Origin of the sequence: Anaerosalibacter bizertensis (genome assembly GCF_009696605.1) — a bacterium.
GTDB lineage: Bacteria > Bacillota > Clostridia > Tissierellales > Sporanaerobacteraceae > Anaerosalibacter > Anaerosalibacter bizertensis.
The window spans coordinates 1-41,569 of the sequence record NZ_VULR01000018.1 but is presented as its reverse complement, the minus strand read 5'-3'; the positions used below and the strand labels follow the sequence as shown (position 1 = coordinate 41,569).

At 30.3% G+C, this 41,569-nt stretch carries 35 protein-coding genes and 1 pseudogene; 4 read left to right on the top strand and 32 right to left on the bottom strand.

The annotated features are described in order from the left end of the window. Nucleotides 1–144: 144 nt before the first annotated feature. Nucleotides 145–780, top strand: a complete 636-nt coding sequence (locus FYJ27_RS10960) for a GyrI-like domain-containing protein (protein ID WP_229775549.1) — start codon at nt 145–147, stop codon at nt 778–780. A 15-nt stretch (nt 781–795) separates the two neighbouring features. On the opposite strand, the gene FYJ27_RS10955 is transcribed toward FYJ27_RS10960, so the two are convergent. The 15 genes from FYJ27_RS10955 to FYJ27_RS10885 all read right to left on the bottom strand — a co-directional run bounded on the left by FYJ27_RS10955 (nt 796) and on the right by FYJ27_RS10885 (nt 17,350). Next, a complete protein-coding gene (locus FYJ27_RS10955; RefSeq protein WP_154484870.1) occupies nt 796–1,662 on the bottom strand; it encodes a polysaccharide deacetylase family protein in 867 nt (288 codons plus the stop codon). A 13-nt stretch (nt 1,663–1,675) separates the two neighbouring features. Continuing rightward, the gene (locus FYJ27_RS10950; protein ID WP_154484869.1) at nt 1,676–2,137 is read right to left on the bottom strand and encodes a hypothetical protein; all 462 of its coding nucleotides are present in this window, start codon (nt 2,135–2,137) and stop codon (nt 1,676–1,678) included. Next, nucleotides 2,098–3,333 carry a poly-beta-1,6-N-acetyl-D-glucosamine synthase gene (pgaC, locus tag FYJ27_RS10945; RefSeq protein WP_154484868.1) on the bottom strand — a complete coding sequence of 412 codons (1,236 nt, stop codon included), beginning with the start codon at nt 3,331–3,333 and terminating at the stop codon, nt 2,098–2,100. Before pgaC ends, FYJ27_RS10950 begins: the two co-directional genes overlap by 40 nt. A 190-nt stretch (nt 3,334–3,523) precedes the next feature. Further along, nucleotides 3,524–4,723 (bottom strand): FprA family A-type flavoprotein, encoded by a 1,200-nt coding sequence (locus FYJ27_RS10940; protein WP_154484867.1) that lies wholly within the window; start codon nt 4,721–4,723, stop codon nt 3,524–3,526. A 53-nt stretch (nt 4,724–4,776) separates the two neighbouring features. Further along, the gene (locus FYJ27_RS13055) at nt 4,777–6,684 is read right to left on the bottom strand and encodes an acyl-CoA dehydrogenase family protein (RefSeq protein WP_154484866.1); all 1,908 of its coding nucleotides are present in this window, start codon (nt 6,682–6,684) and stop codon (nt 4,777–4,779) included. A gap of 338 nt (nt 6,685–7,022) precedes the next feature. Next, a complete protein-coding gene (locus tag FYJ27_RS10930; protein WP_154484865.1) occupies nt 7,023–7,751 on the bottom strand; it encodes an amino acid ABC transporter ATP-binding protein in 729 nt (242 codons plus the stop codon). Continuing rightward, on the bottom strand, nt 7,744–7,890 hold the full coding sequence (locus FYJ27_RS10925) for a hypothetical protein (RefSeq protein ID WP_154484864.1): 147 nt from the start codon (nt 7,888–7,890) through the stop codon (nt 7,744–7,746). The genes FYJ27_RS10930 and FYJ27_RS10925 overlap by 8 nt, the downstream gene beginning before the upstream one ends. A 204-nt stretch (nt 7,891–8,094) precedes the next feature. After that, complete coding sequence (locus FYJ27_RS10920; RefSeq protein ID WP_229775548.1) at nt 8,095–8,205, bottom strand: putative holin-like toxin; 111 nt, start codon at nt 8,203–8,205, stop codon at nt 8,095–8,097. Nucleotides 8,206–8,393: 188 nt separating this feature from the next. Continuing rightward, nucleotides 8,394–10,070, bottom strand: coding sequence for a putative basic amino acid antiporter YfcC (yfcC, locus tag FYJ27_RS10915; protein WP_229775547.1), 1,677 nt, complete (start codon nt 10,068–10,070; stop codon nt 8,394–8,396). Between the two features lie 40 nt (nt 10,071–10,110). Then, a complete protein-coding gene (iadA, locus tag FYJ27_RS10910) occupies nt 10,111–11,283 on the bottom strand; it encodes a beta-aspartyl-peptidase (protein WP_154484862.1) in 1,173 nt (390 codons plus the stop codon). 407 nt (nt 11,284–11,690) lie between these two features. Further along, entirely contained in the window at nt 11,691–14,315 is a 2,625-nt protein-coding gene (locus FYJ27_RS10905) for an ABC transporter permease (protein WP_154484861.1), read from the bottom strand. Continuing rightward, complete coding sequence (locus FYJ27_RS10900; protein WP_326831082.1) at nt 14,312–14,992, bottom strand: ABC transporter ATP-binding protein; 681 nt, start codon at nt 14,990–14,992, stop codon at nt 14,312–14,314. The genes FYJ27_RS10905 and FYJ27_RS10900 overlap by 4 nt, the downstream gene beginning before the upstream one ends. An 89-nt stretch (nt 14,993–15,081) precedes the next feature. Then, nucleotides 15,082–16,326 (bottom strand): HAMP domain-containing sensor histidine kinase, encoded by a 1,245-nt coding sequence (locus FYJ27_RS10895; RefSeq protein WP_154484860.1) that lies wholly within the window; start codon nt 16,324–16,326, stop codon nt 15,082–15,084. A 1-nt stretch (nt 16,327) separates the two neighbouring features. Beyond that, on the bottom strand, nt 16,328–17,020 hold the full coding sequence (locus FYJ27_RS10890) for a response regulator transcription factor (protein WP_154484859.1): 693 nt from the start codon (nt 17,018–17,020) through the stop codon (nt 16,328–16,330). Nucleotides 17,021–17,128: 108 nt separating this feature from the next. Further along, entirely contained in the window at nt 17,129–17,350 is a 222-nt protein-coding gene (locus tag FYJ27_RS10885; protein ID WP_154484858.1) for a hypothetical protein, read from the bottom strand. Nucleotides 17,351–17,592: 242 nt separating this feature from the next. Here FYJ27_RS10885 and FYJ27_RS10880 point away from each other — a divergent pair. Next, nucleotides 17,593–17,811, top strand: a pseudogene (locus tag FYJ27_RS10880) (transposase); the annotation flags it as partial. A gap of 328 nt (nt 17,812–18,139) precedes the next feature. Here FYJ27_RS10880 and hepT read toward each other — a convergent pair. From hepT to FYJ27_RS10865, 3 genes are all read right to left on the bottom strand, one after another. Next, nucleotides 18,140–18,553, bottom strand: coding sequence for a type VII toxin-antitoxin system HepT family RNase toxin (gene hepT, locus FYJ27_RS10875; RefSeq protein WP_154484857.1), 414 nt, complete (start codon nt 18,551–18,553; stop codon nt 18,140–18,142). 27 nt (nt 18,554–18,580) lie between these two features. Continuing rightward, a complete protein-coding gene (gene mntA, locus FYJ27_RS10870) occupies nt 18,581–18,982 on the bottom strand; it encodes a type VII toxin-antitoxin system MntA family adenylyltransferase antitoxin (protein ID WP_154484856.1) in 402 nt (133 codons plus the stop codon). A gap of 92 nt (nt 18,983–19,074) precedes the next feature. Continuing rightward, nucleotides 19,075–19,377 (bottom strand): DUF819 family protein, encoded by a 303-nt coding sequence (locus FYJ27_RS10865; RefSeq protein WP_154484855.1) that lies wholly within the window; start codon nt 19,375–19,377, stop codon nt 19,075–19,077. 88 nt (nt 19,378–19,465) lie between these two features. Between FYJ27_RS10865 and FYJ27_RS10860 the strand changes: the two genes are divergently transcribed. Beyond that, nucleotides 19,466–19,618: a hypothetical protein gene (locus FYJ27_RS10860; RefSeq protein WP_154484854.1), complete on the top strand. Its 153-nt coding sequence runs from the start codon at nt 19,466–19,468 to the stop codon at nt 19,616–19,618. Between the two features lie 33 nt (nt 19,619–19,651). Here FYJ27_RS10860 and FYJ27_RS10855 read toward each other — a convergent pair whose 3' ends face one another. From FYJ27_RS10855 to FYJ27_RS10800, 12 genes are all read right to left on the bottom strand, one after another. Then, complete coding sequence (locus FYJ27_RS10855; RefSeq protein WP_154484853.1) at nt 19,652–20,473, bottom strand: phosphoenolpyruvate hydrolase family protein; 822 nt, start codon at nt 20,471–20,473, stop codon at nt 19,652–19,654. 32 nt (nt 20,474–20,505) lie between these two features. Next, complete coding sequence (locus tag FYJ27_RS10850) at nt 20,506–21,726, bottom strand: Tm-1-like ATP-binding domain-containing protein (RefSeq protein ID WP_154484852.1); 1,221 nt, start codon at nt 21,724–21,726, stop codon at nt 20,506–20,508. A 277-nt stretch (nt 21,727–22,003) separates the two neighbouring features. Continuing rightward, a complete protein-coding gene (locus tag FYJ27_RS10845) occupies nt 22,004–22,495 on the bottom strand; it encodes a DUF4652 domain-containing protein (RefSeq protein ID WP_154484851.1) in 492 nt (163 codons plus the stop codon). After that, nucleotides 22,488–23,189, bottom strand: a complete 702-nt coding sequence (locus FYJ27_RS10840; protein ID WP_154484850.1) for a hypothetical protein — start codon at nt 23,187–23,189, stop codon at nt 22,488–22,490. Before FYJ27_RS10840 ends, FYJ27_RS10845 begins: the two co-directional genes overlap by 8 nt. A 68-nt stretch (nt 23,190–23,257) precedes the next feature. Beyond that, nucleotides 23,258–23,635 carry a hypothetical protein gene (locus FYJ27_RS10835; protein ID WP_154484849.1) on the bottom strand — a complete coding sequence of 126 codons (378 nt, stop codon included), beginning with the start codon at nt 23,633–23,635 and terminating at the stop codon, nt 23,258–23,260. A 75-nt stretch (nt 23,636–23,710) separates the two neighbouring features. Further along, a complete protein-coding gene (locus tag FYJ27_RS10830) occupies nt 23,711–25,822 on the bottom strand; it encodes a reverse transcriptase domain-containing protein (protein ID WP_154484848.1) in 2,112 nt (703 codons plus the stop codon). Between the two features lie 50 nt (nt 25,823–25,872). Next, nucleotides 25,873–27,672 (bottom strand): DUF1998 domain-containing protein, encoded by a 1,800-nt coding sequence (drmB, locus tag FYJ27_RS10825; protein ID WP_154484847.1) that lies wholly within the window; start codon nt 27,670–27,672, stop codon nt 25,873–25,875. A gap of 1 nt (nt 27,673) precedes the next feature. Continuing rightward, nucleotides 27,674–30,841: a helicase-related protein gene (locus tag FYJ27_RS10820; protein ID WP_154484846.1), complete on the bottom strand. Its 3,168-nt coding sequence runs from the start codon at nt 30,839–30,841 to the stop codon at nt 27,674–27,676. Nucleotides 30,842–30,855: 14 nt separating this feature from the next. Then, nucleotides 30,856–33,249, bottom strand: coding sequence for a UvrD-helicase domain-containing protein (locus FYJ27_RS10815; protein WP_154484845.1), 2,394 nt, complete (start codon nt 33,247–33,249; stop codon nt 30,856–30,858). Then, on the bottom strand, nt 33,246–34,718 hold the full coding sequence (locus FYJ27_RS10810; RefSeq protein WP_154484844.1) for an Hsp70 family protein: 1,473 nt from the start codon (nt 34,716–34,718) through the stop codon (nt 33,246–33,248). The genes FYJ27_RS10815 and FYJ27_RS10810 overlap by 4 nt, the downstream gene beginning before the upstream one ends. Before the next feature lie 12 nt (nt 34,719–34,730). Beyond that, nucleotides 34,731–36,023 (bottom strand): hypothetical protein, encoded by a 1,293-nt coding sequence (locus FYJ27_RS10805; protein WP_154484843.1) that lies wholly within the window; start codon nt 36,021–36,023, stop codon nt 34,731–34,733. Between the two features lie 16 nt (nt 36,024–36,039). Continuing rightward, nucleotides 36,040–37,962: a hypothetical protein gene (locus tag FYJ27_RS10800; RefSeq protein WP_154484842.1), complete on the bottom strand. Its 1,923-nt coding sequence runs from the start codon at nt 37,960–37,962 to the stop codon at nt 36,040–36,042. A gap of 398 nt (nt 37,963–38,360) precedes the next feature. On the opposite strand from FYJ27_RS10800, the gene FYJ27_RS10795 reads away from it, so the two are divergent. Beyond that, nucleotides 38,361–39,854 (top strand): ComEC/Rec2 family competence protein, encoded by a 1,494-nt coding sequence (locus tag FYJ27_RS10795; protein WP_229775546.1) that lies wholly within the window; start codon nt 38,361–38,363, stop codon nt 39,852–39,854. A gap of 81 nt (nt 39,855–39,935) precedes the next feature. Here the strand turns inward: FYJ27_RS10795 and FYJ27_RS10790 are convergent, their stop codons facing one another. Next, nucleotides 39,936–41,180 carry an O-antigen ligase family protein gene (locus tag FYJ27_RS10790; RefSeq protein ID WP_154484841.1) on the bottom strand — a complete coding sequence of 415 codons (1,245 nt, stop codon included), beginning with the start codon at nt 41,178–41,180 and terminating at the stop codon, nt 39,936–39,938. Nucleotides 41,181–41,195: 15 nt separating this feature from the next. After that, on the bottom strand, nt 41,196–41,569 hold a 374-nt coding region (locus FYJ27_RS10785), incomplete at its 5' end, for a Gfo/Idh/MocA family oxidoreductase (protein ID WP_268234925.1).

Here is a 41,569-nt window from a genome sequence, read left to right as displayed (position 1 = left end):
TATTTATTTTCCATACTTGTATCGTATCACATTTTGTGTACGTTGCCAAATTATACATACACATAGTTTTATATTTGGGCTATCCATCCCACACCTAAAGAAGTGGGCTTTTCGCCCCTTGCTGTAATAAAGGATTTGAGAAAATTGAACTTCTCTATAAATCAGATAAAAGCCTATTTAGAAGATAGAAATATAAATACAACTATTGAACTAATGGAAAAAGAAATCGATTTAATAGAAAAAGAAATCATGCCTTTAGTACTACTAAAAAAAGATTTAGAAAAAAAGGTTAAAGTACTTAAAGACTTTCAAAAAATAGATGATTATGAAAAGATAAAAATAGAAAAGATAGCAGCAAGAAAGATTATCTTCATAGAAGAATCTATGTCTAAAGAAGAAGAAGTAGATCTAGCCTTTCGCAAGCTAGAAGCTAGAAATGACTCTAAACTATTCTTATTTGCCAACAAAGATATGGGGGTTTTCATAGAAGAAGAAAGTATGAAAAAAGGGGATTATACTGTATATGAAAATGCCTTCTTTTTTGTTGATGATAATGAAGAAAAATACAATACCATCTTACCTGAAGGGTATTTTGCCACACTTGTATATAAAGGTGGATATGAAAAAAGCCAACCATTATTTGAAAAAATGATGGAATTCATAAAAAAAGAAGGCTACACTATAAATGGTAGCCCTATGGAAATTTACCGTCTAGATATCCATGGTACAGCAGAAAAAGAAGAATTTATAACAGAGATACAGATTCCAGTGAAGAAATAGATGAAAAAACAAGATTTAATCTTCTGGGATTTTCAACCATGGCTCTACAGTCTTTTTGAAAACAAAACGATCTACTAAAATCCTATTTTGCCAAAAAGGTGTATTTTCCTTAGAAAGAATCCTTGGAGCTAAAATATAAGCAGATGAAAATCCTGCCTCTTTTATAAGAGGAACCAGTTCTTCTTTTCCATCTCCATAAGGATATGCAAAATCCACTACTTCCACCCCTTCTAAATTTGCTTCAATAGTCTCCTTGCTTTTGATTAAATCCTTTAAAAAAGCCTTTTTCTGTTCCGGATAAAAAAACACTGGCTTATTGTCCACTAAACGATGCATATCATATGTATGAGAACCAACAGTTGCCAAACCACTATCAACCATTTCCTGTATTTGTTCCCAACTCAATAATGAAAGATTTTCAAAATCATCATTTCCTACATGGCCTGCTATTATAAATAAAGTAAATGGAATTTGATGTTTTTTTAAGACAGGAAAAGCGTTCTTATAAACAGATTCATCTACATCATCAAAAGAAATCCAAACACAATTTTTGGGATATTTTCCTGTTTCATTAAATTTCCTTAAATCATCTGGTGTAACAAAAGTAGCATCGTGCTCTTCCAAAATTTTAATATGTTCCTCAAACTCACTTTCATAGACTGAATAGTTTTTTAATTCATCAGAACCAGTTAGAAATTCCACTATTCTTGTAGCAACATGATCTTTTCGTACCCTATGATAATTAAGGCCAAGGCAGCCATTTTTTTCAACAATTACTGGAAAATCTATCTCTGTCTTACTTATTGTCTTTACCTTATCTATAACAAATGCTATAATAAAAACCATTAAAAATAGTCCAATAAATTTTAACAATCTTTTCATAGAAAACTTCACCTCAATCTTCCCTATCCCTTATTGGATTTGTTTCAAATACAACTACCTTCTCTTCTTGTAATATTTCATAAATATCCTCATCTATCATATCTAAATCCATTAAATCTTCTTTTGTTGTTATTCCAGGATATTTTCTACGTGTAAGGCTGCCAAATCTTTTCTTGTTATAAAAAATCCATACTAATAACATTATATAGATTGTAACAAGTAAAACTACAGCTATCTTGAAAAAACCTTGAATATCAGAATTGGTCATTTTAAAAGATACTTTAAACAACCTTGGATATTCATTATTAATAGAAAATATAGCATCAATAAAAAAATATATAACAGTTATACAATAAACCCATACTATTGAAGTAAATAAAATAACTATCCCTTCACGCCACCATGACTTCTTAGACTTAATTATAAAAGATTCATTTAACTTGAAATCCTTTGTCCTCTGTCTGGACTTGCCCATGTGGCATACCCTCCTTTTATCCTACTTTTAATAGCCCTAGGCAAAGCAAACATTACAATCATTGCATTCAATATCCAATAAATAAATGGATACCAAGCAGCCCATAAATAAAGATATAATACATTGTCATATTTGTTATCAATCTTTAGGGATGACCACAACTGTATCAAACTCAAAAATACTAAAGCAAAAGACGGAAAGGCTATCCAAATAAACAACTCCTGAATAGTATCGGCTATTACAAAATAATATATTGTAACAACAACCCATGAATAAGACCAAAATAGGCTAACCCATTGTTCTAAATAAATTGGCCATATACGCCGATGTCGCCAATCTGTCATAACTCTCCAATGACGAAAAATAACTTCCTGGCCACCTTGAGCCCAGCGAATCCGTTGTTTCCAAATACCACTTATAGTTTCCGGTACCAACATCCAGCACAGAGCTCTAGGCTCATAGCGAATATCCCAAAATCTCTGTTGCAACTTCCAAGAAATAGATATATCTTCTGTTATCATATCTGTATCCCATAATCCAACATCAACCAATGCCTTTTTTCTAAAGGCAACAACAACACCAGAAACTGTCATTATCTTACCTAAAATACGCTGTGATCTCTTAATTGCACCAATAATAGAAGCATATTCAACTATTTGTAACTTAGCCAACAATGTATCCCTATTACGAATTCTAGGATTTCCAGTAACAGCCCCCAATCTTTCTCCCCTATAAAGAAAGTGATATATTAAATAATGTATTGCATATGGATCTAAAACTGCGTCAGAATCAATACATACTAAATACTCAGCTTTTGAAGCAAAAGTTGCCAATCTCAAAGCATTTGCCTTGCCACAGTTTTCCTTACAATCTATAATCCTTAAATCGTCATATTCCTTTGCTAACCTATGTAGTATCTCTCCTGTTTCATCCATACTACCATCATTAACTGCAATAATTTCTTTATTTGAATAATTTATTTTATGCATATAATCAATTGTTTCCTTAATAGTCTCTTCCTCATTATAGCAGGGGATTAAAATACTGACCATAGGCCAGTCTACTTCATCAAAATCTACTGGCATCTCCTTTTCTTTACTTTTATGAAACAATTGAGAGCCAGCTATCCAAAATAAAGACATTATCAACGGATACCAAAAAACAAAGGTTGATAATCTATCCATAAATTCTTTCATTGGTATTACCTCACTTATGTATTAAATCTTCAAATAACCCCTATAGACAATTATATCACTTTGAAATGTAAAAAAGACATATTTTATAAACAACACATCTATAGATAAAATAATCTATGATAATTTAATTTTAAAGATACAAAAAACCGACTTATGAAGTCTATTCACAAGTCGGTCTTCTTTTCATATCTTATTTCATTGATTCTATAATACTATCAGCAAGGCTATCCATTGAATCAGCATCTTCTTCAGTCATTGTTGAACTTATTGAAAGCTCTTCATCTAAAATAGTCATTTCTTTCATTTCATCTACTAACTTACGCATTAGTTGGCCAGATCTAGGAGCCCATGAGCCATTTTCAATAATAGCAACAGTACGTTTTTGTAGATTCAATGCCTTCATATCTATAAGATAATTATGCATTGGTGGATAAATATTTAAATTGTAAGTTACACCAGCAAGAACTACATGGCTGTATTTAAATGTTTCAGCAATCAAATAGGAAACATGGGTTTGTGAAACATCATACATAGCTACATTTGTCATACCCTTTTCCACTAGTCTTCTTGCTAAATCTTCAGCAGCGGCTTCTGTACTACCATACATTGAACCATATACAATAAGCACACCTTTTTCCTCTGGTTCATAACTACTCCATTTATCATATTTATCAATAAAATATTCTAAATCAGTACGCCATACTGGTCCATGTAGTGGACATATCATCTTGATGTCAAGATTACTGGCTTTCTTAAGGAGAGATTGAACTTGAGGACCATATTTTCCTACAATATTTGTATAGTACCTTCTAGCTGGCACTATCCAATCACGATCAAAATCCATTTCATCATTAAATAATTTACCATTTAAAGCACCGAAAGTGCCAAAGGCATCGGCAGAGAATAGTACTCCATTAGTTTTATCAAATGTCACCATAACTTCTGGCCAATGTACCATTGGAGCAGCTATAAACATGACCTCATGTTTTCCAAAGGACATAGTGTCCCCTTCCTTAACTTGTATCACCCTATCACCAGGATGGAATCCAAATTGATTCATAAACAGAAAAGCTTTATTAGTACATACAATCTTCACATTTGGATAGCGAAGAATAATCTCATCAATACAAGCTGCATGGTCTGGTTCCATATGATTGATTACCAAATAATCTAAATCTCTGTCTCCTAAAACCCATTTAATATTTTCAAGAAATTGACGACAAACTGACCAATCAACAGTATCAAATAATACAGTCTTCTCATCTAAAAGTAAGTAGGAGTTGTATGAAATGCCTTCTGGAATAGGATGAATATTTTCAAACAATTCTAGACGGCGATCATTACCTCCAACCCAATAAAGATCCTCAGTTACTTCTCTAACACAATGCATACATAAGTCCTCCTTTTACGTTAAAATATATTTTTATATATTAATTATAACATTTAAGCTTCTATAAACATATCTTTGTCTTCACCACAAGCTGGACAAGTCCAATCTTCAGGTATATCTTCAAAACGTGTTCCTGGACGTATTTCACCTTCAGGATCACCTTCACCTGGATCGTATTCATATCCACATCCGTTACATACATGATGTTTCCAGTTTGGCTTAACTTTCTTTGGAACTGCTCTCTTCATCTTCTTCATAGGTGGAGCTTCCTTCTTAGGTTCTCCATTATCTAATGCAGCAGTAAGTAGTGGTACTATTTCCATTATATCACCTACTATACCATAATCTGCATTCTTAAATATTTTTGCATTAGGATCATTATTTATAGCAACTATTGTAGTAGCATCCTTTATACCTTTCAAATGCTGTCCTGCACCTGAAATACCACAAGCAATGTAAAGATTTCCGTTAAACTTCTGACCTGACATACCAACATAGCGATTTAGTGGTAAATATCCAAGGTCTTCAGCTACTGGACGAGAAGAACCGATAGCTGCACCAGCTTGAATTGCTAATTCTTCTATAAGTTTCATATTTTCTTTTTCTCCTATACCTAAACCTACACTAACTACTCTATCAGCCTTACTTATAGGAGTATCTATAGGGATTCCAACTGTGAAATCATAGCCATCTTTCTTTAAAGCTTCTACAAGAGCATTAACTTGTTCTTCAGGAGTTCCTTCTTTAAATATTTTTTTCTTACGATATCCTGTAGCAGGTCCTCCCTGAGAAATTGCAACTCCTCTATCACCTTTTGGCAATTTACCTATAATATGGGAAGCAATAACTATACGTTGGATTTCATTTGTCCCCTCATATATTGTACAAATCTTAGCATCCCTATAAGCACGTTCAACTTCCATACCTTTCATATAGCCACTTCCACCAAATATTTGAAGGGCATCATTAACAATTTCAAGACTAACATCGGAAGCATATTGTTTAGCCATAGCTGCCTCCATACTATAGCGTTCATTGTTTTCTTTTAGTTCTGCTGCACTGTAAACAAGGAATCTAGATGCTCTAAGCTTTGTTGCCATATCAGCTAATTTAAAAGATACAGCTTGATTGTGAGCAATTGGTTTGCCAAATTGAATCCTTTCCTTTGAATATTCTAAGGCATTTTCATAAGCACCTTGTGCTATTCCAAGAGCTTGAGCTGCGATACCAATACGTCCACCATCTAATGTAGCCATGGCAATCTTAAAACCTTCTCCTTCTTTGCCTAATAGGTTTTCTTTAGGAACTTTTACATCATTGAAAATAAGTTCTCCAGTGGCAGAAGAACGTATACCCATTTTATCATAACTTTGACCAAAGCTAAATCCTTCCCAGCCTTTTTCTACAATAAATGCACTAATACCACGAGTACCCATGCCTGGTGTAGTAACTGCAAATATAATATATATATCGGCTTCACCAGCATTAGTAATAAATATCTTTTCACCATTTAAAATATAATGATCTCCTTCTAAAACAGCAGTAGTCTCAGTACCACCAGCATCACTACCAGCATTTTCTTCAGTAAGAGCAAATGCTCCAATTTTTTCTCCACTTGCCAATGGAACTAGATATTTTTGTTTTTGCTCTTCTGTTCCATAAGCAGCAATTGGATATGCACCTAAAGATGTATGAGCAGAAAGAATAACCCCTGTACCTCCATCTACTCTAGACAATTCCTCAACAGCTATGGCATAGCTAATTGTATCTAAACCAGCTCCTCCATATTCTTTAGGATATGGAATACCCATCATTCCTATTTGGCCTAATTTTTCTATTGCTTCTTTAGGAAATTTATTTTCTTGATCTAGCATAAATGCAATCGGTTTAACTTCTTCTTCTGCAAACTTTCTAATTTTTGCTCTCAACTCTTCGTGTTGTTCCGTAGTCTTGAAAAACATATATTCTCCTCCCTTTTTTTACAAGCAATATTTAAACAATATATATTATTTATAATATCTTTTTTTAAAATGTTTACTTTAATGGTATACCCTAAAAAATTGTTTTATAACGTTAATTGAAAAAATATTACACTGTGGCCACTATCTTTTAGTATATATACCACATTCAATTAGGTTTTCCCCAACTTTCTTCAATTTTTTAAATAATATTTACTATATAGATTATTTTTATATTAATATCAGTATTTAATTGAAGTTTATATTTAAAATAACTTAATTGTATATAAAAACAGCTAGTTATTGAAATTAATTTCAATAACTAGCTACTTTTATACTAATCAATATTCTAATACCTTTGATAGAAATTCTTTTGTTCTATGGTTTTGTGGGTTTTCGAATAAATCTATTGCCTTGTTTTCTTCTACGATCTCTCCATCGGCCATGAATACTACCCTATGGGCTACTTGTCTAGCAAAAGCCATTTCATGGGTTACTACTACCATAGTCATACCTGTTTTAGCTAAGTCTTTCATTACATTTAAAACTTCTCCAACCATTTCTGGGTCTAGGGCTGATGTCACCTCATCAAAGAGCATTACTTCTGGATCCATAGCCAGAGATCTAGCTATAGCTATCCTCTGCTTTTGTCCTCCTGATAGGGAATCAGGATATACATCCTTCTTGTCCAATAAATTCATAGTCTTAAGGAGTTCAATAGCTTTCTCTTCTGCCTCTTTTTTTGTTAGCTTCCCTGTTAAAACTGGAGCTAAGGTTATATTCTCTAAAACTGTTTTATGAGGAAATAGGTGAAAGTGTTGAAATACCATTCCTATCTGCTGTCTTATTCTATCTATTTCCTTCCCTGCTTTGGCTATATTTTTATCATTAATATATATATTGCCAGAAGTTGGTTCTTCTAAATAGTTTATACATCTTATAAGGGTACTTTTACCAGAACCAGAAGGACCTATTAGGCCAATAACCTCACCATCTTCTATTTCTAAGTTTATATCCTTCAATACATGTTTATCTCCAAAATATTTATTTAAATTCTCTATTTTAATCATTGTGGACTAATCTCCTTTCAAGCAATCCTACTAGTTGGGATAATGAAAATGTAATTATAAAATATATTATTGCTACTATAATCAACGGATTGAAAGGTTGGAAGCTACTGCTTTGTACTATCTTTGATGCATACATCAAATCTGCTACCCCTATAGTTGAAGCTACAGATGTCTCTTTTATTAAAGTAACAAATTCAGTGACTTATTTTATTTTTTTATTTTTATCATGTTTACAATTCTATATGTTGTGGTATAATAAAAATAAGGTAATCGATACCGCAAAGGTGCGGTTGCCACTAAAGTGAATAAAAATCTTTAATCACTCTGCGGGCAGGCAGGGTGATTATTTTTTTCTCTTAACGTTATCCTTTGTTAGCATAACTATTAAGGAGATTAGTGATATAGTAAACATACCAAAAGCAATCATTAAAGAAATTGCCTGAAATGTACTCATATCACACCACCTCCCTGCTTTTCGATTACCTTGTCCCAATTGTATCATATTTGTTATTCATACTTCAACATTTTACCAATAAACCTACAAGAGTATAATGCAATAAAAAATGTGATTATGTAATTTCACAATTACATAATCACATTTACTAATTATAAATTCTTTTATTTATAAAAATCTATTATCTTCTACACCAATCCCACTATTACTCCTCCAATTACAAATAGTGAAGCTAGTATAAATAGTATTAGTTGAAATTTTATTTGAAATTTAGCCCATTTGCTCCATTCTAATCTTGCAACTCCTAGTACACCCATTAAACACCCAGATGTTGGAACTATTAAATTAGTCAATCCATCTCCTAACTGGAATGCTAATACTGATATTTGTTTTGAAACTCCAACTATATCGGCAAGTGGAGCCATAAGAGGCATAGTTATAGCTGCTTGACCAGAACCTGATACTACAAAGAAATTAAATACTGATTGGAATATATACATAAACCATGCAGTTATAGTTGTTGGCAATCCTTTCAAGGCTTTACTCATACCATATAATACTGTATTTAATACTGAATCTGTAAAAGGAGAAGAATCTCCTAAAACCAATACAATCCCCTGTGCCATACCAACAACCAATGCTGCTCCAACTAAATCTCCAGCCCCTTCTCTAAAGGAATTAGCCATATCATTTGCTGTCATATTGTTCAATTTAAATATAACTCCAATGATTCCTGAAACTAAACCCATTGTAAAAAATATAGTAGCTATTTCAGGTATATAATATCCGTGTTTCATTACACCCCATATAACCCATGCTATACCAACAAGTATTGTAATCATAACTAGTCCATGACCAAAATTAAATTCAAGTCTTTCTATATCTCCTACATTAAAATCTTTTCTATAATACTCATCAGACTCATAAGCTACAGATAATTTCGGATTTTTTCTTATCTTCTTGGCATATGTCATTATAAATACAATGGATACAATATTAAAGACGATATACATGAATATTCTAAATCCTGCTCCAGACATGATTGGAATCCCTGCAATTCCTTGAGCAATAGCTACACTAAAAGGATTCATCCAAGAAGTAGCAAATCCAATTTGGGTTGCAACATAGGTTATCATTACTCCAATTACAGCATCATAACCCATAGCAATAACAAGAGGTACAATTATCATAGCAAAGGGTATTGCTTCTTCACCCATTCCAAATATTGCACCACCTAAAGAAAACAATAGGAATAATATTGGTATTATAGCAACTTCCTTCCCTTGTGTCTTAGAAACCATATTTCCAATACAAGCCTCTATAGCTCCAGTCCTAAGTATTATTCCAAAAGCTCCTCCAACTACTAATATAAAGGCAACAACTCCAACTGCTGATCCCCATTTATCACCTTTTACCATTCCCTCAAATACATAATTTAAAAATCCCATATCTCCATCTTTTCCAAAGAGTTTTATCCCTTTCTTTTCCCCAGAACTTATATAATCTCCATATTCCTGAACTACTTTAAAAACAAACTTATCATCTTTTTCAACCTCTATGGCAGAAGCTTTTGTTTTTTCTATAGCTCCTACAGGCCCTTCTGAACCATCTTCAAACAGGACAGTTTCTTCATCACCTGTAGCATCTAGAATGTATTTTTCTCCATTTAATTCAAAACTCTTGCTTTGCCCATCTTCTAATTCAACTACAACATTATTATCTGAATCATATACTTTATACAATACATCAAATCTACCTACAGGAATAAGATAGGTTAAAATCGCTGCAACAAGTACTATAAAAAATATTATTATATAGGTGTCAGGCATCCTATACTCTTTCCTAGCCTTTGATTTTTCTGTCATCTAAAATACACTCCTTCTGTCATAATTATATAATATATATTTATTCAAATGTTCCCTTCACAACTACTTCTTTATTTTTAATCATAACTTGTCCTCTTGCTATAACTGTATCTATTTCAAAGGTATCCTCATCTAATAGTACAATATCTGCATCTTTTCCTTTCTCTATATGACCTTTGTCTTTTAATTTTAAAATATCTGCTGGATTGGCCGTAATAACCCTCAGTGCCTTTTCCATAGGAATATTTTCAGAAACTATAGCATCTTTTACTTCACTATATAGGGAAGTCACCTTTCCAATACCAATACCTATAAACTCACCTTTTTCATTGAATTCTGGAAGGCTTCCTTGTCCATCTGATGAAAAAGTAATATTATTTCCTGAAACCCCTTCTTCCAATGCTATTTTCAAAGCTTTGCTACATTTTGCCTCTCCTTCTTCTAAAAATTTCTTTGTAGTACTTGTAGTGAAATCTATTATTCCACCATTTTTGCCAAATTCAATAGCTCGTTTAAATAAACTTCCATTCCTATTCATATGTGTAGGTATAAACTGAGTAATAGGTATCTCTGTGCTTTCCACTATTTCTTCAATAAAATCTAACTGTCTCTCTCCATCTCCCATGTGTATATTTACAACTCCAGCCTTTCCAGAAAGAATTCCTCCAACCCTTGCATCTGCTACAAGTTTTGCAAGTTCATCTACCCTAGGCTGACTGGAACGATGATCTGACATAGCTATTTCACCAGCCCCTATGACCTTATCAATTAGCACTATATCATCTAATACACTTCCAGTTATAGTCCTAGTTGGAACTTGGTACGAACCTGTGTACATATATGTGGTTATTCCTTCTTCCTCCAATCCCCTAGCTTTTGCTAGTAAATTGCATCCATTCCTTGTAGTACCATCTGTTCCCAATACTCCAACTACAGTAGTTACCCCTCCAAGGGTTATATCTGTTAGTTGAATTTCTGGAGTCCTTGTTTTAAACCCTCCTTCTCCACCTCCTCCAGATATATGAACATGGGAATCAATAAATCCTGGAACTACATATTTTCCCTTTGCATCAATGATTTCCATGTGGACAAAGTCCTCTGGAACTTGAAGATTATCCACAACATAGCCTATTTTGTCCCCTACTATGAGGATATCTTTCTTACCTAAATAAGTAGGAGAATATACTTTTCCATTCTTTATAAGTTTCAGCATAAAAACACCTCCTAAAATTAATTATACATCAGCCCCTCATCCTCTTACTTATTACTTATTCTAGTTAAAATAATCTCTTTTTCAATCACGATTATCTCTCCTATCCTCAATTCACCATCCTAAACTAACATTTGCTCATTGTAATAGTTGCTATAGTATTTAAAATCAAAATATTCCCTTAATACTATGGACTCATAGGAGCCAAAAATATAGGCAAAGTTTATATATATATTATATCATAAATATTCAGTCAACAATCTCCACATACTAAATATAATTTAAAGTATCAAAAACTTTATATCTCCAGAAATTGGTATTATCTTAATATTCCTAAGAAAAAGTTGTTACCCATGCCAGGCACACAAATATAAAAAGTAGGCTGTAAAAAGCCTACTTTTATCAAAAACCTATTCTTCCATTTTTATTTTATCAATTATATTGCCATTATTTATTCTTTTAAGTGGAATATATGCTGATATCAATGCTACAGCTATAGCTCCTATGGAAGATATGAGTATACTATTCCATGGAATCATCCATTCAAACTCTCTAATCTCCATTACAATCTTATATAATACATAAGAAAGTCCTGTACCTATTATTCCACCATATATTGTAGCTATCAAACCATAATAGATACTTTCCAAGGCCACCATTTTCTTCACACTTTTCTGAGCCATTCCTACAGCTTTTATCATAGCCAATTCCCTAGTTCGAAGTATTAGATTTGTACTTATAGTATTTATAATATTTACACAGCTAATCAAGGCTATTACTGCTACAAAGCCATATAAGAATATATTCATAATTATATTTATTTTTCTCTCTTCCTCAGCCTGCTCTGAATAGTCAACATAATGGAAATTAGAATCCTTTTCTTCTAACTCAGCCAAATATTCCCTAACTGGACCATTGTTCCCTTCCCTTTCCATTTCAATATAGATTTGAGAATCAAGGTCAGTATCTTTTAATTTATCGTACATTTCTTCTGTAGATACTATATTTAATCCACCATTTAGATTATATTTAAATTCATTTGACAAAAGTCCTCTTTCCAGTATTCCCATGACCTTTACTTCTTTTAGGTTACCATCAGGAGCGTCACCTAAGTTCTCCCATATAAGTATCTTATCCCCTATCTTAAAATTGAATCCTTCTATTATTGCACCTTTATTAGTTTCCTCATTATATCCTGGAATAGTTGTTACTACTAAAACTCCATTTTCACTGTTTAACTTTTCAACATCAATAGTACCATCCTTTAAATATGGCTTCAAAGCATCCATATTGTCATTTCCAAAAGTCATTATATTACTATTAGATACTACTGTAGATCCCTGTCTTTTCTCGTCATAATAACCTTCATTTAACTCCTTCAACTTTGGACTTATAGCATCATCCTCAACCAATGCATCTACAAAACCTATACTAGATTTATATACCCTTTTAACATCTTCCATATTCTTTAACTCTTTGGAAATACTATTTAAATCCAAATCCCCTGGAGAATATATGAAGAAATTCCCCACTTCATCATCACTTACTGCTCCAATACTAAATATATAATTGGAAAAGCTAGAAAAGCTGATGAAAAGCACTATACTTATAACCATAGAAAATACTGTTATTACAAATCTCTTCCTATTCCTTCTTAAATTCTTATAAGCTAGTTCCCCTTCCATACCGAAGAGCTTCCTTATTAACTTAGAACTTTTAACCTTATTGAAAGTTTCCTTTTTAAATCCTCCTGTATTTCTCACAGCATCTAGTGGTGAAATCTTGCCTGCCTTCTTTGCTGGGCCATAGGCTGAAAGATAGACAGTTACCAATCCAAGTATGGAACTTATTAAAAATACTATTGGAGAAATCACTATCTCAAAATCAGCAACAAAATCAAACTTAATCAACGATATTATATATAGAACTATCTTCATAGCTAATACACCACAGAACAATCCTATAGGTATCCCTATAGCACTCAATAGAGTAGCTTCTTTAAATACCATATCCCTAATCTGTTTTGGAGTAGAACCTACAGAACGCAAAAGTCCAAACTGGGATATCCTTTCAAGTACAGAAATATTGAAAGAATTGTATATTACCGCAACTGTAGCAACTATTACTAAAGCTATAATAAATATTAACATCTGGACAAGGGCATTATTTAAGGCCTTTGATGGACTTTGAGCCGAAAGCTCTAATAAATCATCATTGTATTGAATGTTTTCTTCAGATAGACCAATATTTTTAGCTATTTTTTCAGCCTTATCCCTAGCCTTATTTACACTACTAAATCTTACATATATATCATAGTTATTGTCTTTTAAATCCTTTTTATCCAATCCAACTATAGTATCATATATATAACTTTCATGCCATACATTGTCAGATTCCATAATTCCTACTACTGTATATTCCTTTTCTTCTTCTTTCTCAAATCGTTCCCCTAAATCTGAATAATCGAAACCTCCATTTAAATACTGTGGTTCAACAGTTTCCTTTCCATCTTCTCCCTTAACCATCATCCTTTTACCTAAAGATAAGACAATTCTGTCACCTACTTTTGGTTTCTTAGGGAAATATTCTAATAACAGTTTTTCCAAAACTATTTCATCTGAACTTACAGGAAATCTCCCTTCCTTAACCTTATAAGGCAATATATCCAATGATTCCTTATCATATCCTCTAACACTTAAATATTTATAAGGAATAGGTATATCTTCACGCCTTTCTTCTTCCGTTGTTTCCCTTAGAGGGGCATAGCCCTTTGCTTTAGTTATTCCCGACTTCTCCACCTCTACATTTTTAGTTATTTTATCTATTTTATCTGATGGAACATCTGTGAAAATGGCATGATAATCTCCCATTCTTTTAATTACATCTTTTATAGCAGCATCCCTCATACTCATTACCATAGTCCCAATAGCCGTTATAAGGGCTACAGAAAGTATTATTCCAATAATAGTAAGGATAGTCCTCTTTTTCTGTACCTTTAAATACCTATAAGTTATTTGTTTATAATTTTTTATCATGATATTCTCTCATCCTTTACAATACTGCCATCTTCAATAGTTATTATCCTATCTGCTTGAGAGGCAATATCTAAATCATGGGTTATAAGTACAAGGGTTTGATTGTACTTTTGGACTGAAAGTTTTAAAAGATCTACTATCTCCTTACTATTTTGACTATCTAAATTTCCTGTAGGCTCATCAGCAAGTACTATTGACGGACTATATGCAAGGGCCCTTCCTATAGAAACCCTCTGTTGTTGACCTCCTGAAAGCTCATTAGGAAGATGGTTTTTCCTTTCATTAAGGCCTAAAATAGAAATAAGTTCATCTATATATTTTCTATCCACCTTCTTATTATCTAAAAGTAGTGGCAACAATATATTTTCCTCTACATCAAGGACTGGCACTAGATTATAGAATTGAAAAATAAATCCTACCTTCCTCCTTCTAAATATAGCAAGCTCCTCTTCACTTAAACTATATATATCCGTTCCATCTACAATTACCTTCCCACTACTCGGCTTATCTACCCCACCCAATAGATGTAATAAGGTACTCTTTCCCGAACCACTTGGTCCTACTATTGCTACAAATTCACCTTGATTAATAGTAAGATTTATATTATCAACTGCATTTACTTTCATTTCACCGGTACCATAAACTTTGCATAGATTTTCTACTCTAACAACTTCCACAGTTATCCCTCCTTTTCTTTTCTAATTATAGTCTACAATGTCTATCTTACAATAAGGTGAATTTTCAACTTACATTTTTGTAAGATGGCCTATATATTCCCCTTTAAAAAAGTAATGGTAAACTCAGTACCTACCCCTTTCTTACTTTTCACAGATATAATTCCATCTTGGGATTCTATTATTAACTTAGATAGATTCAAACCAATCCCTATACTATCGGCTTTCACATCACTACTACCTTTATAAAATCTTTTAAATATATGAGGTAGATCCTTCCTATCTATTCCCTCACCATTATCCTTTATAACTACCTGGCTAAATAGTGGGGTCTCACTTAAAATTATATTTATCTCCCCACCTTCATCAGTATGCTCTACACAGTTCTTTATAATATTTATAAAGGCCTCCCCTGTCCAATCCTTATCCCCACGGAAATAACAGTTTCCATTTTTCTCAACAATATTTATCCTCTGTTCCTTCTCCCTAATCTTCGTATTTAATCCAGAAAGTGCAATTTCAATAGGCTCCCTTAAAAAGATTTCTTCTCTTTTAAACTGTATAGCTCCAACTTCAAGACGGGCCATTTTCAATAGATTTATAATAAGCCATTCCATCCTATCTAATTGGCCCCTCATCCTCTTTAAAAAATCTACTTTAATATCTTCTTCCATATCCTCATCTTCAAGTATTAACTCATTTAGCATAATAAGGGAAGATAGAGGGGTTTTTAATTGATGAGAAATATCAGATATTATATTCTTCAAAAAACTCTTCTCATTATTTAATCCTTCCAAACTTGCTTCCAACCTATTAGACATTTGATTGAATTGGTGATTTAAAATATTAAAATCACCTTCCCCAGCTTCCTCCAATACTATAGAAAAATCGCCTTCCACAACCCTTTCAGCAGCAAAAGATATATTCCTTACCTTATTATAGATAAAATTATACTCCCTTCTTATTAATAAAAATAAGGGGATAAAATAGATAAGGGATGTAAAAAATATTATTCCTTCAACTTTAGGTAGTATATCCTTAAAGGCTGGCTGAAGCCTAGGCTTCATACTCTTATCATAGCCATATTGGATAAGGAGTTTTTCCCCTTTTTCAATATCTGCCTTACTTGGACCTTTCGTTATATATCCAGTTATTTCCCCTTCCAATTCAGGATGTTTATCCAATATATTCCCTACTATAGCTGTATTTTGTTCTACTATCTTTTTATTTACCTCTTTCATTCCATAGTTCAATACTCCAAATATACAAATACTAAATATAATTTGAAGTATCAAAAGCTTTATAAAAACAGATTTTATTTCAGGATTTCTAAACATCCTAAACCCTCCTTATATCCATATCCCATTTATATCCTAGCCCTCTTACAGTCTTAATATATATAGGTGTAGATGAATTGTCCTCTATTTTTTCTCTAAGCCTTTTAATATATACTGAAAGGGTATTGTCATCTACAAACTCTCCCCCAGTATCCCAAAGGCTTTCCAATATATTGCTCCTAGAAAGAACTTGATTAGGATTCTTCATGAAATTTGCAAGAAGTTTGTATTCAATAGGGGTAAGAGAAACTTCCTCACCATACTTTTCTACTTTTCCTTCTAAAAAATATAACTTTATATCTCCAGAAACCAGTATCTTTCCCAAACTATCCTCCCCATACCTTCTAAGAACAGATTTAATCCTAGATATAAGCTCCCTTATCCTAAAAGGCTTTGAAATATAATCATCTGCACCAATATCCAAACCCATTACCACATTTACTTCCTCATCACAGGCAGTTAGAAATATAATAGGAATATTAGACTTCTCCCTTATTTCCTTACAGAACTCATAGCCATTCCCATCAGGAAGCATAACATCTAAAAGTATTAGTTGATAATTTCCCACACTAAAAAGCTCCCTAGCTTTAGATAAGTTATTTGCCACATCTATCTCATAACCTTCATTTTTAAGTGAATATTCCAATCCAATAGCCAACGTACCATCATCTTCCACAAGTAAAATCTTACTCATATACATCCCCCTCTTTTTCCATAAATTATAACATATAAATATGGGCATAAAAACACCTCACAAGCTGGGATAGCTTATAAGGTGTTTTTATGCCCTCTTACTCTCCCCCTATATATACATAAAAGATTGTGGCGCAATTTTTATTTTAGGATCAACTTCGTATAAATCAAGTGGCTCTTGATAAATAGTTGTGTTTTTTAACACTTTTATCGTATCTCCTTTAATTAAATAATAGTAAATAATTATCCCATCTTTATATCGACCTACCCATGAACCAAAGAAATCAAATCCACCTAAAAGTCTTGCTGCAGGATCCACATTAACTTTCACTTTGTATTTATTCTCTAATATATCTGGAACTGCTCCATAACAAAAATAGATCACTTCTTATAATCAGAAATGCAAAATCTGGAATTATTCTTGCTATTTCAGTAGGGGAAGGGTTCACGGAGCTTTAGGATACAAGACACTAATTGAATATAGAGAACTAAGTACTATGACATTAGGAAAGACATCATAGATATTTAATAAAATCTATGTTAAGTAGGATTTTGTTCAAAAAGGGGTTGCCAATCCAGTATACAACTAATATTATAAAAAGCTTGCATAGACAATTTAGAAAGGTTACAAAGACTAAATCAGTCTTTCCGTCGGATCAATCTTTAGAAAAAATGCTTTATCTAGCAAGCCAAAATGTAATGAAAAAGTGGAGTAGGCGCTATAAGAATTGGGATTATATCTTCAATCAATTAGTTATATATTTTGAAGGAAGGATAGAACCTTACCTATAAAATAAGACTATAATTTGATTAAAAATTAGCCATTTAATAAATAAAAAAGTAGCATTACTTCTTACTTATTAATCCCACTTATCCATTGTAAAAATTATTGCCAAAGTTATAAGATTTTATGTATATTATCCTAAAACTTTGGCAAACTAAAATAAAAATGAAAGTTTAACATTTACATTTAATTCAATATTTCTTGAATATTTCTTGTCAGAATAGAGCTATCGCTCTTCTACTAAAAACACAAACTATTTTACAGACTCGAAACTTAATTACCAAACTTCTTAGAAGCCGCCACTTCAAAATCTGTAAGATTTCAGTGGTGGGTAATTCACACATAATTCACAACTATATCTCTAAAATTTTCTATATCTTTTAAATTATTTTTTATTATATCATATACTATTTCCCTATCTAAATCTATATAATCATGTACCAATATATTTCTAAATCCTGCCATATTACATAAGTTTAATTTCAAATTGTTATCTATTATATTATTTTCGAATAGGATAATGAATACTTCCCTGTTACTTTCAGGTTTTCTAAATCCCATATTAGCAATTATATGATTCCCAATATCTATTATACACTCTATAGCTAGGTGCAAAAATCTTTCGGCAGAACCATAAATCAGTGCATTTTTTAGATATTCACCCTTAGAATATTTTCCAATTTCATGTAAAAATTTAATATATTCATCCAATTTACTTATTCTAGTTAAAATAATCTCTTTTTCAATCATGATTATCTCTCCTATCCCCAATTCACCCTAAACTAACATTCGCTCATTATAATAGTTGCTATAGTATTTAAAATCAAAATATTCCCTTAATACTATGGATTCAAAGGTAATTCTATCTCTACTATCTTTGATAACAATACCCTCTTGTATAATTTTATATTTTAAAAACACAGAATCTGCATTTAGAAATACTATATCTACATCTTTTTTAAATATAGACTTGCCCAATTCTATTAAATTTCCCCTGACAAATAACCCTGACATTTTATCCATATTTATTTCCTTAGGCATAATAGCTATATCTATATCACTATTAATATTTTCTTCACCTCTTGCATAGGAACCAAAAATATAGGCAAAGTTTATATTGCACATTTCTTCTGCCCGTTCTAAAAATATATTGATACTCTCCCTTAATAAATCATTCATAATATCACCTATTATTTAAAATGTTTTATAATATAAGTTTATATATATTATATCATAAATATTCAGTCAACAATCTCCACTAATTTAAAATCTCATATCCTTTCAAGATCTTTATGAAAAATATTCTTGTTTTCTATGTCTGCAATAGTTGTTGCAGCTATTATCTCACTAGGTACATTAAAGGCATCAGATAAAGCTACAAAGTTAACTCCTCCGCCTATATAAGACCCTGTCATAATAGTTGCTACATAGCCTAAATCAGGGATATGATTTCGTAGGGTAAAATATCCTACAAATGCACCTATTAATGTTCCAACTGCCCCTATTATGAAAGTCATCAATAACCTACCACTTTCTCTCCATATCTTTTTTATATTACATTCATAAAGGAGCATTGGAATAGCAAAGATATCATATAGGAATGGAAATATATATTGTAAAGAACCTCACAATACAGAATACTCAAAAAGTAGTTCATATAAAATGTTTGAAAATGAAATATTAAAAAGATTATTAGAGGAAGATATAATAGTTGAAGGTGAATCTATTTCACCAATTATTTTTGAAAGGATTTTAAAATATGGCTTAGAAGCTACCATAGAAATATTAAAATTAGAAAAGAAACTAGAAAAATAATTTTTCTAGTTTCTTTTTAATACATATTCATATTTACTTCTTTATATTCTTAAATGACTCTACCTGTTCCTTAATAGCTAGTTCCGTAGGTATTCTCTCTATACTAGATGCACCGAAGAATCCAACTACTCCTTCTGTTCTTTCAAGTACATAGGCTGCATCTTCTGGCATAGCAATAGGTCCACCATGACAGATTACCATAATATCTGGATTCACTGATTTGCCAGCATTACAAATTTCTTGAACCCTTTTAACTGAATCATCTAGAGTCAAAGCTGTTTTAGCGCCTATTGTTCCTTTGGTTGTAAGTCCCATATGGGCAACTAAGATATCAGCACCTGCTTCTGCCATCTTCTTGGCTTGTTCTGTATCGAAAACATAGGGAGTAGTTAGCATATCCAATTGACTAGCTTTTCTTATCATATCTACTTCCAAATCATATCCCATACCTGTTTCTTCTAGGTTTTGTCTAAATACTCCATCTATCAGTCCTACTGTTGGAAAATTTTGTACCCCTGCAAACCCTTGATTTTTTAATTCTTCTAAAAACTTATCCATTACCCTAAAAGGATCTGTACCACAAACTCCAGCTAGTACCGGTGTATTCTTAACTATTGGTAACACTTCTCTTCCCATTTCCATCACTATCTCATTAGCATCTCCATAAGGAAGAAGTCCAGCTAAAGAACCACGACCAGCCATTCTATACCTACCAGAATTATATATGATAATAAGGTCTACACCACCAGCTTCAGCACTTTTAGCAGATATACCAGTTCCAGCACCTGCCCCTATAATAACCTTCCCTTTAGATACTTCATCCTTCAATCTTTTAAGTATTTCAATCCTAGTCATTATACATTCACCTCTTTTAATATTTTTATCCCCTATTTATTTTTATTAGCATCCATTAAATCCACCAATTTCCTTGCTGCTTCCAAGGCAAACTTCCTATCATTAATATCTAAATCCATCTCAACTAATTCCACTTTATCTTCATCAATATTTTTTCTCAATGTATCGAATAATACTAGATCTTCCTCAGGCCCATAAAAAGGTTGGTCTTCTACATCTATCATTGAAACTCCCTTTAATGGCAACATCAATACAGTTGGTCCTTCTGTATTGTTTAATTTTTCAGATATTATTTCCCCTAATTTCTTGTTCTCTTCAACAGTGGTACGCATCAATGTTACAGTAGGATTATGCTTATAAAATTTCCTACCGTTAAACTTTTCTGGTACTGTATCTATAGGCCCAAAGTTCACCATATCCATTGCCCCAACAGACACAACTTGAGGAACCTTACACTTACCTGCCATTTCTAAACGATCAGCCCCAGCAGACAACACTCCTCCTACTAATTCATCACATAGTTCTGTAGTAGTTAAATCTAGGACACCATCAAAGAAACCATTTTCAATAAGCCTTTCCATGGTTTTTCCACCTGTACCTGTCGCATGGAATACTAGTACCTCATATCCTTCTTTTTCTAGATATTCCCTAGCCACATCAACACATGGAGTAGTAACACCAAACATAGTTGCTGCTACTAATGGTTTCTTTTCAATCTTTTCTTCATGTTCAAACTTCACCATACCTGCAATTGCTAAAGCAGCATTAGTAAATATTTTAGTAGATATAGAATTTAGGCCTGACACATCTACAATAGATGGAATCATAATGATATCACTAGTACCTACATATTGCTGTACATTCCCTGAGGCAACTGTAGATACCATGACTTTAGGTACTCCTACTGGCAAAGCTCTCATTCCAGGTGTGACCAATGATGTACCACCACTTCCCCCAAGGGAAATGATTCCATGAAACTTACCTTCAGAATATAGCCTTGGAATTAGTTTCTCCATACCTTTAGATAATATTTCTGTTCCAAGAGCCCTATCCTTTTTTGCTGCAATTTCATCAATATTTTCTCCAATTTCCCTAGCTACTGTAGCATTAGATACATCTGTTTCAACTGTTGGTTCAAAAACACCACAATGGATTGTCAAAGTGTTTAAACCTAGATTCTCTAGAACTTCCTTTATATAGGTAAACTCTTTGCCCTTAGAATCAAAAGTTCCCGCAATAGCTATAGTCTTCAAAAAGCTCCCTCCTTGCCCCTTAACCTTTTATTAAATCTTGTCCAATTAAAAACTTTGCTGAATTAGATATATAGTGTATCCTATGATTTTATAAGATATTCTAAATAATTTTATGTTATATATTTTAAAATTAATTGAGCATTTTCTTTATTATTTCATATATTAATTATCTACCATTTTTCTTCCCATAAAAAACAGATCTCCTATATGGAATGGAAAATGTGATTAAAAATGTAAACCAGTTTTATTTATACTATTAAAAGTATTCTGTAAGTAATTAATACTTAAAAGAATCTTTATATAATATATGCTCATTGTAAATATTATCTATATATCTTATACCATATACTTCTATTATGTTTTCATTTAATTTAAAACTTGTAATCTGAATATACTCAGGAAATTTCTTGACAACCTCTAATTTTTTACTTTTTATATTCAAAGAATATAAATCTCCTCCTATTGAAACTGTACCATATGTTTCACCTATAATTAATAATAAAGATTCATTTGAATACCATTTTATATATTTAGGTGTCTTTGAGTATTCCCAATTATAAACATTTGAAATTTTTCCATTATACAAATCAACTACATATACATTACTCATACACTCCCAACAAAACGGACTAATAAAAGCAGCTAATCTTTTATTAGGAGATATAATTGGTTTAGAGGATAAGTCATTTTTTAAAAGCATCCGCTTACCATTAGGTTTAACTAGATAGACATGCTTTTCTTTTCCATCATATATAATTTTGTTAATCACTAAAGTTCCTCCTTAATATTTTTCTAATCTTAAAATATTCTTCTGAACACTTAAATTCATTATGAAAATAGTATCTATAGTTATTTACGTTTAAGTTTTTAGACTGTATAGCCATTTTTTCAAAAAGTTCTTTTTCATTAGATGGATATTCTAAAATTTTATTATAATAAAATTTTAGAATATCCACTTTAGCTCTATCAATTGTATATGAAAAATCATATCTTTTTCTTTGATTTATAAACACTTTGAAAAACATAGGAGTATATATACATTCAACAAAAAGTTTCCTTCTGAATTTATAACTATAACTATCTCCATACATAACCTGTGTTCTTACAACTTGTTGCTCTATAGTAGAAAAACCTCTATTTAATTTATTAAAACTAAATTTATTATTTCTAATTAAAATTTTAGTTTGTAATTCTATATTTTTAAGTCTTTCTTTCTTTTTTCTTTTTATCATACATTTTAAATTATATAACGAGCCCTTTCTTTCAAAATAATCTTTGTCTTCCATATAAACTATAAATCCCATATAATCTAAAATAGAATTATTTAGTTCATTCTTTTCATTGAACTTTTTTATTTCATCCAGTATTATTTTCTTTAAATCTTCAAAACCTATAAAACCAAATATATCTATTATATTTGAAAATAAGTGATAATAAAAAAATAGGAATACATTAAAAACCATTACATGTTTGCGACTTAAATTTAAATTAAAACTTTTCCCAAATAGATAAGTGTAAGTTTCATTCCCTATTATAATGAAAAAAAGCATATGTAAAATATATATGATTTTGTAATATAAAACCATTCAAAAAATTTAAAAATAAATAGTCTAAATCTTCCTAGTTCTTTCATCATATTATCTGATTCATAAGAAATATTAATTCCTCCTAATAAATTTATAAAAAACAGTAGAAAAAATAAATTTATTTTATTCTTCATATCACCGAATCCAATTAGGATAGCATATAAAGCTATAACTAAGTAAGTAATTAATATATATTTCTTTTGATATTTTTTTCCAAAGCCTTCATCTTTTATCCCTAATAATATTGATACAATTGAAAAGAGTATAATTCTAACCGACTCTTCAATAAACTCTGAATCTTTTAATATCTTAACCCAATCCAATCCTGTATCTCCTTTCTAATTATATTCTTTAATAGATAAAAGTTAATTTTATTATTAATATTATTCATAACTTTTTTATACACTTACCATAACTTTATTTCCCTTAAAGCTATTTCCCTCAAAATATATTAAAATTTCTTCTACAGATTTTTTAAAATAAAAAACATGTCTACTTTTTTCACCATCTGTCAGATATTTTCCTATATTACCATCCTTATCATAAGGATGAGATGAAGGAAGTTGATTTCTCCTGTTATTTACTTCATGAAACCACTCATATGACCTTGGAAAGTTTTCCTTCATAAAATTATCATTGTCCAAAATATTAGAATATTCCTTGACATTAAAATCTTTATATCCATTTAGTTTTAATAGTTTTACAGTAATTAAATGGTTAAAAGTATTCATATAATTTAACCAAATAGATGAATCATTTTTTATTATATCATGTGCTCTTTTAAAAACCTGATTAATATTATTTAACTCATACTTATCCCAATAATTAAAATTAAAAAATTCATTCCCATTTGTAATGCCATAATATTCTTTTAATTTTATAGTTATATAATTATCTGTTATAGGAATATCATATATTCTTTTTATAAATTCATTTAAATTATCGTTCGTTTTATCTATACCAAAATAAAATAATTCAAAATATAAACTATATCCTAATAAAGCTACTTCTACTTCTTCATCTTCCATCATAGATTTAAGTAATATTTCCTTTGCCTTATTATCTTTCATAGTAATATATTTATAAAATTCTACTTTCCTTCGTACTATTAAATTTTTTTCATTTGGTATCTGAATTAATGTGTCTGAGCTATGGTAATATATCCAATCAATCATAAAATATCTAATATACCAATTTGCCCTTTCTCTTCCTATATAATACTTATAGTAAATTTTTTCATCAAATTCTACAATCTTATAAAAGTATTTAAATATAATAGCAATTATATAATTGTAGGGTGTATAATCATTTTCAAGCATATCATAAATAGTTTTTTGTACTAATGTATCGTTAAGATAATGTTTTGAAAGATAGTAACATACTATATCAAAACATTCATAGAACTGTTTTATATGTTTAATTAAAATTTCTTTTATAACATCATTAGGCCCTATCCTATATAATACAAACTTCATAATGGTTTTATCATAAGTCTTATTATTTATTTTATCTTCAGTCAATGTTTTTTTAATACTATTTGTTAGTTTTTTATTATGAGAACTTTTTAGCTTCTTATTCTTTTTATAATAAATAGCAATTTGAGATAATTTTTTATTATCGGTAATTAACTCTTTCTTACTCTTAATTAACTTAATACCTACTTTACTTGATTGAGGAATCAACCCCAAGTCTCTTGATAATAAATCTAAATAAGCTAAACACCTTCTTCCATCATTTTCATTTAATGAAAATAACCTTATATCATCAACATATCTAATATATTTAATTGTATTGCTTTTTTTAACTACTCTTATCATATTTCTATCTATATAATCAAGTAATATCTCTGCTAAAAATCCTGAAGCATTCGGGCCTTGTGGAATTCCATGATTTTTATAGATTCTAGACCTATCCGGGTCACATGACCAGATTTTCAACTGTTGCTCTAAAACACTAATTAGCTTTTCATCTGATACTTTATCTTCTATAAATTTAAGTAATATAGTATGATCTATAGTGTCATAAAAAGATGCTAAATCAAATTCAGATTTATATTTATAACCATCTTCAAAATATCTTATAGACATATTATTATACTTCTTCCATTGATTCTTCCACGGAACATAAAAAAAGATTTTTTCATCTTTCTTTGTAACTTTATTATAAATATGTCCAAATACGTATTTGTTAACTTTATATTTAAACTCGTCATAAAATGCATCCGCTAAAATATTTACTATAGCTTGATATATTAACAGGTCTATAAATGAAATAACTGTTATTGAACGTACTGTACCATCTGGCTTAGGCATGTAAATTTTACTTGCACAACTAGGTTCATATATATCATTTTCAATTCTATCAATTAATGTAGCAATATTTATATCTAAATTTAAACCAAAATTATACAAATCATTAATATATATACTTTTATAATAATTCCTTGGATATGTTTTTAATCTCTCATAAGCTAAAATAAAATTATTAATATCTAAAAAATTCCCCTCCACAATATCACCCTCAAAAATCTATTATAGAACTTACTTTATTATCCTCCATCCTAAAACAGATCACTAAAATATCCTATATTCTTATTATCAATCTCTCCTATTAACGTAGCTCTATCTAAGAAAAGATTTCTCATTTCGCAACTTGTTTCTGGCAATAATGTACAAGAATGACAAGCTGCTAAGTTTAGTGAGTTTAGTCCTTGTCCACTTGATTGGATACAAAGTGGATCTGATGAGCACCATCTACTTTGTTCTAAAGCTTTTTTAATGGTTTTTTCTAAGTTTTCTTTTCTACCTTCACTTACTAGACCTCCTAGACTTCCTTCTGAATCAGGAGAAGCTGTATATATTAAGATACCTTCCATATCGTATTTTTCATCTCCATAGTCTTGAGTAGTATATATACGTTCTTTTAGTGCAGAAGTAGAATATCCACATTGTAATGTTATTTGTCTTATTAACAAATGAGCAAATGTATGGAGCAAAACATATCTTGGTGAAAACTTATTGCAATTAAAATCTACTTTTTCTTTATTATTCTCCAATATCTTCATCCTGTTTATAACTTGTTGATCTTCCTCCCATTTTTGTATCCTTTTTTTATTAAGCTTAATAAATATTCCTTCACCCCAAAATTCAACAGCAGGTAACCATTTTTTTCTCTTCTTGCTTAGAGGAGCTATCTTATCTTTATCGTTGTCAAACTCATCTCCAGGATTTATTCTTTTAAATCCTGTTAGGACCAGTACTTCTTTTAACTTTTTAGCTAAAACTATTTGGTCAATATATTCTTTAAATACTTCTGGCACTTCTTCAGATTCTATTACAAAATCTTCACTCGTATCGTCACCACGCAAAAATGCTTTATATTCATCTATCATTATATCCCTTTCAACTTTTGGAGTACCATCCTTATATTTTTCTATACGATACATTATCTGTTTTTTTATTTCTTCTTTAGTACATTTAAGTTTCTTATCCATATTACTACTTTTTATAAGAAAATCTATCATTGGATTAGTCATACTTTTATCATTCATTTCTATTAATCCTCTTAAATATTCCTCATGTTTATTTAATTCCTTTTGAATTGCATCACTCCATGGTGGTATAGATAAAGCACTTATATGGTTTGGATAATATATATTGCTACTACCTCTTTGTACTGTTCTCAATGGTTCATCGCAAGGAACCTTATCTTTATCCTTTAGCCAAGGCCTATTTCCACTACATGAATATCCTTCTAATGAATTTTTAGTAAAACTATATTTCATACTTTTGCCTTTTCCACAAGTCTTACACCATATTATAATACTATCAAGTCCTCCTGTTTCTTTTCCATAAAACAGACGTAAATCTGGCTTTTCACAGCTTTCATCATCTCTATGAACCCACCAATCATAAGGAAAATCTTCAATATGACCTCTTTCACAGGCTACAATAAATCTTGATGGAACTATATTCCTATTTCCACAAATAGGGCATTTCAGTATATTACCTCGTTTAAATATTTTATAATATCCAATCTTTCCACATTTCTCATTTGAGCATATTAAAGTCTTTGGAAATCTAAATGCAGGTATATCTCTCGATCTTTTATATGGATTAGTTGATGTACTGTCTTGAGATTTTGGTTTAATAAAATAGTCTACTTTTAAAAGTTTCTGAAGATTTACTTCCTGTATTGTATCTTCCTCATCGCAGTTTGTCCAAAAATCTGTTCCAGCCATTATTACTGAAGCATTTGGAAAATCTACTAAAGAACCACATCCAAAAGTAGTTATCATCTGAGTTTGTCTGATTTGACCTACTATCTTTTTAGTCTTTGGTTTCTTTGAATAAAAGTTCATATTAATCCTCCTCTAAATATACATTACAATGTAGATCAACATTCCTCATGGAATTAAGTGTTCTAAAAGCTGCCTCTTCATCTTGATTTACTCCTAAAAGGGGTTTTGCATTTTCACTGCCATATTTATCATAATTTAAAAATTCACTATTCTCTATTTCTAATTCCCAAAGTTCTTTGATTTTCTCTATCTCATCTATAGTTTCATAATAGTCCTTACTTTCACCTACTATTTTTTCTGCTCTTTCAATGATATGATCTTCAATTTCATTTAAGTTTTCATCATCTATTTTAAAATTCCCTGCATCTTCTCTCTCCCTTAGATATGATATAGTTTGACGACATAAGCTTATATATACAGCATGTAACGCTTTATCTCTAGCTCCCATGGAGAAAGGCGTCAAACTATTAGGTTCTACATGTTTATATATAGCTGAATGAAAATTATTAAATTGTTCATAGTGGGATCTTTCTCTAGTTCTAGATGTATTATATATTACAACTACTAACCCTGGGTTTTGTCTTCCCACCCTGCTAGAAGCTTGGATATATTCTGCATTTGATTTAGGCTGTCCTGTCATAGCCATCAATCCTAATCTATCTATATCTATTCCTACAGATATCATATTGGAAGCTAGTACATAGTCAAAAGCTAAATTTTTTCTTTTCCCATAACTACTTTCTAATCCTTTTAATATCTTAGATATTTCAGAAGATTTCTTCCTACTTGTTAGTTCTTGCAAATTATCAAACTTTTCCACAGAAGTAAAAGCTGGTGTTAAATTTTTAAACTTCTTATTATATAAGAAGGAGTATCTTTCCTGCACATTGTCATACACTTGGTTTACAGCTCCACCTAATTCTTTTAAGCTATTGAAATATCCGAGTATAGTCCAATAGTTATCTATTACTTCAGTGCTAAATCCTTTATCTATTAAATATCTAGTTGCAAACTGTAAACATCCATAAACCCTTATTAACATAGTTGTCGGAGTTTTACTTGGAGATAATATTCCTATATATTTTCTACCAGGCTTCTCTTCTAGGCTTGCTTCTGTTGCAAAATAAGAATCTTTAATATCTATTCCCTGTGTTGGAAATAATCTATGTTCCCTGCCATAGAGGGATAATACCTGAGATTCTGCATTTCCAATGGTTGCTGTAGAAGCTATTATTTTAGGCTTTCTGCCTTCTTTTGTACTGAGATAGTCAATAGCTGTTTCATACAATCCAGTTATAGTTCCTAAAGGTCCTGAAATTAAATGCAACTCATCTTGGATTATAAGACTTGGTGGATTATATTCTGTATCTATTCCAAATATATACCTTATCTTAGGTTCCCAAGCCATCCTTGCAAATTTATCTACTGTTGATATTATCAATGTTGGTTTCCTATTATATATATCTTCATCTATTAAATATATAGGTGCTCTTTTACTGTTCCTACATTCACTATTGGGACAATATATTCCCATTCCATCAGAAGTAATTGTATAATTTATTGGTAAGATTTTACTTCCACATATAGGACATTCCAACAGTTGACAAGGATTTCCATCCCCTTCTTTTAGAGCACTTGTTCCACCTGATATTATCTTGTAGAGATTTTCTTTAGCATCTTCTAAATTATTAGGTGTCATACCACTCCCTACAAATAATCCAATGCTAATTTCTTCTTTTCCTAATAATCCCTCTCTTTCTTCCCTTATTTCATCACAACAACATATTAAAGCTGCTGCTCTTTCAAATTGTTGTATAGTTAAGAGTCTTAGGGTATATCTCATAATAACTGTTACTCCTGCTCCCATATCTTTCTCTATAATTCTTCTATAAAATATAGTAAATGCTGCTACCCCTAAATAGGCTTCCGTTTTTCCTCCACCTGTAGGAAACCAAAGTATATCTACTATATCTTTATAATCAGATTCTTCATTGATTATAGAATCAATTTCCAATAATATGAAAGCTAATTGGAAAGGATACCAAGTTATATATTGAAAATCAATAGGCATGTCTTTTTTCTTTAGATAATATACTCTCTGCCTCAACATAGCTTCATTAGCTAATTGAAACGCTAACAATATATCTTGATCATTAAGTAAATCTATACCTCTTCTAATCCTATTTGATGTTTCCTTACAAGCTTCAATATTATTTTTAGCTGACTCTTGAAACCTATCTTCCATTTTCTCAATTTTTCTTTTTTGTTGATCTATCCAATTGTTGTAAGATACAACCAGCTCCAATAATCTATTAATAACTTCTTTTTTAGAACCATGTGCTAAAAATTTCATCTGAACTACTTCTTTATTTACCTTTAACTGAGGCTTCATTTGCTTAAGCTCAAAAGATGGAATAAAGCTAGACATTACTTTATAACATCCATATTCATTGGTTTCATAGTCTACAGCGCAGCCATGACCTATAGCATAATCTTTTATATTTCCATAAAGCATATCTAAATTCTGTTGTTCTTCTGTTTCTTCTACTTGGATTAACATCTTTTTAGGAGCAAATATGGGTTCCTTATCATCTACAGCTATTATTTCCATGCCTACTTGGAAAAATGAATTAGAATCATCTTTTATTAAATTCTTTTCTCCCATATATTTGTTAATCAAAACTACAGTTATTGTCTTTGAACTATCATCATATATACTATGCAAATATACTTGGAGAGATAGCCCTTCCTCTATATCTATTTTGGTATCATCTTCTAAATCAACAACTACTACTTTCTCATAGGCTGTTCTCTTCCATTTATGCTTTTTCAAGTTTTTTTCCTCTTCACCTTTAGTTATTGTTTCAATATCCTCACTTACCTTGTATTTACTATATCTAACTTTTATCTTTATCTTTTCAACACCTGCTTTTATTGTAGTAGATATAGCTACAGAAGAAGGTTTATAGAGATTACTAAGGGATAATCCATCCTCTATATCCATTTCAATATCCTGGCCCTCTCTACCATTCTGGCTCTTCTTCTTTGTTTCTATCTCTTCTTTCTCAAACCTATCTACCTCTATCTTTTGAGGAAAAAGTATTCCCATACTATAGTATTGGGATGGATTTTCTTCTATTATTTCATCTTCTTTTACAGGACCATATAGATCCATTCTAAGTAAATTTTCAATAAAATCTCTAGCTTCATAGTATTCATCAAATTTCAAGTCTCTACCTCCTATTAGAAAATATCTAGTTCACGTTTACCAAATCCTGTTAGAGTTATACCATTCCATATTCCTCTTGAAATATAAGGATTTACCTGTTCTATAATTCCTTCATTTTCCAATACATAAGTACATACCTCATCTACATATATATCTGTAATAGCTGGAGGAAAATATTTTGAGTCCATAGTATGTACCCTATAGATTTTATTAAGTATTATATACACTTCATTTAAAAAATTATTTGACATTCTCCCTATCTTTGTATCTTCATGGTATATGTCATATCCAATAGCCATTCCATCTTTTTCTGCTAAAATTAAAGTTACTCTGTCATTAGTACTTACATTATTTAATATGTATTCTTGATTAAGTTCTGGATTTGAATCTGGAGCTAAAAATTTATCTGATACAAAACTTATTGTATCAATATCCCTTTCCTTACCAACCTCTATAGAGTTTAACATCTCCTTTTTCTTATTCCTGTTCCAAAAAGTTTCATACCATCTACTTTTTCCACCTTTAATATTAACTTTTTTAATTTTATTCCTATTCTTTAGGCTAAGCCTATAAAGATCTTCTTTGGGTCTAGTTAAAGCTACGTAGTATATTTTATTTTCATCTATTAAACTATTAGATTCATTTATATTCAACAAATTATCATCTAATAAAATTACCTTATCAAATTCTCGTCCTTTTGCTCTATGAATAGTAGATACTAAAATATCGTTTTCTTGATTTGCACAAAGATTTTCATATGTATGTTTTTTATAAGATAGATTCCTTGATAACTCATTGATACTAAGTTTTGAAGAATCTCCCTCTTCTACTTCTTTCAAACTATCCCATCTTCTTTGTATTTCATCTTCATCTATTTTTAATATAGATTTACATATTTCATCGAACTCCTTGTAGGATAAAATTTCTCCCCCATAGTTAAGACATTCCCCTATCCAACGATCTAATATTTTAAAATTTGATTCTTTCATTAGCTTATGTTCTATTCCCTGTTGACTTAATTGATTGGATACTTTCAGTGCTTGTCCATTACTCCTACACAGAAAGCTAATATTATCATATTCTAGATCCTCTATTTCATCCCTTATATTATAGTTTCTACCTAAATGTCGAAATGTTTTTATCTTGTTCATAATTTTTTCTTTTTGTTTTTCTGGAGAATCCAGTAGTATAGACTCCCTTATTTCACCAGATATTTTTGCCAATCTTTCTTTTTGTCTAAAGTTTTTATTAAATCCATAGGATTTTATTTCATCAGTATATTTATTTAATATCCAATTATAAAAAGTATTGGTATCCATCTCTTCTGGCTTATCCTTTACCTGATAATTGTAGATAGACTGACATGTATCTCCAAACAAGGTAAAGCCACAGTCTGATATTTCTAATATAGTTTTTACTAAACGGGCTCTTACTCCAACTAAATCTTGAATCTCATCTATTATAATATGTTTAAAATTCTTAAGAACATCAGAATTCTCTTCTATTAACTTTATAGCAAGCTCTATTCTATCATCATATCCACTATACATTAGATCCATATCTGGCTCTAAAAACTTAATTAAACTTGTTGCAAAAGAATCGAAAGTCCTTACATCCAATATGTTTAACTTATATAGATTTTCATCTTGAGAAACATTTTGTGACAGCCTATTATTGATTTCTCCTATAGCTGCTCTAGAAAAACATAGTACCATAAGTTCATCAGGATCTATTAACTCTTCTTCTATAGTTATATATTTAATTCTATCAAGTAAAGTATGTGTTTTCCCTGTGCCTGGACCTGCATTCACAAATATTTTATCCTCTATTGAAGCTTTGACTATTAAATCCTGCTCAACTATTTCTCCTTTATCTAATTCTATAGTTTCTATTTCTTCTATTAAATCTTCCTTTCCTGGAATAGTTTCTTCTATTTCAATATCTTCTTCTATTGGAAAAGACTCTACAATAGGTTCATGTTTCAAGGTTTTATCTTCTACTATATACTCTACACTCCTTAGCTTTGCTAAATTTGATATTTCTTCCTCTTTTTCTATAGTTCTAGGCTTTTTTAACCTTCTCCTATCCTCAATTGGAAAATCTGGCCTACATTCATCAAAACGCTCGCAGTCTATTTTCTCACATCTACATTCCCATTTCATTTCACCATCACTGTTTTTAACCAAACCATAAGGTATCTCTTCTTTATTGAGACTACAAGCACTTCCTTTAGAAAGAATATCTTTTTGAAAATCACTTAAATTCCTATCCTTATTTAAGGATCCAAAATACAATAATTCTTTAATAGCCTCCCTATTAAGAACTTTTCCATGAAAATCAAAATCCCTTTCTAAAGGTCCCCTTCTAATATATATATTGCTCCTTACATTTAGATTGGATCCTTTCATCTTATATCACCACTCATATCTGGCAATGTATAATAAAACTTTAAATTAGAGTACTCATATTCTTCATATTCATCACTTAGATGACTGCTCTTAATTTTAGATTTAAAAACCAAATCCTCATCAATATAGGATTTTGTAACAATATTTTCATTAAAAAATCCTTTTGCCTCTATAGAAATTCTATCCAGTACATTTTTCTCTTTAGACAAAGGATCAATCTTATTATCAGAGAATAAAAATACTGCACTATTCGAATCATCTACAAGCCCATATTGATGTTCTATAGCATTAAAAATAGGTACAGTAGTATGTCTCTCTATAATTGGGAAGAAACTATTGTCACTTAATAATACTCCTATGTCCTGATTAAGCCTAAACTCTCCTGAATCCATATTTAATAAAGCTGCTCCTTCAGCTATATTCCATTCTGGATCTTGGGGCAAAATCACATCCAACTCTTCTCCCCATAACTCTTCTATCCTTTCATAAAGAGGTCTTAAATTGCTACTTCCTCCTACCATTATTAATCCTGTTATCTCCTTCATATTCATTTCTGCCATCTTCACAGTATCCTTTAAAGTATCCAAAGCCTTTTCTACAAGTGGACTAATCAGCTCAGAAAACATATCTACATCTAATGGAATATTAAAAGAACCTAAATCACCATATTTCATTAAGCTAATATTTTTTATATCTTCATAAGTTAGTGTTTTTTTAGCTTGTTCACATACAGCTAACATTCTATCCTGATCCCTTTTATCCATTTCCTCAAAAGCAATATTTAAATTCTTTGCCTTTGCTATCTTTGAATGGACCCATTTAGCCAATAATTCATCTATATCATCTCCACCTAATTTAATTCCATTAGTAGCTCTCTCATATACCTTGCCATCATTAAGCTCAACTATAGATATATCTAAGGTTCCACCACCCCAGTCAAATACTGCTAATTTAGAGTGATGTTTCACTTCTTCATAATTTTTAAATATTGCAGATGTAGATTCATTTATAAAACCTTTTATTTGGATTCCTGCCCTATATAAAGCTTTTCTTATTATCTTCCTTTTAGATGATGAAAAACCTATAGGTACTGATATCATAGCATCTTTAATATCTCTATTATAATATCTATGTATTCTTTCATTTATCGATTTAAATATTTGAGCCACTACTATCTCTGGAGTCCATACTTCTCCAGCAATATCCCATTTCTTATCTGTATCAATATAGCTTTTTACAGAACTTATGATTTCACAACTATCAGATAGCTCCCGTCTTCGTGTTCTGGCATCTTCTCCAAAGTAGACTTCCCCTGAAATTTTATCAATAGCCAACAATGAAGGGAATGGCCTCTCTCCTTCTTCACCGAATTTATCAATATTTATTGTATTACCAGACTTTATAACACTAACTACAGAACTATTAGTTGTTCCAAAATCTATACCAAAATAATCTTCTGTATGCAGCATTATTATCTCCCCTTATATTCTTACTCCTTGCCTTATCAATTCTTCAAATATCTCCTTAACTTTTAGTTTCATTATTTCTCCCATTTCCTCATCTACTTTTTCATCTTCTATATCTTGAAATTCGTAGTAATAACTTCTCAGACTAGAACCTAATTTGCTCTTAAAGCCATCTACTGCAGATTTTTTCATAATCTCATTATTTGCAAATACCTCTTCTACTTGCTTTTGATTTATTTTTTCATTGGCTTTTAAATTTTCTATTTCCTCTTTCAACTTATTGTTTTCCATATTTAATCGATATCTTTTCTCAGTTTCGATTTCATTGGCCTTACTCAATTTATCTACTCTTTCTTGTAGCATTTCTTTCTCTTTTTTTAACTTTTCATTTTCAGTTTTGTAGAAAGACAGATTAGATATGGTTTTTTCCACTTGCTTGTCCTTTATTGTAAATCTCTTTTCCAGCTCACTAATATCATTCAATATTTCTTTAAATATATCTCTATCATTGAAATTCTTGTCCTCACTCTTAGATTTTTCTTCAATTGGTGACTTATCTTCAATTTTTTCAACAGCTATATATTGACCATATCTTCTATTTATATCTTCATCTTCTAATACCATTTTTCTTAGCTCTTCTGACCAATTTCCTGAATGAATATATACTTTTCCTTTCTCATTTGAATCTAATTCATAGACAGTTTTGAAAGATGTTAACCATTTTAATACTAGTAGTTGATATTTAAATGGTATAGCTATTTTTATATCCGCATCAGGAAATACTGTATTTACAAATACTTTTCCCATATAAACTTCATATTCTTCCATATCACTATACTTTGAAACATCTATATTAAAAAATTTCCTATCTACCATTTTTATAAAATCCTGATATGTGTAGCCAATTATTTGAGAATTAACTCCAGATTTACTGGTTTCAATTGCTACTTTGCAAGTTTCTCCTAGTACTCTTAAAACCCTAGAACTTCCCAATTTTTGCTTAAATATTTCCCTGGCCAACACAAGACCTCTTTTAAAACCCATATTGCTATTGTTTTCTTTAAATTCTTGATTATCTAAAAAAGTTTGTATTTTTTTATCCCTAGTTTCTTTATCTAAAGTATTTAAGTAGATTGAAAAAGGTTCCACACCATACTCTGGGCTAATTTTCATCATGTATTCATAAGCTAATTCATTGTCCTTTTTTAACAGCTCTGTTATAATTTCAGAAGCCCTTTCTCCATCAGCTTTATTTAACCCACCTTTTTTTCTCTGTTTTTCATACAATGATTTCAACTCTTCTATCATAAATATTTCCTCCCTCTTATTTATGTAAATCCTTTAGTAACTCTCCTTTTTCAGGGGAGTCAGGTATATATTTATATATTCTTTTTAATTCATCTCTATAGATATTATTTCTATTACCTTTTTTAACCTCTATTTTATACATTAGTACTAACTCTACCCAGCTATAGTTATCTATCTTTTTATTATGAATTATATAGTTAATGTTTTTTATAAGTTCCTTGTCTTCTTTTAAAAAAGGGATTAAATTAAATACATCCTCTTTTATTAAAGATGATGAAATAAGCTTATCTCCATAAATAATGGAACGATAATTTTTATATGTAAGTAATATATCTGCAAAATTTCCTTCTGCATATCTGCCTATCTCATCCTCTATAATATTGATCCTAAAGTTCTTTAAATATAATAAACAAATTAATACTTGTTTTAACTCATCTACTATTTTATCTACACCTTTTATATTCTTTAAAATACCAATAGCTTTAATATTGTTATTCCTATATAGTTTCCACGCTCTTGTTAAATTTTTCCCTTCAGGTAATGAGGCAATCTCACTTTTAAAAAACATACCTCTCTTGTTTAAAACATCTTCTTTCCATTCCTCATAAAGACCTTCCTTATTATTAGCTTTTCTAAGTGAAGTTCTAGGCTCTGAGATCCACTTTATTGGCAATATAAAGGAAGTACTATATTTATAATGTTTTACTTTAATTTTAATTTTTTCTAAACCTTTAGGAATCATATAGAAATTCGGATTATCTTTGTATTTAAAACATCCTATAAACTCAAGTTTATCTGTATTAGATTCTAAAATTATATCCTTTTCATCCTTATATTTTGAAATTGGTAATTTGGTATGTTTTTTAGATATGTAACAAAATTTCAGTGGTTTGAAAGGTTCTGTATCAAATTTAGTATTTCTTCTATCAAAAGGTTCTGCCCATATTTCCCCTATAGTACAAGGTTCTTCTTTTATGTAATTCATCAATCTATCTACATCTTTTACTCTCTGTGGCCCTGATCCAATATCATAGAATAAGAAATAAATTTTATTATCTAGTAAATATTTATTCTCAATATTTAGCTCTGGTAACTTTAAATAAAATATATTATATTTACCATCTTCAGACATATAATCTGGTTTAGAAGCCCATCTTAAAGTTAATTCTTTATTAAAGTCAAAAACTTGTTTCTCAGTTCTCCCATGGTCAATAATAGGACTAATATTAACTTTTCTTTTATCAAATTTATATAAATGAAAATATTTAAAAAATTCTTCCCAAAATCCTGGGTAAAATCCCCTTATTTCAAATATATCTTCTATTGTCAGTATCTTTTTATTTAAATAATCCATGATTTTAAAAACCTGGATTGTAAATTTCCAACCTGATTCATCTATTAAATATTTCTTTAGATAATCTGGACAATTAATGCTTTCTAAATAATATTTAAAATCAGTTTTAGATTTAATATCGTTTCTTCTATAACTATTTTTTCCTAATGTAGTTCTAACTATTTCTGCAAATATAGGTATAGATCTTTTAGTTATGCCAGTCTGCTCTAAAATAGCCCCTACATAACGAAAAGGTCCTACCCTGTTAAACTCTAAATATCCTTTATTCATTAAAACAAATTCTATAACCTGTCCAATTTCTTCATTATATACAATATTCCCTGTTAACCCACAATATTTGTAAAAATGAGGCCAATAACCTGTATCATCATAATAATGGTATGCAATACTGACTGAATAAACCAATAAAACATTTTCCATTCTTTTAAAATCATTATTAGATATAAAATATCCTAGATATTTTCCTATATCCCATATTTCATCTTCTGTTAATATCAAACTATTTAAATAAGATGTGTTCTCTATCCTTCCCTTATACTCTCTTTCAATATCCATTATCCTTCTATATTCCTTAAGTTCTAACATACTATTTCCCCCTGATTTTCTGTTGATTTAAGACTTAAAATGTGTGGAAAAATACCCTCGTTTTCTATATAATTCTACATATTCACTATAAATCCTCTATTATTAGAGACATATAACAAAATTATGTTTGTTTTCAAAAAAATAAGATTATCTATATCTAATATCCCATTCCCATTCACCTTTTATTAAGTTGATGATATTATTTTTAGAATCAATTTACATTCAGAAATATAACTTTTTTTGTATCTTTAAGTAATAGAACCCTATAATTTTAGTTTTAATTTTCATTTCTTCTTACCAAATTATAATGAGTTATTCCTTAACCTCCAAAGTAAGGAATAATTTTTTCCTTGTTTGGACAAGATGATAATATTAACATTTGGTAAAGGAGGATGAATTTGAATAATTTTTTTAAACACATTCCAGGGTTTCGCAGCGATAGAACTTGGAAAAAAGTCATAGCAATTCTATACTACATTTTTTCATTTGCAATGCTTCTAAGTGGAGATATAGGACTATTTATATCTTTCTTAGGAATACCTTTCTTAACATTCTCACTAGTTGATTTAACTAAAGCAAAGAAAAATAATAAGCCAATGAAAGCTGCAGCAACAACACTTATAATCTCACTAATAGCCACATCTGTTGGTTTTGCTATGATTGAACCTGAAGAAAATGATGTAGCCGAAAAAGAAACACCTGCTGCAATAGAAAAAGTAGAAGAAAAAACAGAAGAGATTAAAACAAAACCAGAAAAACCAAAAGAGCCAGAAAAGCCAAAGAAAGAACAATTTGAAAAAGTAAGAGATCTCAAAGTTCACTATATAGATGTTGGACAAGGAGATAGTATATTAGTCCAGCTTCCAAATGGTGAAACAGCTTTAATCGATGGCGGACCTGAAAGCAGTAGTCAAACAGTTTTAAATTATTTAAAAGAGCAAAATGTAGAAAAGATTGATTATCTTGTAGCAACGCACCCTCATGAAGATCACATTGGAGGATTGCCTATAGTTATTCAAAATTTTGAAATAGGCAATATTTATATGCCTGACAAAACTCATACTACTAAAACATTCGAAAATCTAATGTCCGCTATACAGAATAAAGGAATTAAATTTAAAACCCCCATTGCTGGAGATATGTTACTTGACAAGGAAGGATTGAATTTAACTGTATTAGCTCCAGAAACTAATATTAATGACGATAACTTAAATAACTATAGCATTGTACTTAAACTAAATTATAAAGATAATTCTTTCCTATTCACTGGAGATGCTGAAACAGAAGCAGAACAAAATATGTTAAATGGTAACTATGATTTAAAGTCCGATATATTAAAAGTTGGCCATCACGGTAGTTATTCTTCTACAACTAATAAATTTCTTGAAAAAGTAAATCCAGAATATGCAATTATAAGCTGTGGCGCAGAAAATAAGTATGGCTATCCTCATCAAGCAATTATTGACAAATTAGAAGCTAAAGGTATTCAAATATATAGGACCGATAAAGACGGTACTATTATAATTGCAGTAGATAACGAAGAAATAAAAATAGACTTTAAAAAGACTGCTAAACCAAAGAAAGAAAATGCTCCACCCAAAGAGGAAAAACAAAGTTCATACAAAAACTCTCAACCTAATCAATCAGTCAATTCTAATGGAGAAAGCAATAAAAATAGTAGCAATTCAGGAAATACTAGTTCTAACGGAGCTGTTTCCAAACCAAAGCCACCAGCAACTGATGGTGTAGAAGAAGTATATATAACAAACACAGGATCCAAATATCATAGAGGAAATTGTAGACATTTAAAGAAAAGCAAAATTCCTATTAGTTTGAAAAAAGCTAAAAGTCAAGGATTTACACCTTGCAAAGTATGTGGACCACCACAATAATAAATAAAGAAAAAAAATAGTGGCAGATTTATTCTTGCCACTATTTTTTAACCTCAATAGAAATAAAAATCAATGAATATTCTATTTATTAACTTCTGAATCATTATAAAATTTATGTTTAATAGTATTTGTGGAATTTATACAAATAGACATAAATAGCCAAAAGTTTCCAGAAGTTAAATATGAGCCTGAAACAAGCAACTGTACAAATCCTATTCCAAAAAAAAGCAATGCTAAATCAGTTTCAACTTCATCTTTATTATTAAATATACCATTAATATAAAAATAAATAAATAAAATTATTATTAAGCCCCCAATTATTACCCCAAATTGGACTAAAACCTCTAAAAAAAAGTTATGCGGATATGTCCCCCCCAACAATACCCTATCTCCAGCCAATCCATATCCTAACAATGGCCTTTCTTTAATACACTCAACAATAAAACTATAGATGTTAATTCTACCACTTGAAAAATCGACTGAATTACTCAGAAAAATTCTAAGTGTCCTGCTTCTAAATCCCATATTTTCTAAAATTAAGTTTAGCTTTACAATCATAATATCAAAATTCAATGAAATTATTATAATTACTGCTATAAATAAGCAAGTTGTGATGAAATATTTTACTATATTCTTACTATTATGTATATATTTTATAGCTAAAAAAAACCAAAATAATATCAGGGAAAGCAGTGGACCCCTAGAACCCATTATAATTATCATCATAATTCCTACAAAAACTAATAGCACATCAACAATACTAAAATCTCTATATATCTTGTATAATAATGTTTCTACTGGAACCAATATCAAATATGAAAAAACCATATCATATCTAATAACTGAAAAATCTGTGGCTATAAAGAAAACTATTCCAAGCATCATTTGATAATATGAAGATTTTATCAACATTTCTAATAATATTGATTTATCATAAATAGCAGTATAATATATAAATATCGGCATACAAATTAATAATAAATAGAAAGATATTTCTAATAAATACTGTAAATTACTTGGAAAAAACAACATATTAAGTAATATAATAATAAACGATATAAGGTACGAACTAATAAAAATCTTTCCTACTCTATCAAATACAACCTTAATTATACTAATAAAATATATCCCTACTAATACCATAAAAATACCGCTAATCATGGCCCTTACACCAGGGCTTGTTATTTTAAATACCTGTTTAAATGTATAGTTAGTTATAAGCATACAAAATTGAAGTACAATTGCAAAACTAATCCTTTTGTCATTATATATTTTCTTGCTTTTCTTGATATTTTTTCTATTTGATTTAGATATACTAAGGATCATTGGTTAACATCTCCATTATTCGTTTCTAGAATTTTCATAAGCCTTAAGTATTATCTCTAAAGCCTTTCTACCTTCTTCTCCATTTATTAAAGGCTCTCTATCATTTTTTATCGCATCTATAAAATCCTTATAAAGTGGAGTATGCCCACTTCCATATACACTATCTACTTTTGTACTTTCATCTTCTTTATCATAGTCTCTTTCATCTGCAAATTGCCATGTTTTTATTTCATTAACAGCCAGTCCACCTATAACAACTGTCCCTTTTTCTCCAAATATACTTAAAGTTTCTTCTAAGTTTTTAGGATATACACAAGCACTTCCTTCAACTATTCCTATTGAGCCATTTTTAAATCTAATAAGTATTGCCCCAAAGTCTTCCATCTCTA

Coding starts and splice junctions, on each gene's coding strand:
- FYJ27_RS10840 (WP_154484850.1), bottom strand. CDS start 23,189: ATGGTTTTTAATGTATTCCTATTTTTTTATTATCACTTATTTTCAAAT.
- FYJ27_RS10930 (WP_154484865.1), bottom strand. CDS start 7,751: ATGATTAAAATAGAGAATTTAAATAAATATTTTGGAGATAAACATGTA.
- hepT (WP_154484857.1), bottom strand. CDS start 18,553: ATGATTGAAAAAGAGATTATTTTAACTAGAATAAGTAAATTGGATGAA.
- FYJ27_RS10950 (WP_154484869.1), bottom strand. CDS start 2,137: ATGGGCAAGTCCAGACAGAGGACAAAGGATTTCAAGTTAAATGAATCT.
- mntA (WP_154484856.1), bottom strand. CDS start 18,982: ATGAATGATTTATTAAGGGAGAGTATCAATATATTTTTAGAACGGGCA.
- FYJ27_RS10815 (WP_154484845.1), bottom strand. CDS start 33,249: ATGAAAGGATCCAATCTAAATGTAAGGAGCAATATATATATTAGAAGG.
- FYJ27_RS10810 (WP_154484844.1), bottom strand. CDS start 34,718: ATGCTGCATACAGAAGATTATTTTGGTATAGATTTTGGAACAACTAAT.
- FYJ27_RS10895 (WP_154484860.1), bottom strand. CDS start 16,326: ATGTTTAGAAATCCTGAAATAAAATCTGTTTTTATAAAGCTTTTGATA.
- FYJ27_RS10905 (WP_154484861.1), bottom strand. CDS start 14,315: ATGATAAAAAATTATAAACAAATAACTTATAGGTATTTAAAGGTACAG.
- pgaC (WP_154484868.1), bottom strand. CDS start 3,333: ATGAAAGAATTTATGGATAGATTATCAACCTTTGTTTTTTGGTATCCG.
- FYJ27_RS10865 (WP_154484855.1), bottom strand. CDS start 19,377: ATGCTCCTTTATGAATGTAATATAAAAAAGATATGGAGAGAAAGTGGT.
- FYJ27_RS10800 (WP_154484842.1), bottom strand. CDS start 37,962: ATGTTAGAACTTAAGGAATATAGAAGGATAATGGATATTGAAAGAGAG.
- drmB (WP_154484847.1), bottom strand. CDS start 27,672: ATGAACTTTTATTCAAAGAAACCAAAGACTAAAAAGATAGTAGGTCAA.
- FYJ27_RS10805 (WP_154484843.1), bottom strand. CDS start 36,023: ATGATAGAAGAGTTGAAATCATTGTATGAAAAACAGAGAAAAAAAGGT.
- FYJ27_RS10940 (WP_154484867.1), bottom strand. CDS start 4,723: ATGCATTGTGTTAGAGAAGTAACTGAGGATCTTTATTGGGTTGGAGGT.
- FYJ27_RS10955 (WP_154484870.1), bottom strand. CDS start 1,662: ATGAAAAGATTGTTAAAATTTATTGGACTATTTTTAATGGTTTTTATT.
- iadA (WP_154484862.1), bottom strand. CDS start 11,283: ATGCTGAAACTTATAAAGAATGGAAAAGTATATTCTCCTACTTATTTA.
- FYJ27_RS10860 (WP_154484854.1), top strand. CDS start 19,466: ATGTTTGAAAATGAAATATTAAAAAGATTATTAGAGGAAGATATAATA.
- FYJ27_RS13055 (WP_154484866.1), bottom strand. CDS start 6,684: ATGTTTTTCAAGACTACGGAACAACACGAAGAGTTGAGAGCAAAAATT.
- FYJ27_RS10855 (WP_154484853.1), bottom strand. CDS start 20,473: ATGACTAGGATTGAAATACTTAAAAGATTGAAGGATGAAGTATCTAAA.
- FYJ27_RS10790 (WP_154484841.1), bottom strand. CDS start 41,180: ATGATCCTTAGTATATCTAAATCAAATAGAAAAAATATCAAGAAAAGC.
- FYJ27_RS10920 (WP_229775548.1), bottom strand. CDS start 8,205: ATGAGTACATTTCAGGCAATTTCTTTAATGATTGCTTTTGGTATGTTT.
- FYJ27_RS10890 (WP_154484859.1), bottom strand. CDS start 17,020: ATGAGTAAGATTTTACTTGTGGAAGATGATGGTACGTTGGCTATTGGA.
- yfcC (WP_229775547.1), bottom strand. CDS start 10,070: ATGACAGAAAAATCAAAGGCTAGGAAAGAGTATAGGATGCCTGACACC.